General features: G+C 34.5%; 46 protein-coding genes, 16 tRNA genes, 1 rRNA gene and 1 pseudogene (1 of these 64 running past the window's edge). 8 read left to right on the top strand and 56 right to left on the bottom strand.

The window, feature by feature from the left end; genetic code table 11:
• Window positions 1-7: the final stretch of a GNAT family N-acetyltransferase gene (locus tag DPQ31_RS03155; RefSeq protein WP_087949286.1), read on the top strand. It extends 500 nt beyond the left edge of the window; 7 of the gene's 507 nt are visible here — the last part of the coding sequence; its start codon lies beyond the left edge, outside the window; it ends in the stop codon at window positions 5-7.
• A gap of 457 nt (window positions 8-464) precedes the next feature.
• Here the strand turns inward: DPQ31_RS03155 and DPQ31_RS29215 are convergent, their stop codons facing one another.
• Entirely contained in the window at window positions 465-587 is a 123-nt protein-coding gene (locus DPQ31_RS29215) for a hypothetical protein (RefSeq protein WP_001068395.1), read from the bottom strand.
• A gap of 329 nt (window positions 588-916) precedes the next feature.
• Between DPQ31_RS29215 and DPQ31_RS03150 the strand changes: the two genes are divergently transcribed.
• From DPQ31_RS03150 to DPQ31_RS03140, 3 genes are all read left to right on the top strand, one after another.
• Complete coding sequence (locus tag DPQ31_RS03150; RefSeq protein WP_000238941.1) at window positions 917-1588, top strand: response regulator transcription factor; 672 nt, start codon at window positions 917-919, stop codon at window positions 1586-1588.
• Between the two features lie 64 nt (window positions 1589-1652).
• Window positions 1653-3098: a HAMP domain-containing sensor histidine kinase gene (locus DPQ31_RS03145; RefSeq protein ID WP_208731538.1), complete on the top strand. Its 1446-nt coding sequence runs from the start codon at window positions 1653-1655 to the stop codon at window positions 3096-3098.
• Window positions 3099-3244: 146 nt separating this feature from the next.
• Entirely contained in the window at window positions 3245-3757 is a 513-nt protein-coding gene (locus DPQ31_RS03140; protein ID WP_000351217.1) for a GNAT family N-acetyltransferase, read from the top strand.
• A 34-nt stretch (window positions 3758-3791) separates the two neighbouring features.
• Here DPQ31_RS03140 and DPQ31_RS03135 read toward each other — a convergent pair whose 3' ends face one another.
• Window positions 3792-5192 (bottom strand): MocR-like pyridoxine biosynthesis transcription factor PdxR, encoded by a 1401-nt coding sequence (locus DPQ31_RS03135; protein WP_199632426.1) that lies wholly within the window; start codon window positions 5190-5192, stop codon window positions 3792-3794.
• A 120-nt stretch (window positions 5193-5312) separates the two neighbouring features.
• Between DPQ31_RS03135 and DPQ31_RS03130 the strand changes: the two genes are divergently transcribed.
• Window positions 5313-6239 carry a DMT family transporter gene (locus tag DPQ31_RS03130; protein WP_097957600.1) on the top strand — a complete coding sequence of 309 codons (927 nt, stop codon included), beginning with the start codon at window positions 5313-5315 and terminating at the stop codon, window positions 6237-6239.
• A 116-nt stretch (window positions 6240-6355) separates the two neighbouring features.
• The gene (locus DPQ31_RS03125; RefSeq protein ID WP_000719665.1) at window positions 6356-6880 is read left to right on the top strand and encodes a DUF4871 domain-containing protein; all 525 of its coding nucleotides are present in this window, start codon (window positions 6356-6358) and stop codon (window positions 6878-6880) included.
• A 141-nt stretch (window positions 6881-7021) separates the two neighbouring features.
• Here the strand turns inward: DPQ31_RS03125 and DPQ31_RS03120 are convergent, their stop codons facing one another.
• The 19 genes from DPQ31_RS03120 to DPQ31_RS03030 form a co-directional block, all read right to left on the bottom strand.
• Window positions 7022-8224, bottom strand: a complete 1203-nt coding sequence (locus tag DPQ31_RS03120) for an NAD(P)-dependent malic enzyme (protein WP_098711627.1) — start codon at window positions 8222-8224, stop codon at window positions 7022-7024.
• 59 nt (window positions 8225-8283) lie between these two features.
• Window positions 8284-9630 (bottom strand): 2-hydroxycarboxylate transporter family protein, encoded by a 1347-nt coding sequence (locus DPQ31_RS03115; protein ID WP_000512713.1) that lies wholly within the window; start codon window positions 9628-9630, stop codon window positions 8284-8286.
• Between the two features lie 122 nt (window positions 9631-9752).
• Window positions 9753-10460 carry a response regulator gene (locus tag DPQ31_RS03110; protein ID WP_087969869.1) on the bottom strand — a complete coding sequence of 236 codons (708 nt, stop codon included), beginning with the start codon at window positions 10458-10460 and terminating at the stop codon, window positions 9753-9755.
• Window positions 10457-12061 carry a sensor histidine kinase gene (locus DPQ31_RS03105; RefSeq protein WP_208731537.1) on the bottom strand — a complete coding sequence of 535 codons (1605 nt, stop codon included), beginning with the start codon at window positions 12059-12061 and terminating at the stop codon, window positions 10457-10459. The genes DPQ31_RS03110 and DPQ31_RS03105 overlap by 4 nt, the downstream gene beginning before the upstream one ends.
• 78 nt (window positions 12062-12139) lie before the next feature.
• Window positions 12140-13981, bottom strand: a complete 1842-nt coding sequence (locus DPQ31_RS03100) for a methyl-accepting chemotaxis protein (protein WP_371399761.1) — start codon at window positions 13979-13981, stop codon at window positions 12140-12142.
• 436 nt (window positions 13982-14417) lie between these two features.
• Window positions 14418-15164: a C39 family peptidase gene (locus DPQ31_RS03095; RefSeq protein ID WP_208731536.1), complete on the bottom strand. Its 747-nt coding sequence runs from the start codon at window positions 15162-15164 to the stop codon at window positions 14418-14420.
• A 13-nt stretch (window positions 15165-15177) separates the two neighbouring features.
• Entirely contained in the window at window positions 15178-15999 is an 822-nt protein-coding gene (locus DPQ31_RS03090) for a hypothetical protein (RefSeq protein ID WP_016107496.1), read from the bottom strand.
• 368 nt (window positions 16000-16367) lie between these two features.
• Window positions 16368-17603 carry a sensor histidine kinase gene (locus DPQ31_RS03085; RefSeq protein ID WP_141523607.1) on the bottom strand — a complete coding sequence of 412 codons (1236 nt, stop codon included), beginning with the start codon at window positions 17601-17603 and terminating at the stop codon, window positions 16368-16370.
• Between the two features lie 11 nt (window positions 17604-17614).
• On the bottom strand, window positions 17615-18286 hold the full coding sequence (locus tag DPQ31_RS03080) for a response regulator transcription factor (protein ID WP_001238627.1): 672 nt from the start codon (window positions 18284-18286) through the stop codon (window positions 17615-17617).
• A 212-nt stretch (window positions 18287-18498) separates the two neighbouring features.
• Window positions 18499-19203: a metallophosphoesterase family protein gene (locus tag DPQ31_RS03075; RefSeq protein ID WP_208731535.1), complete on the bottom strand. Its 705-nt coding sequence runs from the start codon at window positions 19201-19203 to the stop codon at window positions 18499-18501.
• A 418-nt stretch (window positions 19204-19621) separates the two neighbouring features.
• Window positions 19622-20998, bottom strand: a complete 1377-nt coding sequence (locus DPQ31_RS03070) for an ABC transporter substrate-binding protein (protein WP_097957575.1) — start codon at window positions 20996-20998, stop codon at window positions 19622-19624.
• A gap of 27 nt (window positions 20999-21025) precedes the next feature.
• The gene (locus DPQ31_RS03065) at window positions 21026-21847 is read right to left on the bottom strand and encodes a carbohydrate ABC transporter permease (protein WP_000635953.1); all 822 of its coding nucleotides are present in this window, start codon (window positions 21845-21847) and stop codon (window positions 21026-21028) included.
• Complete coding sequence (locus DPQ31_RS03060) at window positions 21844-22776, bottom strand: carbohydrate ABC transporter permease (protein ID WP_208731534.1); 933 nt, start codon at window positions 22774-22776, stop codon at window positions 21844-21846. Before DPQ31_RS03060 ends, DPQ31_RS03065 begins: the two co-directional genes overlap by 4 nt.
• Window positions 22776-23873 carry an ABC transporter ATP-binding protein gene (locus DPQ31_RS03055; protein WP_208731533.1) on the bottom strand — a complete coding sequence of 366 codons (1098 nt, stop codon included), beginning with the start codon at window positions 23871-23873 and terminating at the stop codon, window positions 22776-22778. Before DPQ31_RS03055 ends, DPQ31_RS03060 begins: the two co-directional genes overlap by 1 nt.
• Window positions 23870-24436, bottom strand: a complete 567-nt coding sequence (locus DPQ31_RS03050) for a glycerol-3-phosphate responsive antiterminator (RefSeq protein WP_087969879.1) — start codon at window positions 24434-24436, stop codon at window positions 23870-23872. Before DPQ31_RS03050 ends, DPQ31_RS03055 begins: the two co-directional genes overlap by 4 nt.
• Before the next feature lie 307 nt (window positions 24437-24743).
• Window positions 24744-25424 carry a GNAT family N-acetyltransferase gene (locus DPQ31_RS03045; RefSeq protein ID WP_208731532.1) on the bottom strand — a complete coding sequence of 227 codons (681 nt, stop codon included), beginning with the start codon at window positions 25422-25424 and terminating at the stop codon, window positions 24744-24746.
• A 180-nt stretch (window positions 25425-25604) separates the two neighbouring features.
• The gene (locus tag DPQ31_RS03040) at window positions 25605-26477 is read right to left on the bottom strand and encodes an ankyrin repeat domain-containing protein (RefSeq protein ID WP_000287349.1); all 873 of its coding nucleotides are present in this window, start codon (window positions 26475-26477) and stop codon (window positions 25605-25607) included.
• A 440-nt stretch (window positions 26478-26917) separates the two neighbouring features.
• On the bottom strand, window positions 26918-27421 hold the full coding sequence (locus DPQ31_RS03035; protein ID WP_098711625.1) for a nitrous oxide reductase accessory protein NosL: 504 nt from the start codon (window positions 27419-27421) through the stop codon (window positions 26918-26920).
• Between the two features lie 134 nt (window positions 27422-27555).
• Window positions 27556-27810, bottom strand: a complete 255-nt coding sequence (locus tag DPQ31_RS03030; protein WP_000450026.1) for a hypothetical protein — start codon at window positions 27808-27810, stop codon at window positions 27556-27558.
• 255 nt (window positions 27811-28065) lie between these two features.
• Between DPQ31_RS03030 and DPQ31_RS03025 the strand changes: the two genes are divergently transcribed.
• Window positions 28066-29370: a CitMHS family transporter gene (locus tag DPQ31_RS03025; RefSeq protein WP_098911589.1), complete on the top strand. Its 1305-nt coding sequence runs from the start codon at window positions 28066-28068 to the stop codon at window positions 29368-29370.
• Between the two features lie 43 nt (window positions 29371-29413).
• On the opposite strand, the gene DPQ31_RS03020 is transcribed toward DPQ31_RS03025, so the two are convergent.
• The 19 genes and pseudogenes from DPQ31_RS03020 to DPQ31_RS02935 form a co-directional block, all read right to left on the bottom strand.
• Window positions 29414-30106 carry a response regulator gene (locus DPQ31_RS03020; RefSeq protein ID WP_000503458.1) on the bottom strand — a complete coding sequence of 231 codons (693 nt, stop codon included), beginning with the start codon at window positions 30104-30106 and terminating at the stop codon, window positions 29414-29416.
• Window positions 30106-31710 (bottom strand): ATP-binding protein, encoded by a 1605-nt coding sequence (locus DPQ31_RS03015; RefSeq protein ID WP_141556011.1) that lies wholly within the window; start codon window positions 31708-31710, stop codon window positions 30106-30108. Before DPQ31_RS03015 ends, DPQ31_RS03020 begins: the two co-directional genes overlap by 1 nt.
• 160 nt (window positions 31711-31870) lie before the next feature.
• Window positions 31871-32731, bottom strand: coding sequence for a methyl-accepting chemotaxis protein (locus DPQ31_RS29800; RefSeq protein ID WP_370512681.1), 861 nt, complete (start codon window positions 32729-32731; stop codon window positions 31871-31873).
• 129 nt (window positions 32732-32860) lie between these two features.
• Window positions 32861-33847, bottom strand: a pseudogene (locus DPQ31_RS29795) (cache domain-containing protein); the annotation flags it as partial.
• Window positions 33848-34102: 255 nt separating this feature from the next.
• Window positions 34103-35677, bottom strand: a complete 1575-nt coding sequence (locus tag DPQ31_RS03005) for a flotillin lipid rafts scaffold protein FloT (protein ID WP_000154995.1) — start codon at window positions 35675-35677, stop codon at window positions 34103-34105.
• A 12-nt stretch (window positions 35678-35689) separates the two neighbouring features.
• The gene (locus DPQ31_RS03000; protein WP_000478275.1) at window positions 35690-36238 is read right to left on the bottom strand and encodes an NfeD family protein; all 549 of its coding nucleotides are present in this window, start codon (window positions 36236-36238) and stop codon (window positions 35690-35692) included.
• Between the two features lie 246 nt (window positions 36239-36484).
• Window positions 36485-39382 (bottom strand): collagenase ColA, encoded by a 2898-nt coding sequence (colA, locus tag DPQ31_RS02995; protein WP_097957563.1) that lies wholly within the window; start codon window positions 39380-39382, stop codon window positions 36485-36487.
• A 298-nt stretch (window positions 39383-39680) separates the two neighbouring features.
• A complete protein-coding gene (locus DPQ31_RS02990; protein WP_208731531.1) occupies window positions 39681-42428 on the bottom strand; it encodes a leucine-rich repeat domain-containing protein in 2748 nt (915 codons plus the stop codon).
• A gap of 129 nt (window positions 42429-42557) precedes the next feature.
• Window positions 42558-43733, bottom strand: coding sequence for a sporulation protein YhbH (yhbH, locus tag DPQ31_RS02985; RefSeq protein WP_001288242.1), 1176 nt, complete (start codon window positions 43731-43733; stop codon window positions 42558-42560).
• A 450-nt stretch (window positions 43734-44183) separates the two neighbouring features.
• Window positions 44184-46079, bottom strand: a complete 1896-nt coding sequence (locus DPQ31_RS02980; RefSeq protein WP_000353271.1) for a PrkA family serine protein kinase — start codon at window positions 46077-46079, stop codon at window positions 44184-44186.
• Window positions 46080-46474: 395 nt separating this feature from the next.
• Complete coding sequence (locus DPQ31_RS02975) at window positions 46475-48544, bottom strand: sensor domain-containing protein (protein WP_097957560.1); 2070 nt, start codon at window positions 48542-48544, stop codon at window positions 46475-46477.
• 125 nt (window positions 48545-48669) lie between these two features.
• Window positions 48670-49158 (bottom strand): tRNA (uridine(34)/cytosine(34)/5-carboxymethylaminomethyluridine(34)-2'-O)-methyltransferase TrmL, encoded by a 489-nt coding sequence (gene trmL, locus DPQ31_RS02970; protein WP_000538149.1) that lies wholly within the window; start codon window positions 49156-49158, stop codon window positions 48670-48672.
• 58 nt (window positions 49159-49216) lie between these two features.
• The gene (locus DPQ31_RS02965) at window positions 49217-50104 is read right to left on the bottom strand and encodes an amidase domain-containing protein (RefSeq protein WP_000260519.1); all 888 of its coding nucleotides are present in this window, start codon (window positions 50102-50104) and stop codon (window positions 49217-49219) included.
• A gap of 44 nt (window positions 50105-50148) precedes the next feature.
• Entirely contained in the window at window positions 50149-51291 is a 1143-nt protein-coding gene (gene queG / locus DPQ31_RS02960) for a tRNA epoxyqueuosine(34) reductase QueG (protein WP_000345226.1), read from the bottom strand.
• Between the two features lie 200 nt (window positions 51292-51491).
• A tRNA-Gly gene (locus tag DPQ31_RS02955) sits at window positions 51492-51565 on the bottom strand.
• Between the two features lie 115 nt (window positions 51566-51680).
• Entirely contained in the window at window positions 51681-52331 is a 651-nt protein-coding gene (locus DPQ31_RS02950; protein WP_000841321.1) for a DsbA family protein, read from the bottom strand.
• A 187-nt stretch (window positions 52332-52518) separates the two neighbouring features.
• Entirely contained in the window at window positions 52519-53295 is a 777-nt protein-coding gene (locus tag DPQ31_RS02945) for a transglycosylase domain-containing protein (RefSeq protein WP_000664700.1), read from the bottom strand.
• A gap of 440 nt (window positions 53296-53735) precedes the next feature.
• Complete coding sequence (locus DPQ31_RS02940; protein WP_000400461.1) at window positions 53736-54197, bottom strand: NUDIX hydrolase; 462 nt, start codon at window positions 54195-54197, stop codon at window positions 53736-53738.
• 144 nt (window positions 54198-54341) lie between these two features.
• Window positions 54342-55061 carry a YebC/PmpR family DNA-binding transcriptional regulator gene (locus tag DPQ31_RS02935; protein ID WP_000532958.1) on the bottom strand — a complete coding sequence of 240 codons (720 nt, stop codon included), beginning with the start codon at window positions 55059-55061 and terminating at the stop codon, window positions 54342-54344.
• A gap of 654 nt (window positions 55062-55715) precedes the next feature.
• Here DPQ31_RS02935 and DPQ31_RS02930 point away from each other — a divergent pair.
• Window positions 55716-56021, top strand: a complete 306-nt coding sequence (locus DPQ31_RS02930) for a DUF3884 family protein (RefSeq protein WP_208731530.1) — start codon at window positions 55716-55718, stop codon at window positions 56019-56021.
• Between the two features lie 176 nt (window positions 56022-56197).
• Here DPQ31_RS02930 and DPQ31_RS02925 read toward each other — a convergent pair.
• The 16 genes from DPQ31_RS02925 to rrf form a co-directional block, all read right to left on the bottom strand.
• Window positions 56198-56279, bottom strand: a tRNA-Leu gene (locus tag DPQ31_RS02925).
• Between the two features lie 10 nt (window positions 56280-56289).
• Window positions 56290-56360, bottom strand: a tRNA-Cys gene (locus DPQ31_RS02920).
• Window positions 56361-56374: 14 nt separating this feature from the next.
• Window positions 56375-56449: transfer RNA gene (locus DPQ31_RS02915), tRNA-Gly, on the bottom strand.
• A gap of 5 nt (window positions 56450-56454) precedes the next feature.
• Window positions 56455-56529, bottom strand: a tRNA-Gln gene (locus DPQ31_RS02910).
• Window positions 56530-56592: 63 nt separating this feature from the next.
• Window positions 56593-56668, bottom strand: a tRNA-His gene (locus DPQ31_RS02905).
• Window positions 56669-56687: 19 nt separating this feature from the next.
• Window positions 56688-56761: transfer RNA gene (locus DPQ31_RS02900), tRNA-Trp, on the bottom strand.
• A 7-nt stretch (window positions 56762-56768) separates the two neighbouring features.
• Window positions 56769-56852 (bottom strand) — tRNA-Tyr (locus DPQ31_RS02895).
• A gap of 10 nt (window positions 56853-56862) precedes the next feature.
• Window positions 56863-56938: transfer RNA gene (locus tag DPQ31_RS02890), tRNA-Thr, on the bottom strand.
• Between the two features lie 18 nt (window positions 56939-56956).
• Window positions 56957-57032: transfer RNA gene (locus tag DPQ31_RS02885), tRNA-Phe, on the bottom strand.
• 11 nt (window positions 57033-57043) lie between these two features.
• Window positions 57044-57119: transfer RNA gene (locus DPQ31_RS02880), tRNA-Asp, on the bottom strand.
• A gap of 3 nt (window positions 57120-57122) precedes the next feature.
• Window positions 57123-57199 (bottom strand) — tRNA-Met (locus DPQ31_RS02875).
• A 26-nt stretch (window positions 57200-57225) separates the two neighbouring features.
• Window positions 57226-57301: transfer RNA gene (locus DPQ31_RS02870), tRNA-Val, on the bottom strand.
• Between the two features lie 4 nt (window positions 57302-57305).
• Window positions 57306-57380, bottom strand: a tRNA-Glu gene (locus tag DPQ31_RS02865).
• 22 nt (window positions 57381-57402) lie between these two features.
• A tRNA-Thr gene (locus tag DPQ31_RS02860) sits at window positions 57403-57475 on the bottom strand.
• A gap of 4 nt (window positions 57476-57479) precedes the next feature.
• Window positions 57480-57554 (bottom strand) — tRNA-Asn (locus DPQ31_RS02855).
• 8 nt (window positions 57555-57562) lie between these two features.
• Window positions 57563-57671, bottom strand: a 5S ribosomal RNA gene (rrf, locus tag DPQ31_RS02850).

Below are 57671 nucleotides of genomic sequence, written 5' to 3'. Positions count from 1 at the left end.
TGATTAATACTTCAATATAAAATGAAACTTTAATTGGTGTGGGGGGGTCTATCCCCACTGATTATTAATCCACAAATAGCGGGATAGTTTTCTAAAAGCATCTTCTTATTAAGAAAGATGCTTTTTTCATTACAACAATGTAATCTTCATGTCACCTTTATCGATCGTACCAATCCTTTCCATTCACTATACTAAAAATATAAAATGAACGAACAGCATTCAATTGATATGTAGAGGAGAATGTGACATGAAACAAAAAAAACGAGCTATCTTTTTAATATGTGCTACAGCAATGATAACTTCTGGATTAGCAATTTTACCTTGGTTTATTATATAAAAATATGCCTCTTGATAAAGTAGAACTTTAATCCAGAAGGTCATTCCCCCACTAGTTATTACTCCACACCAATCGGATAAAATAAAAAAAGCTGATTGCTTGTTAACAAGTAATCAGCTTTTATATATTATAAAATTCCCAAAATTTTATTTACGCAACTTATAATAATAATCATAGATACGGCAACACACATTACAACCGTATTACGATCTTGCTTTTCTTTTTTTGAAACTTCTTCTTTTGGATTCATGTGTATTATCTCCTTTTAAAAAAAGTGTGAGATAGGAAATTTTTCTTATCCGATGCGAGGTGAATACGAAAACCCTCTCTATCTCACATACACAATAGAATGGAATTGTCATTTTATAAATAAAATGACATGACGTTATGTCGCAACATAGGGTATTTGTGTCGCTACGTTTTCTATTATAAATAATAGTTGTGCAAAACTAGTGCATTTTTTATGTCAATTGCCCTGAGCGAAAAAATCAGCCATCCATTCAATCACATAAAAAGAGTTTTTTATTATTTTCATGTAAACTATACAAGTAGAATGAATAGTTTGGGGTGCACAAGATTATGGTAAAAATTTTATTAGTAGACGATGAAGAACGTATGTTACGATTGCTAGATCTTTTCTTAAGCCCTCGCGGCTATTTTTGTATGAAAGCTAAATCTGGCCTTGAAGCGCTGGAATTAATCGAGCAAAAAAAATTCGATATTATTTTATTAGATGTTATGATGCCAAATATGGACGGATGGGATACTTGCTATCAAATCCGTCAAATTTCCAACGTTCCAATCATTATGCTAACAGCTCGTAATCAAAATTACGATATGGTTAAAGGCCTTACTATGGGAGCAGACGACTATATCACAAAACCATTTGATGAGCATGTATTAGTCGCACGAATTGAAGCTATATTACGCCGGACAAAGAAAGATGGCTTTGTTAGCTTCAATGGTATTGAGTGGGATAAAACGAAACATACTGTCACAGTGTATGACGAAAAAATCTCACTAACTCCTATCGAATTTTCATTACTTGGACTGTTTTTACAAAATACAAACCGTGCTTACAGCCGAGATGATTTAATCGAAAAAATTTGGGGCTATGAAACAGACATCGAATATAGAACGATTGATTCGCATATTCGCAATATCCGTGATAAATTACGTAAAAAAGGATTTCCAGTCGAGGATTATTTAGAAACCGTTTATAAAGTCGGATATAAATGGAAAAGTGAATAATTACTTAGGTCAGTGGAAATATCATACCACTGACCCTTTATTATGAATAAGGTATGGTGGGAAAATGAGTAAACTTTCACTTAAAATTGGGACATACTTTTTAATATTAGCTTTATGTATTGAAACAATTGCTTTCGTATCCTTTTACAAAAGTATTTCAAAAATGCGGATTACAGAAGAAACAGGTGCTCTATTAGAAAAAGGCAATCGGTATCGTGACAAAATTGTAAACCGCGCAAAATGGAATGAATATTCTAAACAAAAACCAAACACCGAACGACCTAAACGCCCTTGGTATCAAGAGTTCACTATCGAGCATGCAGCTGAAGAATTAATTGGCTCAGAATTAATTGCTAACACCGATACCACTATCATTATAACTGACAAGAACGGCAAAATCATTTCCACCTCAGAACCCGTAACAAAGGAAATGCAAAAACAACTTATTTGCAAAACGAAAAATATCCCCCAAAACGGGGTGATCGTAGAAAAAAATTGGAAAAAATCGAAATTCATCTCAACAGTAAGCCCACTTGAAATAACTGGATTTCAAGGTAACTTACATATGTTATTAAAGACATCTTTTTTAGAAAATATGTTAATTAAACTCATGGACCAATTTCTTATCATCAGTATTTTAACAATTATTTTAACAACGATTTCTGTCTTTGTTTTTTCTCGAGTTATTACAGAGCCGCTTATAAAAATGAAAAGAGCGACCGAAAAAATTTCAAAATTAAATAAGCCAATTCAATTAGGAATTAAACGAAATGATGAACTTGGAAGTTTAGCAAAAACGATTGAAGATTTATCGAGTGAACTTACGTATATGAAAAAAGAACGAAATGAATTTCTCGCTAGTGTTGCTCACGAATTATTAACTCCATTAACCTATATGAAAGGTTATGCAAAGGTAGCAAAGAGAGACTCTTTAACGAAAGAAGAACGCGAAGAATATTTACAAATCATTGAGGACGAAACGGATAGTGTAACCGATCTCGTACAAGATTTATTTATGCTTGTACAATTAGAACAACACCAATTTGTTATTAAAAAACAAACGATGCTTCTTCAACCATTTTTAGAAAGAATGGTTGAAAAAACAAAAACAACATTAACGAACAAACAAATGCAACTTCATGTATATTGTAAAAACGATTTAGAAGTTTGCATAGACGAAAGACGCATGGAACAAGTTATGTTAAATTTATTGCATAATGCTTATCAGCATTCACCAGAAAACACTACTATAACAATACGTGTACTAACGGAAGCAGATTATTTTACAATAAGTGTACAAGATGAAGGTGAAGGTATTCCAAAAGAAGATATCCCGCATATTTTCGATCGCTTTTACCGTGTTGATAAATCCAGAACGAGGGCTACTGGAGGAAAAGGTATCGGACTGGCTGTTGCAAAGGAAATTGTAGAATTGCATAAAGGTTCCATTCTAGTAACAAGCCAATTAGGAGTGGGAACAAACTTTATAATCGAGATTCCTTTTGAATAAGATGCGTGTGAAAACACCAGTAGTAGTAAACACTACTGGTGTTATTTTGTTCATAAAATCTGCCCTTATAAGCTAAGCTTTTGAAATTATTCTTATTTCAATATAAAATAAAGGTACATTTGTCAAAGATCTGGAGGGTGATATAATTGGATATCCATGTATTAACAAAAGACGAAGCAGAAATTTACTTAGAACTTCGCGTAGAAGGATTAAAGCAAAACCCTGAGGCTTTCAGCTCTTCTTATGAAGATATTATTAATAAAGAGTGTGCTATTGAATATAAAGCACAAAAATTAGCACAAGACGAAAACTATACACTAGGTGCATTTAAAAACGGCAAATTAATCGGAGTTGCTACACTGGAAACGAAACCATATGTAAAACAAGAACATAAAGCAAAAATTGGTTCCGTATATGTGTCTCCAAAAGCACGCGGACTTGGAGCAGGAAAAGCACTTATTAAAGAATGTCTTGAGCTTGCTAAATCTTTAGACGTAGAACAAGTTATGCTTGATGTTGTTGTCGGAAACGATGGTGCGAAGAAACTTTATGAGTCATTAGGCTTTAAAACGTTTGGTGTACAAGAACGTTCACTGAAATATAACGGACAATATTGGGATGAAGAGCATATGGTCTTATTCCTAGATGAAAATAAATAATAAAAAACATCCTCTCATATATGAGGATGTTTTTTTACTTTTTTATAAACCATGCCTTATTTAATAATTGAATCGCTTTCGCAATTTCTTCTTCTGATAAAATCGCAAATCCAAGTAGTACTATATTTTCAGGTGCAGTACCGTCTTTATAGTACGTAGACACAGGGTATATTTTGATACTATGTTTCGCAGCTTCTTTAATTAATTCTTCTTCCCGCATTCCATTATGCACCTTTAATAAAATGTGCAATCCTGAATCTTCTCCTATCACTTCAACACGATTTGAGAAGTACTTTTCTAGTTCAAAAACAAGTCGATCTCTCTTCTTTCGATAGACGACACGCATTTTATGAATATGTTTTTCCCAATATCCTTCATTTAAAAACCTTCTAATCACTTCTTGATCCATTCTTGAAACACTTTGTGTATAAAATAAATATTGTTGCTGATACTTTTTAATCAATTTCTTTGGTAACACCATATAGCTCATCCGTAATGATGGCAACAATGCTTTCGATAGCGTCCCCATATAAATAACTTTCCCGTCTGTATCTAACCCTTGCAGTGCCGGTATAGGTTTTCCCGAATAGCGAAATTCACTATCGTAATCATCTTCAATAATATACCTACCTTCTTCTTTCTTCGCCCATTGTAAAAGCTGCATCCTTCTCGTGATAGGCATAATCATTCCGCATGGAAACTGATGAGAAGGAGTAACAAATACAACGTTCGCATCGCTATTCTCTAAATCTACAATACAAATTCCCTCTCTATCCAAAGATAACATTTGAACTCTTTTTTCTCCCTGTTCAAAAACAACCATTTTTCTATGATATCCTGGGTTTTCAACTGCATAATTACTTCCCTTTAATAATTGAAACAGTAATTTCACTAATATTTGTGTTCCCGCTCCTAATACGATTTGACTAGCTGCACAACGCACACCTCTAGATTCATACAAATAGTTCGCAATTTCTTCTCTTAAGCTCCATTCTCCTTGTGGGTGACCAAGAAAGAGCAACTCATTATTATGAGGCTGCCATACGTCATTTATAATTTTCCGATACATATTGAACGGAAAAGCATTTGTATCGACTCCTGTTTGTGTGAAATCAAATTTATAATCCCTCTCCTGAAAGGGTACTTCTTCTATTCTCTCTTCGTTTTCTTCTACATGAACCATTTGCTCAATCTTACATACAAAATAACCTTTTCTCGAAATTGATTCAATATAACCTTCTGCAAGTAATTGCTCGTAAGCTGCCTCTACTGTATTTTTACTTACTTGTAAATGTGTTGCTAACTTTCGCTTAGCCGGTAACTTCGTAAAAGATAGAATCGTTCCATTTTTAATTTCTTTTTTTATATACTCGTACAACTGCACATACAATGCCTTCTTACCATTCATATTTAAATTAGGCGTTAATTCTAACATAATATCTGACCCCTTAATAAAACTAAAACCTGATACTTCTTACAGTACCAGATTTTATATATAATTCCTTTTATCATGTCACACATAAAAAATCAAATACTAAAGAGGAGATGCATGATCATGAACAAAAGTAGACGTATTGGACTCATTATGATTATTACAGGAGCCACATTATGGGGATTATCTGGACCGATGATTCAATGGCTATTTCAACATACGAACGTATCATCAATTGATTTTTTAACAATTCGCTTGTTGCTTGCAGGAGTATTTATTTTGTCTATCCTACTAATAAAGAAACAAAACATATTTCAAATTTGGAAACATCCTAGACATTCTATACAGCTTATTATTTTCTCTATTCTTGGCATGCTCGGTGCGCAATATGCCTTTATCGAAACAGTTCATATTAGTAATGCTGTCACAGCAACACTCTTTCAATTTCTAGGCCCTGTTCTTATTACAATGTATGTTGCATTTCAGCAAAGAAAATTCCCTACTTCTATGCAACTACTTGCAATTATAACTGCGCTAACAGGAACATACTTTATTATTACAAATGGCTCAATCGAAAATATTGTTTTATCCAAAGCAGCCATTATTTTCGGACTATTAACGGCAATTGGATTTGCATTTTATACCCTTCATCCAGCTTCTCTCATTAAAGAATGCGGAACAACTGTAGTAATTGGGTGGGGGATGTTAATCGGAGGAATTGCACTGCTTATTTATAATCGTTCATTTGGGTGGAATCAATTTTCACAAACTCTTACACTAAAAACTTTTTCTATGCTTATTCTTATCATTATTAGTGGGACCCTTTCTTTCCTTCTTTATATTGGTAGTCTTAAATATTTAGCAGCAACAGAAACAAGTATTTTATCTAGTATTGAACCACTTGTAGCAGCCATCGTTTCAATCACTTGGCTAAATGAATCGTTTGGATCATATCAATTATTAGGCGGCGTATGTATCGTTCTGTCTGTTATTTTTTTGACGATGCCTCAAAAAGAGACCGAGCCAACCTACACAACTGAACAAATATAAAAAAATGTCAAAAGAGGTCGTACAAAACTTACGACCTCTTTTTATACTTTAAAGGAATTGTCCCGCTATCTAGCAAATACAATTACACTAACAATAATAATTAGGAGCGTGGCACCATGAAAAAAATCGGAACTATGCTACTTTTCTCCTTTCTCATCACTGGATGCACACAGGCCCAACCTGATTCAAAAGCACTAAAAAAAGAAGCCATAGTAATATCATCATCTCAGGTTAACGCCCCTTCCTTTTTTCATCTTAGTGTTTTAAAAGATGTAAATTGGGAAGAAGCGCCCTCCTTCGTAGACGGAAAGATACCTTTAAAGGGGATTGAAAGAAGAATTGCAATTGCTGATACACCTATTGTCGCAAATGAACAAAATGAAATTATGTGGTACTTTCTAGACCCTGAAATACCAACTGGAAATTTATCTATTATCGCGCTAAAACAAGGATCTGTAACTCCAACACCAATACTCTATCAACAAGAAACTTCCAAACAAACTTGGACTACTTCAAATACAATCGATTCTACTACAAACGAACTCCCTCTCACTATATCGCTACCTTCATCCGGATTATGGGTATTAAATATATATGTGAATGAAAAATATTATGATCAATTTGTAATCACTGTTGAGTAAGTTGTCAAAACTAATCTACTTCCTTGCATCCACTGAATTTTGGGCGGGATAAATAATGCGGGAGCACGAATAACTCTACACTTCTTCATTATTTTGATTTCTTACCTCAAAAAAGCAGTGCCTCGAAGGCACTGCTTTTTACTATTTATAACTTGGCATTTTCGTAATTTGTGCCACACCTGAATCTATGGCTGCTTTCGCTACTGCTTCTGCAACATTCGGAACAACTCTTTTATCTAATGGATTTGGAATTACATAGTTTGCACTACGCTCTTCGTCCGTAATTATGTTAGCGATCCCATATGCTGCCGCTAATTTCATCTCTTCTGTAATATCAGTCGCGCGTACATCTAAAGCACCACGGAATATACCAGGGAACGCTAATACATTATTTACTTGATTTGAATAATCAGAACGACCAGTTCCAACTACAGCAGCTCCAGCTTCTAATGCATCTTCTGGGAATATTTCTGGAATTGGATTTGCCATTGCAAACACAATCGCTTTCTCATTCATCGTCTTTACAAGTTCTTTCGTTAATACGTTAGGCGCAGATACGCCAATAAAGATATCAGCCTGATGAATCGCTTCTTTTAATGTTCCACGCACATATTCTCGATTTGTCTTCTTTGAAACTTCAATTTGCGCTTCGTTCATCCATGTTTCACCTTCACAAACAATACCTTCTAAGCTAACTAACGTAATGTGTTTTGCACCAGCTTTTAATAATAATTTTCCAATTGCAATTCCTGCCGAACCCGCACCGTTAATAACAATTTTCACATCATCCATTTGTTTACTTACAACTTTTAATGCATTAATAACAGCTGCTAAGACGACAATAGCTGTTCCATGTTGATCATCATGGAATACAGGGATATTCGTTTCTTCTTTTAATCGTTTTTCAATTTCAAAGCAACGTGGTGCTGCAATATCTTCTAAATTAATACCTGCAAATGTAGGTTCTAAATTTTTCACAAGGGTAACGATTTCATCCACATTCGTCGTCCCTAAACATAACGGGAAAGCATCTACATTCGCAAACTTTTTAAATAAAATACTTTTCCCTTCCATAACAGGCATAGCCGCTTTCGGTCCAATATTCCCTAAACCAAGTACTGCTGTTCCATCTGAAACAACTGCAACCATATTCCCTCTTGCTGTATAGTCATACGCTGTTTCTTCATCTGCTGCAATTGCTTTACAAGACTCCGCTACACCTGGTGTATAAGTCAGGCTTAAATCATCTGCTGTATTAACTTCTACCTTACTTGTAATCTCAATTTTCCCTACCAACTCTTTATGCAATAACAATGATCTTTCATTAATTTGATTTTCTAACATACTTATAATCTCCCCTTAATTTGACAAGCTAGCTATATGAATATAGCTAGCTTGTTTGATCATGAAAACATTGTTAATAAGATTGTCGCTGTTACAACCATTGCTGCCCCGCCTAAACGCGTCGAAATTTGTGCGAAAGGCATTAATTCCATACGATTTGAAGCTGATAAAATAGCAACATCTCCAGTTCCGCCTAAACCGCTATGACATCCAGTTACAATTGCTGATTCAACTGGATACATTTTCATCACTTTTCCTATAAGAAAACCTGATGCTACCATTGTAAGAACAACCGATGCACAAACAACAACATATCCCACTGAAAGAACTGCCGCTACGTCTTTTAACGGAATATATAGCAATCCTAATCCGACCATTAACGGCCAAGTTAAATTCTTTGAAATAAATTTATATAAATGGAATGCTCCTTGCTCCATTTTTGCTGGCATTAGTTTAAAGTATTTCACAAGTGCTGCTGAGAAAATCATAATGATTGCCCCAGGAATACCGATGAACTTAGAAGCAAACCCTCCGAAGATGAAGAACGTACATGCAATTAATAAACCTGCTCCCATTAATGAGAAATCAATTGGCTTCTCTGTATTTTGTTCTTTTAATAATTCTGCTTGATTGTCTGTTTTCACTAATACACCATTACCACTAAGCTCAGGTCTCTTCTCACCTAAACGCTTCATATACCCTGCACTCACGATTGCAAACATATTCCCAATAATAGCTGCCGGAATAAGCTGTGATACGAATGTTGCTGATGATTCATTTAAAATGTCACTGTATGCTAATGACAATGGTAAAATCCCTTCTCCAATACCACCGCTCACAATTGGTACGATAATAAAGAAGAATGTATGCTTCATTTCAAACCCGAATAGTGAACCGACCAATAATCCTACTGCTACAGAAGCTAACGTTCCTACTACTAAAGGAATAAACATACGAACGAAACCTTGCACTAACACTTTACGATTCATTCCTAAAATACTTCCGACTACTAAACAAGAAATATATAAATATAAAAAGTTCGATTTTTTCATTAACATAGTCGCAGCTTCCATTGAAGCTGGATTCATCCAGTTAAAAAATACAAGTAATGATGGAATAAATAATGAGAGAATTGCTGGACCACCGATATTTTTTAAAATTGGAATTCTCATCCCAATGTCACCTAAGAAAATACCCATGATCATAATAACTGCAAAACCACCAATCATGTCTGCTGGCAATTTATTATATACAGATGCCCCATAAATAATAGCAGCCAATACTACATATAACGGTAAAGGTATAACACCGATTTTAACGTTCATAATTTTAGAAGCGAAAGATTCATTTTTCAATTCATTTCCTTCAGCAAATGATACCGCTTCCACATTCTTTTGAATTCCCATATGGCACCCCCTTGTTTTCTTAATAACAATATTAAAACGCTTTCAATAGTAAAAATAGTTTTTGTAAGTTTTGTAATTGGTTTTGTAATTAAAAAAAGTATAAGCGACTTATAATAAGTCGCTTATACGTAAAAACCTATTTTATTTTGATCAACACATCTTAATTTACTTACAGGTCTTCCCACATGCTGATACACCATTTCGTTTTCTAACACTCCAATTTCAGTCAAAAACATTACATACTTTCGAATAGAAACTCTTGAAATTCCTACTAATTGTGCCATTTCATCTGTTGTAAACGCTCGTCCATTCAGTGACTCGATCTTCTGCCAAATTAATTGCAACGTTTGCTTCGTTAATCCTTTCGGGAGCTCTTTATTGACAGTAGGCTCTCTTTTTTCTTTTTGTAAAATTAACGAATCTAATTCCGATTGACTAATTTTTTGTTGTTCTTTCATGAAAGTAAGTTTTTCTCGATATATAGTCAATGCATCTTTAAATCGTTCAAATGTAAATGGTTTAATTAAATAATCTACTACGCCATATTGTAATGCTTTTTTAATACTCCCCATATCATGTACAGCTGAAATCATCATAATATCGATTTCTTTTTCTTGATTCCGAATATACATTAAAAGCTCAAACCCAGTCTCTTCAGGCATAAAAATATCAAGTAAGACTAAATCTATTTGTGATTTCTCTAATACTTCTATCGCCGATTTTACTGAGTTAACTGCTTGAACAAGTTCGAATCCTCCTACTTGCTCTAAATAATGTGTATTTAACATTGCTACCATCGGGTCATCTTCTACAATTAAAACTTTAATCATATTTGCTTCTCATCCCTACCTTTAGGTATTTCAATTGTTATCGTTGTTCCCTCTCCTAATAAGGAGAAAATGTGAATCTCCCCATTTATTCGCTGTATACTTTCTTTTACAAGATACAAACCATAACCGCGATTATCCCCTTTTGTGGAATAACCTTTTGTAAATAATGCATCCACTTCGTCTTCTTCTATACCTTTCCCCGTATCTTGCACTGTAATAGTTAATGTATTCTGATATTGCACCCCAATTTCAACTTGTTTCTTTTTGCAATGTATCACTGCCTCTAATGCATTATCTATTAAGTTCCCTACAATCGTAATAAGTTCATGAGTAATACTTTCATCATATATTTCCGGCAAGTAAGAATCTTCACTTATAATTAACTTAATATTTTTCTCCCTAGCATAGCTAAGTTTACCTAGTAAAAAACCAGCAAATACTGGACTTTTTATTCTTTTCATAACTCCACCAATTTCATATTGATGCTCTGATACCATGCCACTTATATACTTTTGTAATTCTTCATATTGTTTCATATGTGTAAGCCCTAATACGACATGCATTTTATTCATAAACTCATGAGATTGTGCCCGTAATGCTTCCGCATATAGCCTAATACCAGTTAGTTCCTCTGCTAGTTTTCTAATCTCTGTTTTATCACGAAATGTTGCAATCGCGCCAACTATTTCTCCTTTTACATATAAAGGAACACGATTCGTCACAATCGTAATTCCGTAAATATTTTGTTCTTCGTTTAATTGTACCTCTCCCGTTTGCAATACTTCTTTTATACGCGAATTCGGCATATATAGCTCAACGTCTTTACCTATAAAATCTTCTTCAAGTCCACTTTTTTTAAATAGACGTTTCGCTTCATTATTAATTAACGTTACTCTCGCCTCTTTATCTACAGCAATAATGCCTTCCTTTACAGATTGTAACATCGTATTTCTTTCTTCAAGAATTTTCGCTATCCTGTGCGGCTCAAGACCGAATAAACTTTTCTTTATATGTCTAGCTAGCAATATTGCTCCTATAATTCCGACTAGTACTCCAACTCCGACACCGATATAAATAATATGTCTACTTTCCTTAACTCTCTCTTTTACATTATCTGCCGAGATACCAACGGCTACCGCTCCAAGTTGTTCACCTGTTTCAGAAAATATAGGTACAAACACTCGCATTGAAATACCTAACGTTCCTTCTGCTAGCGATACATGTTCCTTTCCTTTCAATGCAGGCCCTTCATCTCCTCCAATAAAATGATGACCTATTTTTTGAGGGTTTGGATGTGATTTTCTTATTCCATTCATGTCCATAACTACAATAAATTGAACGCCTGTGTTTTTTAATATTCTATTTGTATACGTTTGAATTGCAGAAGTATCTGCTTTTCCAATCAAACCATCAATTACAATCGAATCATTCGCCACAATATGGGCAATCGTTTTTGCTTTCTCTGCCTGGCTATCCTCCGTTGTCCGCTCTACATTATGACTAATTAATATATCTGTAACAAGTAAAGAAAAAATTACAACTGTACAAACTAACAATGTAATCGTTTTCCATAAATTCCATAGTTTTTTTCTTTTTTTCATCCCACTAATGACTCCCCTAATTGCTGAATAGAAAAATAAGTAAGGTGATATTATTTTCACCTTACTTATTTGCTGTTATTATACTTTAAATTTACTAGTCATTGCTTGTAGTTCTTCGGCCATCTCAGCTAAGTTTTGCGAAGCCGAACTAATTTCTTCCATCGAATTTACTTGTTCTTCTGTTGAAGCTGCAACACTTTGCATACTAGCTGTATTTTCTTCTGCAGCCGCTGCAATTTCATCAATAGCATTTGTCACTTCATTTGCATCTCCAGCGATTCTCCTCGTTGTTTCTACCATTTGATTAACTTGAGAAACAATATGAGTAGTAGAACTTAAAATTTCTGTAAAACTTACTTTCGTTTTTGTTACAACATCTAAGCCTTGTTGAACTTCCCCACTCACATTATCCATTGCCTTAACAGTATGTTCAATATCAGCCTTAATTTCTGCAATTAAATTTGCAATCTCTCCAGATGATTCTCCTGATTGCTCTGCTAATTTTCTAACTTCATCGGCTACAATAGCAAATCCTCGTCCCTGTTCACCTGCTCTTGCTGCTTCAATAGCCGCATTTAAAGCTAATAAGTTTGTTTGAGTTGCAATGTTTTGAATTGCTTCAGAAATAGCTCCTACTTGCTTTGACTTCTCATCAAGAAGTTTAATAATAGCATCTGACTCGGATACCGATCTAGAAATAGACTGCATTTGTTTTGCGGTTTGTTCAACTAAATCTTCTCCCTCTTCAGCTCTTTCTCGCGCATGTAATGAGGAAATAGAAATTGACTCTGCGCTTCCAGTTACATCTTGAATTGCTGTATTTACTTGTTGTAATGTAGCCGCGCCTTCTTCAACACCTTGGCTTTGTGATTCAGCCCCACCTGATACTTGTTCCATTGCAATTGTAATTTGATCTGTCGCATCATTCGCTTGCTGTACGCTCGCTGTTAACTCTTCTGCTGATGCTGCAACATGCTCTGCTGAAAAGCTAATTTGGGTAATCACATCTTGTAAAGACGTAGACATTTCATTAAATGAATTCCCTAGTTTCCCTATATCATCCTTGGAGTGGATTGTAATTTTCTCGGTTAAATCTCCCTTACTAATTTTATGTGCCGATTCAGCTATTTTTCGTAATGGCCTTGTAATAGAATTTGTAATGAAATAAATTAATACACTACCAAATGCAATAGCGATAGCTATGACAATCAAAGTCTTATAAAACACTGGACTGGCAGCTTGCATAATTTCTTCGTCAAACATAACTCCAACTATTTTCCATCCTGTTTTCTCATTTGTTGCAAAGATTAAATTCTTTTTATCATCTTGTTCTGTATAAGATACATTTCCTTGTTTATCTTCATAAATTGGTTTAATCCAAGGATCAGTAACCTTTGAACCAGGCTTTCTAGACGGATGACTAACAATTTGCTTATTTTGATCTAAAATAACTGCATAGCCTTTTTCACCAATATTAATCATTTTTGAAACCTTTAGGATGTTATTCAAATTCAAGTTAATACCTATAACACCTTTACCATCTTTTACTTCTTTAGCAACTGTCACTACCATATTTTTTGTAGATGCTGATTGATACGGTGCAGTAACAATTACCTTTCCTTTATTTTCATGCGCTTCTTTATACCATGATCTATCTGTTGGATTATAGCCATCAGACATTTGAATAAATGGTTCTCTTATAAACTTCCCCGTCTGCGCTCCAATATAAATACCTTCTACTTCTGGATGAAGCTTTATATATTGTGCTAACTTCGTTCTTACTATTTCTTCTTGTCCATTTAGATATGTATCCTCTGTTAAGATGTCTGCAAAGTACGTCGCATCAACAAATTTCTCTTCTATATTTTGAGAAATAACAGTATTTAAAACTGAAATATTCTCCTTTGCTTTATCTGTCATTTGATGTTCAAAATTTGTTTTGGCAGTTTGATATGAAACACCACCGATAATAAGTCCTGGTATAGTTAAAATAATAAAAAATGAAATGATTAATTTTTTCTTGATACTCATACATTTAACCCAGTTAAATATATTTTGCATAATAAGCCTCCTTTATGTAATGTGAATACTTGTGTAATTTTATACAATTAACATATATAAAACAATATATAATGATAACATGTAATTTTTTCGTCAATTATGCATTTTTACATATTCACTACTTCTAAGCATTTTAATCATAAAAATAAGAGAACTTTAGCATTATATATGCTAAAGTTCTCTTATTTCTTAACAGCTTCTATTCCAAACAAAACACCCTACAAAACTTTTCTTATAATCCTTAAATCTCTATCCTTCACCTTATAGCTATATTGTTAAAACTCTCCGTCCTAATTTATTTAGAGCTCTTTACATAACTAATTGCCTGACTCCCCATTTGCACCCATGCCTGTTCAAAGTTTTCTCTTGGTACTTTCACATCTAAGCTATCATCAAGCGGGTCTCGAATATATACAGATTCCTTATCGTACCCAATAAGTACAACACAATGTTCATTATATGTAATAGAAACATCCCCACTATTTGTTTTCCATGTAGTAAATTCATCTTCATCTAAAGGGGCATATGTTGCATTTGTAATCATGACTACCGGTTGCCCTGCTTTTACACTCTTATACATTTCCTCTATACTCTTTCCTGTTAAATCCACAGCTTTATTAGATAAATATTTTTTCGCTAACTGAAAAAGTGGCCCATGATATACACCATAACCGGATTCAGAAAAGGTATAAATATTTCCTACAAACCCTTCATTCGGATTTCCGCGTACACCATCAACCATAAAATCAACTTCTTTTATTTCATTTGCTAATTTCATCTTATCTACTGAAACGCCTGCGTATTGTAACATCATTGCTAAACTTGTCACTTCACACCCTCTATCCAGCTCTGGTAACTGCTGAATTAAAGGCACATTTGATAAGAGGATCTTTTCATCATTATTACTAAACTCCGTTCTTTTTCCGCTTTGTATGAAGGATGTTAATTTCTCCATATACTTTGTGATTCCATTTGTATATACACTCCATACTGCTACGCCAAGTAAAGCTATGCATATATACCACTTCAATTTTCGTATCACTCTCACGCCCTTTTTAATTCGTTAAATAAGAATAAAACGCGTCAGCATCCGTTCGAACCATCGGTACAAAATTTAGTTCTTTTCCTTTTTCAGGCTGATCTCTTTTTATTTTTTCTGCTAATTCTTGAATGTTCATATTCATTTTGTCCATATTAAGCTCATCTGCCATTTGTAGCACTTTTTGCTCATTAATTTCTCTTAATACTTGATATATATCTTTACCATACAAATCAATATGATATTTTTTTGCTTCTGCCTGTACTTTTTGTTCGTACACTTCTTGCGCTAACTCTTCTATCTCTTTTCCTTTTTGAGAAATATCTAACTTTCCTGCTTCTTCTCTTACTTTCGTTCCATAAATCTCTTCCGCAACCTCTTCTATTTCTTTTCCTTCAGTCGAAACGCCTAATTTCTCTGCTTCGTTATTAATTTTGATTGCATTGATTTGGCTTATTAAATCCACAATCGATTTGTTCTCTACAGATATCCCTAAGTTTAACGCTTCTTGCTTCACTTTTGTTTCATAGATTTCTTCTGAAAGAATTCCAACATCTTTTCCTTCAATCGAAATCCCTAACTGTTCGGCTTCTCTGCCTACTTCTGTTTCATGAATTTCTTTTTCTAGCGTAATTTGTTCTTTTCCTTCCGTTTCAATACCTAATTTCTCTGCTTTTTCTTCTGTATTTATTGCATGTATCTTTCCATTGTTTAATTGCTCTTTACTGCGCTGCGCATAGTCTGTCTTTCCTTTCGATGTTTCAGAAGGAGAGGCACCGCCTAATATACTTAAACTCATTACTCCAATAGTGAATACCGTCATCATTTTCTTCTTCAAAACTAATTCCTCCCTCTTATACTTTCTTTCCCATCATTCCCATAAAGTGAAACTATACTCAGTGGGAAGCTTCATCTTCCACTGAATATTAGCCTTCACCAATCGGGCATTTACGAACAACCCGACTCCAGCCGAGGTTTAAGGTGGGAGTTTTACTGCCCGGAAAATAGCGGGATCATTTTTTTAATACTATACATACATCTCATCACTGCCTGAGATAACATTATGATTTAAAAAATTTACTCACATACACCTCTCTAATCTCTTCTTCATGTAACGATCTTTCTTTATGCAATACATAATATAAATAGTTTCTTAACTTTTCCTTAAAAAAAGACGAACTTGTAAAAACAAGATCGTCTTCTTACTTATATTTTTTGATTTTTAGGGAGCACTACTTCAAAACAAGTACCCTCTCCCCATTTGCTCTCTACTAATATTTTTCCGTAATGCTTTTCTACAATCCACTTGGCGATTGAAAGACCTAATCCAGCTCCCTCTGATGTACTCCTTGCTTTATCCCCTTGATAAAAACGATCAAATAATTTGGGGATATCCTCTACTTTCACGCCTATCCCATCATCTTTCACCTGTATACAAATCAAGCTGCTCGTTTGTGTGCAATCAATTCGAATATGACCGCCTTCATTCGTATATTTCATCGCATTATCTAACAATATGACCATCATTTGATGAATCCGTTCTCTATCACCCATAAAAGACATGTTACGTTCTACTTTTAATATCATCTCTTTTTCTTGATAAGAAGCAATTTCTTTATATGGATCTACTATTTCTTCTAACAATTTACCCATTTCAAATGTTTTTTTATCCATCTCAATTTGATTAGAATCCGAACGTGCTAACAACAATAAGTTGCTAACTAGTTTCGATAACCGCCTGCATTCCTTAGATATTGTAGAAATGTCCATCGCTTTTTCCTCTATCGTAGCGGATGGTGACTGAAATAACACATCCGTTTTTGATTGAATAACTGCAAGTGGCGTTCTTAATTCATGCGATGCATCGGAAACGAACTGCTGCTGCTTCTCCCATGAATTTTGAATCGGTATGAGTGCTCTGCCAGCTAGGAAAAAGCCGATACCTATTGCACAGAGACTTCCTATACCACAACCTATAACGAGAATTAAAAATAAAGTATTTAACATTCCTTCTTCCGCTGTTATATCTCGCACGATTTGAACTATTTCTCCATCTTTTTGAAGCGCAAATGCTCTAAAATATCGTCCTTGCACTTCAATATCTTGCAAATCCTCTAACTTTTTTGGAGAAAACTTTTCCAAATTCTCTTCAAAAATAGAACGAAATTTACGATTATCGCCCTCTATTTTCACTATTTTCCCATTCCAAGTTATTCTAGTTACCCGCGGATCTCCAATTTGGATATTCTCCATGCGTTTTCTTGGTGGTATTTTAACATCTAGTTTTTCTCCATACTGAGCCATCATTTTTATAGATTGATCCACTTCATTATAAATACGCTTATATGTGTACGAATAAACAATACTACCTAATACTCCTATTAATAGGATAAATACTAATGAGTTCACTATAGTCAGACGAATGCGTGTTTTTTGAAACATACTTCCTTTTTTCATTTCTCTTTTAATATATATCCAATACCACGAACAGTTTGAATATCTTTCTGATAACCGAATGGCTCTAATTTTTTACGTAAATGATGCACATACACTTCTACAATTGCTACTGTCGTATCTGAATCAAATCCCCAAACACGATCGAAAATTTGTTCACGCATTAAAATCTTTCCGCTATTTTGAATGAGATACTCTAAAAGCTCATATTGTTTTAATGTCAACTTAATATCTTGTCCCTCTACTTGAACATCTTTATCTTTTCCAAACAATTCAATTCCTTTATATCGAATTGTCTGCTTTGTTGTTAAACTACCACTTCTGCGTAATAAAGCACGAATTCTCGCCTTTAGTTCTGGTGCTTGAAACGGCTTTACGATATAGTCGTCTCCGCCAAAATCCAATCCTTTCACTCGATCTTCTAAAGAATCTCTTGCTGTTAAAAACAGGACTGGCGTTTCAATTCTTTCATCACGTATTTTTTGAATTACTTCAAACCCGTCCATTCCTGGCATCATCACATCAAGTAAAATTGCATCATAAATGTTTTGCATTGCCAAAAACAATCCATCTTCTCCATTTAACGCTGTATCTACTTCAAATTCATCACGCAAAATTTGTACGATAGACTCTAATAACGAAGCATTATCTTCTACTACAAGTAAGCGCATATTCTCACCTTCCATACTATAGTTCAATTCTATTTATTATTACATTTCTGCTCTTCATAACGAAAGAATGTAATCCTATTATGTAATTTCATTTTCAACTATTTCCTTCTAAGTTTTTGCTAGATATAAAATTTTGAGCCTTTATTATAAAAACTCTTTCTTAAATTTTGCTTAATAAAAAATTGAAAGAAATAAGATTCCCCTTATCTCTTTCAATTTTTTACTACGTACACCTTTTTACTCGGCAACTCCAAACAATTTAATTGACCGCCATACACAGCCCCGCCATCAACTCCAATAATACGATTACTACCAAAATATACTCCGCAATTCTCACTACCATGAAGCGTTTTTGTTTCCGTATGGCCAAATACAACAACCTTTTCGCCACTATACCCACTATGAAATTCATTACGGATCCACATTAACGTATATGGTTCAGATTCAGAAACTCGTTTCATTGGCTCAACACCAGCATGTACAAATATATACTCTTCTGTTTCAATGTAATGATCTAATTCTTGAATAAATTTTACATGTTCCTCTAATACGTGAGATTGTAAAATTGGCTTTTGGAAGTCCCCTTCATTAACTGCAATATCTTCTTCTACAAATCCATAGCTATATAACGTTTTATCTCCACCATTTCTTTTTACCCAATGGTTCCATGAACGTTCCTCATCTGTCGTTAGCGCTTTAATCATCATATCTTCATGATTTCCCTTTAAAACGAATGCTCCTTCTTCTTTTAGCTCTTTCACCTTTTCAAGTACAGCACGTGCATTCGGACCACGATCCACATAATCCCCTAATAGAATTAATTGATCTTGTTTTGCGTTGTATTGTATTTCCTCAAGTAACTTTTTAAATTTATCAATCCCTCCATGAATATCACTAATGACAAGTATCCTATTCATTTTTCTCCTTCTTTCTAAATAAAGTTATTTCTAATTATAACTTTATTTAAAGGAATTTTCTGAACTCAATTACTAGAAAGTATTATTATTACAAATGCAGCTAATTTCCTTACAACACTGTAAGTCTCTTGTCATTCAATTCGATAGTTGTAATTACTATATTTCCTTATACTAAAAGTAAGAAATGAAACAAAAAACAAGGAGAGATGAGATATGAAAAAAGTGATGGAAGTTGTAGTAGCGGTGGTAGAGGTTTTCGTAAATGGTAAACAAGTTGCAATGGAGTTAAATAAATAATGAAAAGGACAATATTCATTCTAGACCCTTTACTCATATAAAAGAGATAAGAGTTCATCATTTCTTTGATCCCTTATCTCCCTATAAAGAAAGCCGTATCCCTTTAGGATACGGCTTTCTTTTATTTTTGGCTCGTACGAGCTGAAATGCTAATCGCTCTATCTGTTGCTTTTGCAGCTTCATCCAACGCTTCTTTACTATTCTTTCCGTCATACATTGCTTCTAATGCTTTTACAACTGCATCTCGTGATTCTGGGAATACATTAATTAATGCACCTTGAGTTGCTGGAGATTGCTTCGTCGCTTGTAATTGTTCTACTGTTACTTTTAGCTGTGGATATTTTTCATATTGCTCTTTTACTAACGATTCATTATATGCATCTGGATTAATTGAGAAATATCCTGTTGCAGTATGCCATTTTGCTTGTACGTCTGGCTTCGTTAAATATTTCATAAAGTCCCATGCACCTTGCTGCGTTTCTTCTGAAACCATATTCGTCATCCATAATGATGCACCGCCAATTACAACACCATTTCGCTTTGAATCTTCTGGATACGGAATATACGAAACACCTACATTAAACTTAGATGCATCGATTAAATCACGAACACCTGCTGAAGAATCTAAATACATAGCAACTTGTCCAGATTGGAACGCGGCACGAATATCATCCCAACTTGCTCCATACTTTCCTAGTGCACCAGCTTTATTCAATTCATCTAACATTCCAAATACTTTCTGTCCTTCTTTACCGTTAAATACCGCTTTCTTTGCAGCATCTTTACGGCCATTTTCATTATCTACATATAAAGCCCCTTGTGTCGCTAACAATTCTTCAAAGAACCAACCATAATTGAGCATAGAGAATCCATATTGTTTTACATTTCCGCCTTCTTTAATCGTTAACTTTTTCGCGGCTTCTTTTAATTCAGCATATGTTTGTGGAGCTTTCTCTGGATCTAACCCAGCCTTTGCAAAAGCATCTTTATTATAAATTAATACTGGCGTAGATGAATTAAATGGCATAGAATACATTTTTCCATCAACTGAATAATAATTTGTAATTGCTTTTTCTAATTTTGATGTATCGTACTTATCTTTTTTAATCCAACTATCGATAGGCGTAATCTTTTTGCTATCAATCATATATTTCGTTGTAATTTCACTCGATTGAACAAGAGCTGGAGCTTCTTTCGTAGCAGACATCGTTTTAAACTTCGTTAAAGACTCTTCGTATGTTCCTTGAAACTCTGCCTTTATCTCGTACTTATTCTGCGATTTATTATAGTCTGCAACAAGCCCATCTAGTACACCTTGTGTTTTTCCACCCATCGCATGCCAAAAACGAATTACAGTTTTATCACCATTTTTTTCAACTGGTGCTACTTTTGCCTGCGCTTCAGGTTTCCCCTCTGTTTTACTATTTGAACAAGCAGCCCCAGTTAATGCCATTGTGGCTGCCATTAAAAGAGCAGCACTTTTTTTCAATAAACTCATCTCAATCCCACCTTTTCCTATGTATGCTTATTTAATTGCACCTTTTGTTAATCCTTGTTGTAATTGCTTTTGCCCTAAAAATAGTAAAATCAACGTTGGAATGACGATAACCGTAACACCGGCCATTACGCTTCCCCAATCAGTTGCAACTTCTTGAGATTGAAGTTGCTTCACACCAATTTGAACTGTTCTGACTTTTTCATCAGTGGTCACTAAGAGGGGCCACAAGTACATATTCCATGTTGTTAAAAAGCTATATACTCCAAGCGTAATAAAACTCGTTTTACAATACGGAATTACAACGCTGAATAAAAACCTTACATTTCCAATCCCTTCAATAAAAGCAGCTTCTTTCAATTCATTCGGAAGCGTCATAAAATGTTGGCGTAATAAGAAAATACCGAAAGCTGTTGCAAAAAATGGCACTGTCATCCCAGCAAAGCTATTGATCCAACCAAAGTTTTGAATCGTTAAAAAGTTCGGTACCATCGTTGCTTCCCACGGAATAAGCATCGTTGAAATAAACAAGAAGAAAATTACGTTTCTCCCTTTAAACTGAAGAAAAACAAAAGCATAAGCTGCTAAACTGGATACGATAAGTTGTCCAATCATAACAATCGTCGATACAATTAAACTGTTGTACAAGTATGTAAAAAGCGGTACTTTTCGAAAGATATTCATAAAATTATCGAAAGTAAATTGGGTCGGAAATAACCTTCTCATTTGAATATCATCTGGTGTCATAAAGCTTATTAAAAACGCATAGAGTACAGGAAAAAACACCATTACTGCACTAATAATGAGCAGCATGTATAATAGGAAATTTTGTTTCCACTGTTTAACGATCATTTATAATGCACCTTTCTCTCAGCAAACTTAAATTGAAGTAATGTAGCAATAAAAATGAAAACAAATAATACCATCGTTTGTGCACTTGCTGTTCCAAATTGATGATTCACAAATGCCTCTTTATAAATCGAATACACAATTAAATTCGTTGCATCATTCGGTCCACCGTGCGTTAAAATATCAATTTGTCCAAAGCTTTGGAATGCACTAATTAACGTTACTGTCACGATAAAGAATAAAGTTGGTGATAGCATCGGTAATGTAACGCGGCGAAGCTTATATAAATAACTAGCACCATCTATAGATGCACTCTCATATAAAGACGTATCAATATTTTGCAAACCACCTAATATAACTAAAAATGCAAATCCTGTATTCACCCAAACCGTTGTAACCGATACAGAAAACAGTGCCCAGTCCGGACTCGTTAACCATGCGATTGCCGGAAGATTCATAGCGGCTAATATATTATTAAATAACCCTACACTTGGATGAAATAAAAATAGCCAAATCACTGCGCTAGCAGCTACTGATATTCCCATCGTTGAAGAAAAGAGAACACGGAACAATCCAATACCTCTTACTTTTTCATTTGCAATTAATGCAAGAAATAAGGCGAATACAATACTAGTAGGCACTGTATATAAAACAAATAATAAAGTTGACTTTATACTTTTGTAGAAAGCAGGATCAGAAAATAAATATTGATAATTTTCTAAGCCAACGAAAAGATTGGCTTCTCCGTGTATATCTGTTAAATAAAAGCTATAGTAAATCGTCCTAAACAATGGATAGAAAAGAAAAATTGAAAATAACAAAATAGATGGAGCCAAAAACAATAATCCTATTCTTAAATCTTTCGTTCTGCCCCATAAACTCTTCTTTTTTGACACTGCTGTTTGAACTGGTAACTTCCCTACTTCAATCATTATTTCGCCACCACTTTCAACTCTTCGTCAGCCAACACTTTTAATCGTTCATTCTTATTTTGGTGAAAGAAACATAGTTTTTCTTGCGAGAATAATAATTTTACTTTGTCACCTTTGTTCAGGAGTAACTGTCCGATGACTTTCGCACTCCAAGTTGTTCCATTTACCGCAAAGTTTAATATAGACTCATTCCCTAATACTTCTACAGATTGCAGCGTAACTTCTTGTCCTGCCTCAGACAATGCAATATGCTCAGGACGCATACCTATTCGAATTGTCCCTGCTGGTAATTGCTTTAACTGTCCAATAGATAATGGAATTTGCAATTGCCCTATATGTAATACGCCTTTTTCTTTATCCACTTCTCCATCATTTATATTCATAGAAGGAGAACCTATAAAACTTGCAACAAATTCGTTTGCTGGTTCGTTGTATATATCAAGAGGTGTTCCAACTTGTTGTATACTTCCTTTATTCAAGACCATGATACGATCTCCCATAGTCATCGCTTCTATTTGATCGTGAGTAACGTAAATCATCGTAATTCCGAGTCGTTGCTGAATTTCTCTAATTTCAATTCTCATTTGCGCACGTAATTTCGCATCTAAATTCGAAAGTGGTTCATCCATTAAACAAATCGGTGCTTGACTCACGATCGCCCTGGCAAGCGCAACACGCTGTCTTTGTCCGCCTGATAATTGGCCCGGTTTCATTTTCACATACTCTTTCAGCCCTACCATTTCAATAGCTTCTATTAATCGCTTTTGTCGCTCTTCTTTTTGTACCTTCCTTACCTTAAGTCCAAATAAAATATTTTCTTCTACAGTTAGGTGTGGATATAGTGCATAATTTTGAAATACCATTGATAGATTACGGTCTTTCGGCTCTAAATCATTTGCAACACGTTCATTAATCATTAAATCTCCCGAAGAGATTTCTTCTAAGCCAGCGATCATTCGTAGTAATGTACTTTTTCCACATCCCGAAGGTCCAACTAAAACGAAAAATTCTCCCTTCTTAATATGAACCGATACGTCTTTAACCGCTGTCTCTTCCGCATTTTTATATACCTTTGAAACATCTTTCAATTCGATCACAAGGTTGCACTCCTTTTTTCTTCTTGTATCCATACTTCATAATGACTCGTTGAAATCGCACTTGCTCCTGCACGAATGGCAGTTTCCGCATCTTCCCGCGTTTGAATCAATCCACCTGCAATAATAGGAAACTCTATTTTCTCTGCTAGCTGTTTTATAATAGAAGGCATAATTCCAGGCATAATCTCTACCGCATTTGGTTTAGTCGTTTTACAATTTTCAATTGATTTTGTAAGAGATAAAGTATCGACAATAAAAATTCGTTGAATCGTTTTTAATCCAATTTTATTGGCATTTCGAATTGTCGAACCTTTTGTTGAAATAATACCTTGTGCTCCGATAACATCTTGAATATACAAAAGGGCTTCCTCTGTGTTCGTATTTAAGCCTTGTATAAAATCACAATGAAGAAATACATCATGTCCATGTTTCTGTAATTCGTATACACGCTCTGGTAACTCCAGCATTGAACCAGTCATAAGAAAAACTGTTTTCGGTAATTTTTTGTATGCTTTATACCCTTTCCAATCCTTTATCATCGCGATATGAGGTTCTTTAAACATTTATTCCACCTAGCTTTTCTATTTTTATCCAAACTAAAAACACCTACTTACATAGAACACCTTTCTCCTTATTTGAACTCTAGGGAATAGAGCACACCTAAGAAAGTGGTACGTTATATGTAAGCGGGTGTTCTCAAATGTTCTCTACCCTAGTTATTTTGTTACCTTTACTATATTACGCATTTATTAAGTCAGTTTTGATAAATTGTTAATTAGGTGTTAATCGAATGTTAATATTCACCATATTATTTTTACAATAATCTAGATATACGAATAAACTCTAACAGAACACAACAATATTTACATTTCAATCAATATGTAAATTCATTCCATAGTTAATGAGTTTTAGTTTTCTCGCCACTGCTTGTGAAGCACAATTATCCCAAGAGGTACTATAAAGCGGAATACGTTTTTCTTCTTTTATTGACATTGCCCAAGCTTTAACGACATCAGCACCATATCCCTTTCCCTGGAAGCCCTCTACAGTTTCCACACTTGCCTCAGCAGCTATAGGCGTACTTCTTGCACTGCAGCATATAGAAACGACTTGTTCATTTTCAGCAATTGCAAAATAAGGTTGCCTCCATTTCATCTTTTCTATTAGATTAGGAAAATTTTCTCGCATGAGCTCTTTATTCTTCTCTGTTATTCGTATCACCCTAGTCGGCTCATTTGAATTATTTGGAAACATGTAAGCAGGACCCATCCAAATATTCTCTACCGTTCTCTCTTCATTTAATACTTTCATGATCTTTGCTATCTCTATGTGATTTGAATGTTCTCGAATTAATTTCTCAATCTTACTTATTATTTCACCATTCAGATTACAATGATATCTCGTTATATTCCCTTCACGAGTTTTGCTAAGAAAAAAACGTGGTGCTTTCGGATTTCCCTGTTCATTTACACTCTTTATTCTTCCCACTTGATTATGAACAAATAAAACCTCTGCCTGAATTACTATTAACTCAAGTTCTGAAAATCGCATTTATGCCCTCCTTCATTACCCTGTGTAGCCTCCATATACCATCCATTCATACTCTATTTTCTGATGTTCAAAACAAAAATCCCATTTAAATACACATTACTGAATCAATCATACTAAAATGACTTCTTCATTCTGTCTATCTAAATGGGATTATTTCGTACTCTTTATGTCTTTTTCTTATTATTCCACCGGTTGTGGTTGCGGCTGCACTACTTCATTCGCACCAGCTATTCTCAACACATTCGCAATATCTTTAAAACCTCTTTTTTCAGCATATTGCAGCGGCGTAATATTTTCCTTATTGGCCATATTTACATCTGCCCCGTGGTCAATAAGCATTTGAATTACTTTCTTATGGCTTTCACTACCATTTCCCAATACAATTGCTTCTATTAAAGCTGTACCACCACGTTCATTTTTATAATTCACATCAATATCTGTATGCTCTAATAATTCTTTAACAACCTCTACATGACCACGCTCAGATGCAGAAATGAGTGCTGTGCCACCTGACTTAGTCGTTTCTTTCGTATTAACTCCTGCATTAATTAATACTTTTACAATATCCGTATACCCTTCTCTACTTGCATAAAGGAATGGATTGCTTTGTTTCTCATCTTTGACTTCAATATTTGCACCTGCACCAATTAATGCTTTAACTGTCTCTACATGATTTTGGTACGTTGCTGCAAGGATAGGCGTTTCTCGGTTGTCACCTTCTACGTTTATATTCGCTCCATCCTGAATCAACTTCATAGCTGTCTCTGTGTCTCCAAGAGTCGCTGAAAGTAACAACTGTTTGTCCAGTAAATTTATACTTTTTTCTTCTTTAACTTCTTCTTGTTCTTTATGCTTTTCTTTTTTCTTTTCGTTTTTCACATGAACCGGTTTCGATTCTGGTTCCTCTTGCTTATCGCAAGCCACTACCGTCATTAAAAGTCCTAATAACATACATAATAAAATTTTTTGTTTTCTCACAACTACAGCTCCTATGAAAGATAATGTTTTCTTAACCATTCCTCCATCACATACAATAACTCTTCTTGAGTACATTTATCCATAAGCCCTTTATATTCCTTCTTTAATCGGATTATCTTAAGCTTATCCTATGTTTCTCAACCTATTGGAATGATACGCCTGATGGCCTCATCATTAACATTATGAAGCAATTAGTTTAGCACGTTTTAACCGCATTTGTATACATTTCTAAAAAGTACATAAAGTGAAACTTTAATTAGTGGGGGTTTTGTTCATCTACCACTAATTATTAGTTGAACCAATCGGGCTTTTACGGGCAGTTGATCTCCACCTAACTTCTTTGCTTTCACTAAATTTTGAGGTGGGGATCTTACTGCCCGTTAATGCGGGATAAATGATTGCTTTAGGTCACTATATTCCATTGTAACCGTTCTTCTAAAAATTTTACACCTTTTCTATATTTGCACCTGAGTAATGCTAGAAAAAGACAACTATATAGTTGTCTTTTTCTAGTATTAATGATGCCCACCGTGATTCCCTGTTTTCGGTTTCCCCATCATTTCTTTATTCATTTCCCATTTATGCTCTGCTAGCTCTTTATACGAAAGAACCTTACCCTTATAGTTAGATACAAAGCTCTCTGCATCTTTTTTATTTTTAAATGAAATGACATTATAAGCCATTGGTGTCGTTATTGTTTTATCATATACGTAAGTAGCGTCTTCTAACGAAACCCAATCTTTCGAATCATAATCTCGAACAAATTTTTCTTTCGTCTTTTCGCCTGGATTAATCTCCATCCATTTATACATACAACCAATATCATCAAACTTTAACGCTTTTCCATTTTCTAAAATGATTTCTGTTGCAAATTGATTATTCGTTACCCCAATTTGGCAAATATCACACTTATCATGTTTCTCATCAATTGCCACAGCTGTTGTTTCCTTTTTCCCACATCCCACTATCGTAAATAAGAAACATAAACATATAGCAAGCACAACATACTTTATTCTCATCACTATTCCTCCCTAAAAACCGTATACTCCACAAGGAGAATATCAAAAACTTGTGTGGGATTTGTGAAAAAACAATGTGCTTTTTGTAATATAGAAAACAAAAAAGATGTGTAGCTATTTCTACACATCTTTCATCATTCACAGCCTGTAATTAATAAATCATCTTCTAACTTAACTAATAATGTATCTGTATTAATTTTCTGCCCAACTTCTACATTTACTAATCTTATATTTCCACTGATACCGACCGCGACTTTTTCAAGCTCACCATTATTTTTTCGGACCATCATTAATTTTTCCCACTCATATACATAAGAAGATTCATTAACAAAAATCTCTTCTATCTTCCCCTCATAAGAACTATAAACTTCTTCTATTCTCGTTTCCATTCAAAATCTACTCCCTACTTCGCACTTCACTATTTTCACCTTATTCTATCACTCTTGTTAGAAGTAAATTATATTTTTAAAAATTCAAAATTACCTTCGTGAACAATATGACCAAAATAAAAATTATGCTTCTAATGGTGTTATTTTTCAAATTATTTACCATTTGGATAGATGCTTTTATGATAAACAAAAAACATTGTTCTGAATTTTTACTTTATTTTGAAAGCGCAATCATTTTTTTAAGGGGGAGATCGGATGTTAGCTCTACTTGGATTTACAATGGTATTTGTCTTTATGTTTTTAATCATGACGAAACGTATGTCAGCATTAGTAGCATTAATATTAATTCCAATTACTTTCGCATTAATTGGCGGATTTTATGCAGACATGGGTACTATGATGTTAGAGGGCATTCAAAAATTAGCACCTACCGGTATTATGCTTATGTTTGCCATTTTATATTTTGGAATTATGATCGATAGCGGTTTATTCGATCCTGTCATTAGTAAAATATTAAAATTTGTAAAAGGGGATCCTTTAAAAATTGTTGTTGGTACAGCCATTCTTACTATTATTGTTTCATTAGATGGGGACGGAACAACAACGTATATGATTACTGTTTCCGCAATGTACCCATTATATAAACGTCTCGGAATGAATCCACTTATATTAGCTGGGGTTGTTATGTTAGGGGCAGGTGTGACAAATCTTACACCTTGGGGTGGACCAACTGCTCGAGTTATGAGTGCACTTGGACTAGATGCATCAGAGCTCTTTACACCACTTATACCAGGAATGATTGCCGGTGCAATTTGGGTAGTTTTCGTTGCCTACTATCTTGGAAAAAAAGAAAGAAAACGTTTAGGCATTATGGATGTGCAATATTTAAAACAAATGCAAACAATGGATGAGCAAGCTGCCACAGTAGAAGCTGCCGTGCATAAACGCCCTAAACTTCTATGGATTAACTTTTTATTGACCGCTACATTACTTGTCTGTCTCATACTAGAAGTTATGCCGTTACCTGTTCTCTTTACAGTTGCTTTCGCTATTGCTGTTATGATTAACTATCCAAACTTAGAACAACAAAAAGAACGTATTGCCTCTCATGCAGGAAACGTATTAGCTGTTGTTTCACTCGTATTTGCTGCTGGAATTTTCACTGGTATTTTATCTGGAACAAAAATGGTAGATGCAATGGCTCAAAGTGTAGTAACTCTTATACCAGATGCACTTGGACCACAGTTGCCAATTATTACAGCTCTTCTTAGTATGCCGTTCACATTTTTCATGTCCAATGATGCATTTTACTTCGGGGTATTACCTATTTTAACGAAGGCTGCTGCTACTTATGGAATTAGTGCAGCTGAAATGGGACGCGCTTCCTTACTCGGTCAACCCGTTCACTTATTAAGTCCTCTTGTCGCTTCCACTTATTTATTGGTCGGAATGGCTAAAGTTGATTTTGGTGAACATCAACGCTTCACTTTATTGTGGGCCGTTGGAACGACAATGGTGATGTTGATTACTGGAATTGTAATTGGGATTATTCCAATATAAGACGCAAAAAACAGTAGAAGAAATAAATCCTCTACTGTTTTTGTTATGAAGAAACGAGAAAATACCTTCTCTCTGGTCTCCCTACACTTCCATATATAAGCTCTGCATGTACTTTCTTCCCAGATATTAAATACTCTAAATAGCGTCTCGCTGTTGATCGACTTACTCCAACCATCGAGCTTAACACTTCTGCGGTAATTCCTTCTTCATTAACTGTTAACATATGCTTTTTTATTTTCGCTAAAGTTAAAGGATCTATTCCTTTTGGAGCATATTCAACTGTATTTCCCTTCACACCTCTTTGAGACCATAAGTGTTCAATTTGTTCTGTAGATAATTGATTGCTTTTCTTTAACTGCCTAATCTTTTTTTGATAACTTTCTAAACTCGCTTTAAAACGGTCAAACATAAGTGGTTTTACGATATAATCAGTTACTCCACCACGTAAAGCATGCCTTACTACATCTGTTTCCGATGCAGCTGTAATCATAATAATATCTGTATCATGCAAATTATGCCTAATATATGTGACAAGTTCTGTTCCTTGTATATCAGGTAAGTACACGTCTAATAAAACGAGTTGTGGCTTCACAAGCTCTAGCCATTCCTTCGCTTGTTCCCCAGTCGTTGCTGTTCCAATTACTTTAAATCCTTCAATTTTTTCAGTAAAACGCCGATGAATGTCCGCAATCCGAATATCATCTTCTACAATTAATACTTCAATCTCCTCACCCATTACAACTCGCCTCTCTCTTTCGGTAATGCAATAATGAACAACGCACCACCTAAATCCCCTTTTTCAATTGCAATGCTTCCATTTAAATCTTCTACTAACTCTTTCACTTTTGCTAATCCATATCCTCGCTTCTCTCCTTCTTTCGTTGAAAAGCCTTTATAAAATATGCTAGTAATTATTTCATCATGAATCCCTTGCCCCGAATCTTCCACTTCAATTAATATTTCTTCTCCGATATCTGTTACAAACATTCTAACTTTCTTATCATGCTCTTGATTTTTTTCAATTGCTTCAAATGCATTCGTAATTAAATTCCCTAAAATCGAAACGACATAATTACTCTCAATATGCGGACTTAATGTTTCTAAACTACTTTCTCGATCTAGTACAAAATCAATCTTCAACTCTCTTGCCCTATTATAAAATCCAATTAAAATTCCACCTAGCCATGGATTTTGAATTCGCTTCATAATAAATTGAACAAAATCTTGATATACCGCCGTCTCCTTATGAATGAGCTCTAGAGCATCTTCATATGACTCTAATTGGATAAGACCTGAAAGCGTATACAATAAATTGTTGTATTCATGGGTTTGTGCTCGTAACGCCTCTGTATATTGCTTCGTCTGAGATAACTCTGCTGTTAACTGATCCATTTCAGATTTCAAACGTAAGCTCGATACGACGCCGGTTACTTTATTATTTACTTTAATAGGTAGACGATTAGCAATAACAGCCTGCCCTTTTATATTTAATTGACGATCAAACTGTTCTTCACCAGTTTGAAGTACATCTAGTATGGATGAATTAGGAATTATATTTAAAATAAATGATCCAATGATATTTTTTCGGTTGTCTAGTGAAAGAATATCGTAGGCTGCTTGATTGACTAAACTAATCATGCCCTTTTTATCAATTACGATAATCCCTTCTCGTACAGATTGAATCACTGTACTATGCTCTTCATATAAAGATGAAATTTCTTCTGGTTCCATCCCAAACATCATTCTTTTTATACTTGCAGCTAAATATATGGAACCGATTATCCCCATTAACAAACCGATTATTGTAATCCAAAATACACGCTTTCCATACACTTCTACCGCTCCATGAATATCATCCATTGAAAATCCAACAGATACTACACCAATAATTTTATTATCCTGATTACGGATTGGAACTTTTCCGCGTAAGGAAGGTCCTAATGATCCCGTTGCTTTCGAAACGTAAGATTTCCCTTCTAATAGCACTCCTTTATTATCTCCACCAACCATTACTTCTCCTATTTTGTCTTTCTTGGGGTGTGCATAACGAATCCCTTCTTTATTTCCAACCACAATAAAATCAGCATCTGTATCAATTCGAATTTTTTCTGCAATCGGTTGAATAATAGCAGCTGGATTTTCTTTTTGAAAAGCTTCCGCGATTTCCGGTATAGCTGCAACTGTTTTCGCAACATGCAAAGCTCTTTTACCAATTTGCTCTTCTACTGTTTCAGATAATATGTAGTAAAACAAATAACTTGTTAACAAAAGCACAACAAGAATAAGTGTACTAATAGTTAATGTAATTCTCGGTTGTAGTTTTAATTTTTTAAATTTCAAAACCATTCCCCTAACATGGATAAAGATAGAATTTAAAGAAAATACAGTTTTTTAAATTGTTAAACTTAATCATAACACGGTTACTACACATTTCTTTATTTTTATCTCCATAAAAAAAGAAACGAAGTAAAATTACTACCTCGTTTCTTAATATTTTTTATTACACTTTAAACTTGCCAATCATCTCTTGCAATTCTTCTGCCATTTGTGATAAGTGAACTGCTGCTCCATTAATTTCATCTACTGAAGCTAATTGCTCTTCAGAAGAGCCAGCAATATTTTGAACACTTGCTGCATTTTCTTCAATCGTAGCTGCAATTTCATTAATAGATGCACTTACTTGTTTGGCATCTACCGTCATTTGTTTCGCTACTTCTACCATACTATCAATTTGTACAACTGTATCATTTGTAGATTTCAATATTTCAGCAAAGCTTTGCTTCGTTTCATTTGCAACTACAAGACCTGATTGTACTTCTGTTCCAACTTGATTCATAGAGCTTACCGTTTCTTTTATATCAAATTGAATCTCTTTCACTAGTTTTCCAATTTCCGTAGAAGACTGTCCTGATTGTTCAGCTAATTTTCGCACTTCATCCGCTACAATTGCAAATCCTCTTCCTTGCTCCCCAGCTCTTGCAGCCTCAATTGCAGCATTTAATGCTAATAAATTTGTCTGCTCTGCAATATGTTGAATCACTTCCAGAATTGCTCCGATTTGTTTCGACTTATCATCTAATAAAGCAATGACTTTATCTGAATTTGAAACTGACTCATGAATTAATTGCATTTGATTCACAGTTTGCTCAACTAACTTCCCACCATCTTCAGCTTTTTTCTTCGTATACATAGAAGCTGTTGATACTAATGAAGAACTATCAGCAACACGCTGAACTCCTTCTGTAACTTCTTCTAATAACGTCGCTCCTTCTTCAACTTCTCTCGTTTGTATTTCAGCCCCACTCGACACTTGCTCTATAGCTTGTGTAATTTGTTCTGTCGCTTCACTTGTCTGCTTCATGCTAGCTGTTAATTCTTCTGAAGATGCTGCTACATGACTTGCTGAAATATTTATATTGGAAATGACATTATGTAATGATGATGCCATCTCATTAAAACTTTCTCCTAACTGCCCGATTTCATCTTTAGAATGAACTGTAATAGATTCTGTTAAATCACCTTCACTAATTTTCCTAGATGATAGAACAAGTTGTTTTAACGGTTTAATAATAGAATCAATTATGAAGTAAATTAAAACCCCACCAATCATTAATGAAATCCCAATAACAGTTATCGTTTTATAGAAAATAGGTTCAGCCGCTTGAATAATTTCTTTTGAAGGCATTATCCCCGCTATTTTCCATCCAGTTTTCTTATTCGTTTTAAAAGTAATGTTACGATCTTCACCATCTAATGAATAATGAAAATCACCAGCTTCCTGTTTATAAAATTCCTTACTAAGTTTCTCTTCTAACTTCTCACCCGGCTTCAGTGTCGGGTGTGCGACTACATTTTTATCTTGATCAAATATCGCTACATAACCTTCCTTACCGATATTAACCATCTTGGAAGTAGTTACAATATTATTGATAATTAAGTCAATCCCAAGAACGCCACTTTTATCCTCATTTTGTTTTGCCAATGTGATAACCGTATTCCCTGTCGTTTTTGACTTATATGGAGCAGTTACAATCACTTCTCCGCTTTTTTTCACTGCCTCTTTATACCAATCTCTTTCTGTAGGATTATATCCTTCCGGCATTTGAATTGCCGGTGATTGAATAAATTGTCCATTGCTAGACCCAGTATAGATAGCTTCCATTTCCGGATGTAACTTATTATATTCTTCTAGTTTATTTTGGATATTTTGTATTTGATCCGCTTGGTAACTTGATTGTGTAAATAATTTCGTAAAATAAGTTGCATCTACTTTTTTACTATCCAATTCCTTATTAATTACATTATCCAAAATTTTTATATTATCTTTCGCCGAGTTTAAAATCGTTTCATTAAAATTTGTTTTCGCCTGCTGATAAGACGTCCAACCAATTACAATACTTGGAAGAATTAAAATGATAATAAATGAAACAAGTAACTTTGTTTTTAAACTACTACTCCTTAACTTCCTTTGAAACATATTTCTACCCCTCCATACCGTTTTACATGCAATAAATTACAATTAATCCATTTATAAAAATTTTAAGATATAAATAGATTGACGAGACTCTCTATTTCTCTTTTACCCATCTTTCTAAATTTAAAGGATTATTGCATACTTACTTCATTCTATAAAAATTAAATAATTAAAACAATGTATAAAAATGTATATTATTCGAAATATTACGATTCACAGAAGAACCTCTAGCACATGCTAGAGGTTCTTCCTACCTTACTATTCTTTATCTTTTTCTACTTCTTTTTTCTTATCTTCTACTACAGATACGACAGGTTTATCATTCGATAACTGCTGTACTGCACCTTTACCTGCAAACCCTTCTAATAACTCTTTTAAATCAATACCAGAGGAAGCTTTTAATGTCTCCTGCATCGTTGCCATTAAATCAGTCGCATACCCTGCTACTTTTCCAGCACCGCTATTCTTACCACCGCCGCCTGTGTCGACAACTGTAATTTTATCAATGTTGCTAAGTGGGCTTGCGACTTCTTTCGCGTAACTTGGAAGCATTTTAAGAACCATATCCATAATTGCCGCTTGACCATATAATTCAAATGCTTCTGCAATTTTTTGTTTGGCTTCAGCTTCAGCCAAACCTTTTAATCTAATAACATCTGCTTCTGCTGTACCTTGTGCTTTTTGTACTTCCGCTTTCGCTTGACCTTGTGCTTTCTCAATCTCTGCTTTCGCTAAACCTTCTACACGAACTTCTTCTGCACGTGCTCTTGCTTCTGCTTCAATCTTATATTGATCCGCATCTGCTTTTTTCATTTGTTTTACTTTTTCCGCTTCTGCTGATTGTTCGACAGCATAGCGATCTGCATCTGCTTTTTTCTTCACTTCTGCATCATATTGCTTCTCACGACGTGCAATCTCTTTTTCTTCTAATTCAATTTGCTTTTCACGCTCAATGATTTTAACGCGCATTTGCTCTTCTGTAACACCTTGTTGCGCTTTCGCTTGTTGTAATTCGTAAGAAAGGTCCGCATCTGCACGAGCTTGTTCTTGATCTCTCTTATAGGACTGCACTTTTAATTCCTTATGTTTTTCAGCTTCAGCGATTTGTGCATCACGTTGATATTCTGCTTCTTTTGCTTCTTTCTCAGCACGAGCTTTTTCAATTCGTGCCTCTTTTTCACGCTCTGCATTTGCAACTGTTGCATCACGCTTAACCATTGCAATTTGCGGCTGTCCAAGCGCATCTAAGTATCCGTTTTTGTCCATTATTTCTTTAATTGTAAAAGAGACGATGCGAAGACCCATCTTCTTTAAATCTGTAGAAGCTACTTCATGCACCTTTTGAGCAAATTGCTCTCTATTACTATACGCATCTTCTACTGTCATAGAAGATAAGATAGCACGGAGATGCCCTTCTAAAACTTCTTTTGCTTCTATTTTTAACTCTTCCGTTTCTTTTCCTAAATATTGTTCAGCTGCTGTAGAAACTTCTTCAATTGTCGATCCTACTTTAATAATAGAAACACCATTTACTGTAATTGGTACACCTTGTTTCGTATACGTATCACGTGTACCAACTTCTAATTTGTAGTTTAATAGGCTTAAAGGCTCTGCTCTTTGCATAATTGGAACTACAAAAGTACCGCCACCGCGAATAATCTTAATCTTCTTTCCATCATCAGTGGTAACAACATTTTTCCCACCACCAAGCCAGTTCCCTGTAACAATTAACGCTTCATCTGGACCAACTGTTCGATACTTCGTAATGAATACTAAAATGAGTAGAATTAAAATTGCGAGTAAAACTCCACCGATAATTAATGGAATCGTCATGTAAATTCCCCCTTATAATTTTGGTTTCTTTAAAGAATAAGCGATGTTCTGTACAAGCAAAACACCATCTTGAACCCCCTCGATAATAACTTCGGTTCCTTGTGAAATGTCTTTCTTTCCAATTGTTTTAGCTGGGATTGCATTACTTCCAAATTGGGAGGAGATTAATACTTCACCAAATCCTTCTGTAGGAATTGTCGTAATGACTTCTCCCTTGCAACCAATGAATTCATCCATACGTTGTACGGTATTTTGTTCTGCTTCTGCAATCGGTTTTAAAATTAATATTTTCATTATGAAAACACCGATAAAAGATATAGCAAATGAACCAGCGAAAATAATAGTACTATTAAAGGAAAATAAATATTCTCCTATATAACTAATTCCACATAACATAGCGAAGAAACTAAGTAATAAGGTAACAACGGATACAGATCCGCCCCCAAAACTAAATATTGATTCAAATATATCTCCAAAGAAAATATAAATAACAGTGAGTATAGTCGCAATAACAAATCCATATAAATAAATTGTTTCAAGTGGATAACCAAACAAAAACATTTCTTATCCCCCTTTCTTAAACAATCCCTTTTTTGTTATGTGTATGCCTCACCTCTTTCAAAGATTATTAATCTCAATTTTCAGTTATTTACCCTTTAAAGAAAAACCTGTAAGACAGGTCTCTAAAAAAGAACAGGAGAAACCTATTGTGACAGGCTCCTCCTAGAAAATAACCGATATATTATATATCTATATAATATACTATTTTCCACAAAAAGTAAAGTTAAACATACATTGGAAAAGCACTTATTTTAGTGATAATGAGTACGTTCCATCGCCATTATCATATTTATATACATACAAGTAATACTTACCTGGTTTTGCATTTAATTTTGCTTCTATATGATTTCCATTAGCTTGACCGTAAGCAGCATAATTTTGCATATCTGATTCATGGTGAAGTACCCACGTCATCCCAATTCCATACTCATTTAAAACAGAAATATCGAGATCTTTCGCTGCTGCTACATTAAATGTATAAACATCGGTGTGATCCCCGCCGATAAGGCTACCTTTTATAGTAGTGTTTAGTCCGATACGATTTGCTTCCTCTTTACGATTATTTGGTTCAGATTCTGTTAAACTTCCATCTTTAATCGTAACAGTTGTTTCACTTCTACTCTCTTTTCCTTTATCATCTTTTACTCTTAACACTACTTTAAAAGTTCCTTCTTTTTCATATGCATGTACTGGATTAACTTCTGTACTTGTTCTTCCGTCTCCAAACTCCCATGAATAAGAAACGATTTTTCCATCTTCGTCGTTTGATCCATCACTTTTGAATTGAATTCCTTCTTTTACAAGCCCATTATAAGGACCGTTTATATGAACTGTCGGAGCTTTATTTTCTCCGTCATCTTTTGCGATACCATGGAAGACTACATCATATTCAAATTCATTGGAACTATTCACACGATAATTGACGAAATATGCTGTAACCGTTTTGTAGCCGCTCCATTCTTTTTGCGCCAATTGTTCTAAAGCTTCATTTACTCTTTTACCCATTGCATTCCAGTCTTCTGATTCACCTTTTGTTACACTACCTGTAAACGTACCTTCTAATGTAAATGTATTAAAGAATTGAGACTCGTGTTTTGTCATTTTTGCATCTTTCATAGACAACGTCTCACTAATTTCTTTCTTCACTTCTGTTAACGACTTTGGTGCATGTTCAGCTAAATAATCATCTGCTACTTCCGGTACAGTGTACTTATCTTGATTATCAATTAACTGCTGCATATACTCTTGATACTCTTTATTTAGCTTAGAATCTTTACTTAGATTTTCACGATATGCATCATAATTTTTCACGTCATTCGCACGAATTAAATCTTGAATTTTATCAAATGTTTCAAACTGATGCGTATATAAGTAAGACTGTAATGCGAACGAGTAGTTATAGAAATCCCAAGAACCATATTTAGCAAATAATGTGCGCTCTGCTGTATAACGGCTTGCAGGATCAGATGATAATCCGCTAATGATGCTCTTTCTCGGTACTACATTATTTGTACGAGTAGATCCTGCGAAAAATTCTGCATTCCCTTCTTGGAACCAAGTTAATCTTTCATTTTGATACATATCTCCTCTTCCAAATAAACCGGGAACTTCATATCTCCCTTGAAGATAGTGAGTAAACTCATGACGGAATAACTCTTCTAAACTATAAATACTTTGCTCTGGCGTACGCTCATATGTAAAGAATGTACCTGTCTCTTCAATATAAATTCCACCGTTGTTTGTTTCATATCCATACAATTGTCTATTTAACTGATATTCATCTGGAGTATTATAGATTACTATCGTTAATACATCATCCGCATTACCTTGTTCTAAAGCTTTGTCATTTCCGATTACGCGGTGATATTGCGCTTTTACTTCCTTCGCAGCCCAATATAATCTCTTAATTTTTTCTTCTGACACTTTATCCCCAGTTTTAAATACAATAGATCCATCGTCGAATGTATAGGTTTTTGGTAAGTATTGCTCTTTTCCTTCTTTACGAATCTTCTCTAAATCTACCGTATTCCCGCTATAATCTTTCCCGTTATAATTTGTTGTAATTTGTTCTACCGCAACAAAGTACGGTTCACTTAAACGTGGATACATATGCATCGCTTGTGTAACAACCTCTAATCCTTTATTTGGATTGCTATGAAACTTCCCTAAACGGCTAGCAAAATAAATTCCATTATTAACGAGCCATTTATTTTCTGACGTTACTTCATTTAGAAGAGCAATACGATTTATTTCATTAATAAACCCATCTACTTTTCCATACCACATCGTTTCATTCGCTTCTTTACGGGCCTCATTTAAGTAAGACTGTATATCATAATCAATGCCTTGCATCATATCGTATACAGCTTGTCCTTTCATACGATCGTCTACATATGCATTAAAATTATCATTATATTGTTTTAAAATATTCGATGCGTATTGCACTGTTTCAACATCACTTGATGCATTACTAATTAATTTACCGTATGCAGATACTACTGTATCTTGCTCATTTGTTCCAAGCTTAAAGTTTGGATTTTTTGCGATTGCTTTTAAAGCCGGTAAACATTTGTCCTGGAAGCTTCTTTCATTTAAAGCGCTTAATTCATTATTATAAAATGCAAGATAAAAAGCTGAACGTAACACTTCAGTAAACGTTTGAATTCCTTTTGAATCATCTTTCGTAAATGTACTACCTCTATGGGCTAATTCGTCTATAATTACTTGCATTTTTCCGTTATCTTTATAAAAGGCTTTTGCATCTTCATTAAACTGGAATAAGTCTGTAATTTGATGCCACTTAATACTGCCTAACGTTTCAACTAACTCTTGATCATTCATTTTGTTTAAATCAGCCATTGAATAGCTTTCTTTAGCTTGCTTTACTGCCGAGTTCTTCGTAATAGATGCTGGTCGCTGTGAAAAATCTCCTACTTTTAAACGTTCTTGAAATGATAATGTTTCTTCGGCTTTAGAAGTGTGTCCAATCTCATCTACTGGTTTTTCAATTCCAACTGGTTTCGAATGCAATACATTATATGGCACCTTTTCTTCTGCTGATACATTCGTTTGAATTGCTCCTAACGATAGCGCCATTGTACTAATACTAAGCATCATTTTATTAATCTTTGATTTCTTGTTCATATCATTGCCCCCTATTTATATATTCCATTCACGAAATTAACATATTATCTGGATAAAAAGATGTAAAATGCAATATTTCATATTATTTCTTCATACAATTTGAACGTATCGTGAACGAAAAGTACTTACAATTTCCGCTACAGTTTCTCCATTATTTTAGTGATTAAAACATCCTCGTATCCATATCCTTCTCCTATTCAAAAAGACCTTATCATAAGCATATTTCAACATGAAATTGCTATGATAAGGTCTTCTCAAATAATTATATATTTTTTGTAATAATAAGATAAAACGTTATTTATTTCTTAAATACTCTCTTTCTAAATACAAACATACTTAATGCTGAAAGAACAAATGCTAATCCAGAAAATAAACTCGATGTGTTAGCTTGACTACCAGTTGCTGCTAAAGACTTCTGATTTTCCTCTTGCTTATTAGCTTGTTGCTTATTTGAAACTTTTTCTTGCGTACTCTCTTGTCCTACCACCTTCACCGGTCCAACTTGATTATCCCCTTTTGGCTCTTGATTCAATCCAGTTGTTGATTCTTTTACCTCTTCTTTTGTACCTTCAACTTCTTTTACTTCTTCTTTCGTTTCTTCAACTTCTTTTATCGGCTCTTTTACTTCTTCTTTCGTTTCTTCAACTTCTTTTACCGGCTCTTTTACTTCTTCTTTCGTTTCTTCAACTTCTTTTACTGGCTCTTTTACTTCTTCTTTCGTTTCTTCAACTTCTTTTACCGGTTCTGTCACTTCTTCTTTTTCAACTATATTTTGGATTACCGTTCCGTTAAAACTTATACTAATTTCATCAGGATCTAAATCAAATTTATATACCTTTTCACCTGGGGTACTCCATTTTATTACTCCGTTATTAAGCGTTCCGCCCTCACCTGTCATTTTGATATTGTCAATAGCTTCTCCTTCTAAGTCATATACAGGGACTTGAATTTCTTCATTTACTTTTGCTTCATCTAAAATGATTGTTTGTCTCCCGACATCAATTGAAAACCACTGCCCTAATTGTATTAGCGGTCTTACATCACAAATCTCATTCCCTGCTAAATTCAAGCTAAGTAAGTCCAGCATTGAACCAATAACCGTTACATCTTTAATATGATTGTCTGCAAGATTTAACCACTGTAAGTTTTTTAATGAAGATAACGGTGTTATATCTTCAATTTGATTATGAGATACATTCACAATATTTAATTGTTTCAAATTTGAGATGAACTCAATATTTTTCAAGCCTACTCCTTCTAAAGTGAGGTTTTCTAAGTTCGTCATGTACTCTAAACCTGTTACATCTTTTATCTCTTTTCCTTTTTCTTTAAGTATCTCTAATGTTTTAATCTGTAATAAATCTTCTTTTGTTATAGGAGCGTTTAAATTCTCTCTACCTAAATTCTCTTTATTAATATGTTGTTGTAAATGTTTATCCAGGATTACATTTTGACTTTCTTTTTGTTTTTCAACTATTTTCTGGACAACCATCCCATTAAATCTTATTTTACTTTCACCAGAGCTTGTATCTAATCTAAATTCATATGTTTTTTCTCCAGGACTATTCCATTTTATAAATCCATTATTCAGAATGGCCCCCTCACTTTTTAAATTGATATTTTGAAGTGGCTCCCCTTTAAGATTGTATATTGGAATTTGTATTTCTTCATCTACGCTTGCTTCATCTAAAAAGATTTTTTGTCGTTGAATATCAATTGAAATTCGCTTACCCAATTCCTCAACAGGCCTTACGTCAGCAATTTCATTCGCTCCTAGGTTCATCTCATGTAAATCTGTTAAATTACTCAGCGGTGATATATCAGAGATATAATTCTCTTCTAAATTCAGTACTTGTAATTTTCCTAATTTAGATAATGGTGATATATCTTTTATTTCACTATCAGCAATTTCTAGTTCAATAAGATTACTCATTTTACTAATAGATTCAACATTACTAATTTTATTGTTCCCTATCCATAATAGTTCCACATTACTTAATTGGTTAATTCCAGTAAGATCACTGATTTGATTATTGGCTAAGTATAACTGTTTCATAGTTGATAATGTAAATAATGGCTGGATGTCTTCAATGTTATTACCAACTAAATCTAATGTTTTAATTTTTTTCATTTTACTTAATGGTGTAAGATCAGAAATTTTATTATCTCTTAAAAAAAGCATATTAATATTCTCTAACTGCTCAATTGGATGAATATTTTTAATTGGATTAGAAGTTAAATCTACGTACTTCAAATCTCTCAGTTTCGAGATGGCTGATATATCTGTTACATTAGATTCTCTTAACGTCAACTTCTCTAAATTTGTCATATGTTCTAAACCAGCTATTTCATTTATTCCTTCACCTGAATAAATGGATAATGTTTTAATCTTTAATAAATCTTCCTTAGTTATTGGATCATTTATATTTTCTCTATTTAAATTATGTTTATTAATATGCCTTTGTAATTGCTTATCTAATATTACATTTCCGCTTTCATCTTGTTGTTCCACTTTATCCTCTTTATTTTCCTTTTCTGGAACATTGTTTTCTAAATTTAAAGCATTTACTTCAAACTGTACTTGATATTTATTATCATAGGCCATCGTTGGAATATAAATATGCATTTGCATATTATATCTTTTTCCCAATTCCCCAACTTCAAATTGAATAACCTTCGTTCCATTTTTCTTTTTGTCTTCTGATATAACCTTTACATCATGAAACACACCAGGAGTATGAATATCCTCTGTTTTCAAGTATTGGAAGAAATCGCTATCACTTAACGTTGCTGTTACAATTTTCTTTCCATTCTCAATGGTTAATTTCGGATCCTTTATATAAACAGCTGCCATAGACTCTTCATTCGTTTTATCTTTATATGCTTTAATAACAGCGTCATATGTACCATCTTCTAAACCTTGTCCCGTTTTATTCGCCTCAATTGCTACCGCCGCTAAAGCAGGTGTCGAATACACAGCAAATGGAAGTGATAACGCCGCCGCTATAATCATTGCATTTATATGTTTTTTTTTATTTTTTTTCAACTTTACATCTCCTCCAATATATATAATTCAAAATGTAATCATTTCTTGAATAAATGATAATGATTTTCATTATCATTGTCAACTAAAAAAATAAAAAGTTTACAAAAAAATAATCCCTTTTAAAAGGGATTATGCCATTTTCTCTCCTGATTCCTCTTTAAAAAAGCTCTTCATCGCATGGAATACGTCTGCTTTTTGCTTTAAAATATAATATCTAAAGTTCTCATCTTTAATATTTTTATAGGCTGACATAAGCGTACTATGGCGGTTGTACTGATTCACTTCCCCATACCCAAACATATTACATTTCTTCATCAGCTCCTCAACAAGCTTTACACATCTCGCATTATCTGATGTTAAATTATCACCGTCTGAAAAATGGAATGGATAAATATTATAGCGGTCTGGTGAATATTTATTATCGATAAGCTCTAATGCCTTTTTATACACGGAAGAACATATCGTTCCGCCACTTTCTCCTTTTGAGAAAAATTCTTCTTCTGTAACAACTTTCGCTTCTGTATGATGAGCAATAAATTCAATATCAACTGTTTCATACTTTGTACGTAAAAATCTTGTCATCCAGAAAAAGAAGCTACGTGCCATATACTTCTCCCATATTCCCATCGATCCACTCGTATCCATCATCGCTAATACAACAGCTTTTGAATCTGGCTTTAACACTTCATTCCAAGTACGGAACTTTAAATCCTCTTGGTGAATTGGATGGAAAGACGCTTTACCACGCATTGCATTTCGTTTATATGCAGATATCATCGTTCGTTTCTTATCAATATTTCCCCATAGTCCTGTTTTTCTAATGTCATTAAATTCAATATGTTCAATCCGGTTTTCATCCATTTCTTTTCTCTTTAAATTAGGAAGCTCTAGCTCTTTGAAAAACGCTTGCTCTAATTCTAAAATAGAAACTTCAGCTTCATAATAATCTTCTCCAGCTGCATCTCCTGCACCTTGACCTTTTCCTGGGCCTTTTTGCTTTTGACCACCTGATCCATCTCTCGCAACGACATCACCAACTTTGCTATCACCAGTTCCTTGCCCAACGTGTTTGTTTTTATCATAATTGTACCGAATCTTATATTCATCTAAAGAACGAATTGGTATTTTTACAACATCCTTGCCATTAGACATAACAATGCTTTCTTCTGTTACAAGATCGGGTAAATTATTCTTAATTGCCTCTTGTACTTTTTCTTGATGGCGCTGTTGGTCGTCATATCCTTTGCGATGGAGGGACCAGTTTTCCTGTGAAATCGTATAATTTGGTTGATTTTCTTCGCTCATTCCTTTCCCTCCTTACTGTAATTGTCTTTCTCTATGAACAGCAATCTATAAATTTTGTTCTATAATGTTCAAGCTAAAATATTTGAAAGGTAACTGCCCATCGAAAATCACCCCATAAACATATATAACGTTTTACATACAATACTCCGAGCATCCTAAACAAAATTTTGCCACTCACATAATAGAAAGAAATATTCAGCCTCTGATAAGAAAGAAACACAATGCATTGTTGCACACATTTTCACTTTGCAACATATTGTATTGTGTTGGCTTTTTTCGTATGAATGGTTGGTTACTCTATCATATGCATATTGTAAAAATAATTGACAATAAATTCATGAAATTGCATCTTAATTTATTATATTTGGACAAGGTATGACACTTTACACATATGAATGGATAACAAAACGCTGTCCCGCAAAAAACAAGAGACAGCGTTTTGTTATCAAACTATCGATTTAGCAAGCTACCTACATAGCGTAATAATTCATTTGCCGAAGAAGAATTATAGCCATGCTCATCAATTAAACGTGCAACAACATCGTTGATTTTCTTAAGCTGATTTTCATCTGGTGTTTTCGTTGATGTTGTGATTTTCACGACATCTTTTAAATCAGCAAATAGCTTCTTCTGAATCGCTTCGCGAAGACGTTCATGCGAGTTATAATCGAAACGTTTTCCTTTACGCGCATAAGCAGAGATGCGAATTAAAATTTCTTCACGGAATGCTTTCTTCGCGTTTTCTGAAATTCCAATTTGTTCCTCAATTGAGCGCATTAGTTTTTCATCTGGGCTCATTTCTTCACCTGTTAATGGATCACGTAATTTCGATTTATTGCAATATGCTTCAACGTTATCTAAGTAATTATCCATAAGTGTCTTAGCCGATTCTTCGTATGAATATACGAATGCTTTTTGTACTTCTTTCTTAGCAATTTCATCATATTCTTTTCTTGCTAATGAAATGAAGTTCATATAGCGCTCACGATCTTCATTACTAATGGATGGATGCTGGTCTAATCCATCTTTTAAAGAACGAAGTACGTCTAGTGCATTAATAGATGGTACTTCTTTTCTAATAATTGTAGAAGAAATTCGGTTAATAACATAACGTGGGTCAATACCGCTCATACCTTCATCTTGGTATTCCCGTTGCAATTCTTCTACATCAATCGCATTATAACCCTCTACCATTTCACCATCATATAAACGCATCTTTTTGTTTAAATCAATATCTGGACGCTTCGGATCTTTTAAGCGAGTTAAAATTGTAAACATCGCTGCAACACGAAGTGTGTGTGGTGCAATATGCACATTCGATACATCACTTTCATGAATCATCTTCTCATAAATATGTTCCTCTTCACTCACTCGTAAATTGTATGGAACTGGCATTACAATAATTCTTGAATGCAATGCTTCATTTTTCTTATTTGCTATAAATGAGCGATACTCTGTTTCGTTCGTATGCGCTACAATTAATTCATCTGCTGAAATAAGCGCAAACCTTCCCGCTTTGAAATTACCTTCTTGCGTAAGCGATAATAAATGCCATAAAAACTTCTCATCGCATTTTAACATCTCTTGGAATTCCATCATCCCTCGGTTCGCCTTATTTAATTCTCCATCAAATCGATACGCACGAGGATCTGATTCTGAACCATATTCTGCAATTGTTGAAAAGTCTAGACTACCTGTTAAATCGGCAATATCTTGTGATTTTGGATCAGACGGGCTAAATGTACCAATCCCTGTACGACGATCTTCCGAGAAGAAAATACGCTCTACAACTACATCCTCAATTCTTGACCCATATTCTTGCTCTAGACGCATTACATTTAATGGTGATAAATTCCCTTCAATTCTCACTCCATACTCATCAAAGAAATCATCCCGTAAATGATGTGGAATTAAATGCAGTGGATCTTCGTGCATCGGGCAGCCTTTAATTGCAAAAATCGCTCCACGATCTGTACGTGAGTATGTTTCTAATCCTCGTTTCAACATCGTAACTAATGTTGATTTCCCTCCACTAACAGGACCCATTAATAATAAAATACGTTTTCTAACATCTAATCTTTTTGCAGACGGATGAAAATATTCTTCAACAAGACGCTCTAGTGCATCCTCTAGTCCAAACAGCTGATTACTAAAGAAATTATATTTTCTTCTACCATCAACTTCTTCAATTCCGGCATCTTTTATCATATTGTAAATGCGAGAGTGTGCTGTTTGAGCCACCCATGGTCTTTCTTTCACAAGCTCCAAATACTCCGCAAACGTACCTTCCCATTGTAAACGTTCTTCTGCTGCTCGATGCTGTTCAATCTTTTTTAGAATATCCATTATAGCTCCTCCCCCATCTCCTTGTTCAATCGGATTATTATAAAAGGTATGCTAGGATGTCCTTAAACATTCTTTAAATCAAAACGAAATATATAGTAGTGCTATAAAATTCTCTCCAAAATTCAAAGAAAATTCTGTATAATATAGGTATTAAAGTTTTCACACTGCTATTCATTATAAATAAATTCTTTTCTTCTAAGAACCTTACATACATTTCAATTCATAAATAGAATTCGTAAATCGAAAAAGTAGGGGGAATATTAATATGAAATTATTATTAATTTTAGGTGTATCACTCACATTTCTTACAGCTATTTTCACATCTGGTTACAACGATAAACCAGGTACACATAAAAAGTGATGTGCTTTTAGCACATCACTTTTTTCTTTATACATCATGTATAATACATATTTTCCACATCATATTTTGATAAAGGGCGACTATAATAATAACCTTGTACAATTTCTACATTTTTTCCCTTCAAAAACTGTATTTGTTCTGCTTTTTCTACTCCTTCTGCAATTACATTCAATTCTAATGTATGAGCTAAATGAATAATTGCAGCCGTAATATTCGTATCACGTTCATCTACATGTATACCTTCCATAAAAGAGCGATCAATTTTCAAGGTATCAATTGGATATGTTTTCAAATAACTTAAAGACGAATACCCTGTTCCAAAATCATCTAAATGAATCTTTAAATTTTGTTCTTTTAATTGTAGCAACACTCTCTTTGATATGTCTTTATGTATAAGGGCTCCTTCTGTCACCTCTATCGCTAATAGATGAGCTGGTACATTGTACTTATTTAAAGCACGTGTAATCATCTCTATTAATGTAATAGATCGAAAATGTCTAGCTGAAATATTAACTGCAATCGGAACCACTTCATACCCTTTATTTAACCATTCACGTATTTGCTGACACACTTGATTTACTACCCACTCATCAAGCTTAATAATAAATCCTGTTCTTTCTGCCAGTGGAATAAATTGATTGGGAGGGACAAATCCTAATTCTTTATTCTCCCATCTTATTAAAGCTTCCATACTAGCTATTTTTTTCGTTTCAATATTAACCTGCGGCTGGTAATATAAGAAAAATTCATTTTTCTCTATAGCACGATGTAACTGATTTTCCATTACAAACCTTTTCTCACGTTCACAATCTAATCCTTTACAATAAAAATGATAATGCCCTTTTCCTTTTTCCTTTGCTTTTTCCAAAGCAGCATCAACTCTTTGAAAAAGTATTTTTTCATCGGCTCCATCTGTTGGTGCCATTACAATTCCAATTGATGCACTTAAATACACGTCCTCTTCTTCAATTACAAAATGTTCACTAATCTTTTCTAATATGTTTTTTGCAACTTCCTCTACATATTCTTTCGTTATATTTTCTATTAACATAACAAATTGATCATCATGTTCTCTAAATAAATGCATACCTTCTATTTCTAGATTGCTTAAACATTCTGTAACTTTTTGTAATACTTTATCTCCTTCTTTATGACCAAATGTATCATTAATAAGATGAAATTCATCCAAATCCATGAAAACTAGTGCAAGCTCTTTATTTTCATTTAAAAACTCATTTAGCTTGTTTGTGCATGAAATTCTATTCATTAAACCTGTTAATTGGTCATAATAAGCTAAGTATTCCGTCTTCATCTCATTTAATACTTGCCTTGTAACATCCCTCGTAACAATATACACCCCAACAATTTCACCGTTCACAATAATCGGGATCGTTCTCAAAGAAATATATAATTCATATCCTTCTTTATGAACATATTTCTTTGAAACAATTTGTTTTGCTCTCCCCTGTAAAGCTTCCTTAAATATAATTTGAAAGTCTTTTTCATATTCTTTAATAATAAAGTTAAAAATAAAGTTATTATTTAACTCTTCATATCGGTATCCAAATATTTCATACGTTGCCGGATTAGCATATGTAATTCTACCTATAGAATCTATAGATATAATGGAGTCATTATTATATTCTAGTAATGACTTAAATAACATTTGTTTTTCCTCTATCTCTGCTTTCTCCTCAATCTGAGCTGTAATATCCCTTGTAATACAAATAATAAATTGACATACCCCTTCTTCGTCGTATACAGGATTAACTGAAGACTCATAATGTAAATTACCAGTTGGGAAACTGATTACATCACAAAATGTGTGTGCTCTCGCCTCTCTCACCACTTTTGTATATTGCTCTTGTAATATTTTCACCTTTTCTCCTGATAACACTTCTGCAAATGTTTTTCCGTAACATTCTTCACTTAATCCAGCATAATCCATCCCTATTTTATTTATATAAATATATTTAAAGATCTCATCATCAATAACTTTCACAATAAATACTAAATCTTGAATAGCATGTAATAGTCCTTGTCTTATTAAATCCATATCTATCATACTTAAAAAGGTATTTTGATTGTTATATTGTTCCTTCATATTTATCTCAACCCGTCTTATCTATTTTTAATCATATATCCCATTCTATATGAATATGTACCTTTTTTAAAATGTATGACTACATATTATTTTTATTTATAAAAAAAGCCGCCTAATGGCGACTTTTAATAAACGATTTCTAAATCTAATCCTGGATAATTTTGTTGACGAAACGCTTCATAAATTAAAATTGCTGCTGTATTAGATAAATTTAATGAACGTACTTTATCCGTCATTGGAATACGTAAACAATGATCGAAGTTTTCTTCGATTACATTAGCTGGTAAGCCATTTGTTTCTCTTCCAAACACGAAATAATAATCCTTCTCACGTTTGCTATAATCAAATGCTGTATGAGCTTTCTCACCATACTTTGTTAAATAGAAGAATTCACCGTCTTTATTTTTCTCATAAAACTCTTCAATTGAATCGTAATACGTAACTTTTACGTGCTGCCAATAATCTAATCCTGCACGCTTTAACATTTTGTCATCCGTTGAAAACCCAAGCGGTCTAATCAAATGTAATTCTGTTCCAGTTGCTGCACAAGTACGTGCAATATTTCCTGTATTTGCTGGAATTTCTGGTTGATATAAAACAACATGTACGCCCACGCGATATTCACCTCTGTTTTTTGTCTACTACGTATTATACCACTTGAACGAAAAATCTCTACCCATTAATAATATGAAAGAATTTATATTTCATTTGTGGTGTGTATTTACTAGAGTCCTCATAACTCCAATAACGCCGCCGGCTATTTGCTGAATGTGCATTTACAAGTGGCATACCATCTGCGTCTTTTGCTACTACAATCGTCGTATGATTCCACCTACCGTCATCTTCGAAATCGTAAGCAATGACATCACCAAGAATAAGGTCTTCCGGCTTTTCTACAGTTTCTCCTCGCAGGCCAACTGTAGAACCTGACAAGTACCAGTAAAAAGAGTGTGCGACAGCCCAGCTCCAACTCCACTGGTTCTCCCTTTGCCACCAACCTTTACGAATATTAGGATATCCGTTCATTGGTACTTCTCCAGTATGAAGACATTGAGAAATAAAATTTGTACAATTATCAGGAAAATTGCGATACACTGGGTTTCGATCATCCCACCAACGCTCTGCATATTTTACTGCCTCTAAACGATTATACTGATAAGAACCGTATTTCTCTTTCGTAACTTCTCTTTCTAATGTCTCACCTATTCCAATCTCTTCTGGCACTTCAATAGCATAATCACCTATTATCCGGCTATTATTTAAACAAACTCTTCGTTTTAATTGTTCCTCTTCGATATAAAATAATTCTTTATGCTTAATTAAATATTTAAAATGTACTTGATAATCAATTTCTTGATAATCACTACTATTTAGCTGTCTAATGAAAGAAACATCTGCTGTTGCTTTCACTATATCTGCACTACGTTTTTGAAACAATTGTTTCTTTCTTTGTGCTAGTTGTAATAAATCTTTAGCAATACCATCCACATTTGTTCGTTTCTCTGTTACATATGCTAAAAACTGTTGTACTTGTGTTTCAATATTTTCTTTTACAACCATTTCATCTCCCTCCCATATTACAATATGAAAAAGGGAGATATTATCTACTCTTTTTTCTGCGCTAACAATGCAAGCCCACGATTCATTTCATGAAGAACTTCTTCATCCTTTTCACGTTCCATCGCTTTCTCAATAGCTTCGCCTACTCCATCTCCACCAATTTTCCCAAGTGCCCACGCTGCTGTTCCGCGTAGTACTGGTCTTGGATCATCTTTCATAACACCGATTAAATCAGGAATTGCTGATGCTTCTTTAAAATGCGCCAATGCTAAAATCGCATTTCGTTGCAATGGCTTTTTACCTCTCCATGACCCTGACATAATCCCATATTTCTCTTTAAAATCACGATTACTAATTGTTAAAAGTGGTGTTAAGAGCGGTTTAACTAATTCAGGATCTGGCTCCATCTCAGGATGATTATGAAAATCCATTCCTTTATTTTTTGGACACACAGTCTGACACGTATCACATCCATATATACGATTTCCTATTTTATCGCGATATTCTTCAGGTAGGAACCCTTTCGTCTGTGTTAAAAAAGCAATACATTTCTTCGAATCTAACTGTCCACCCTGTATTAAAGCACCTGTAGGACAAACATCAATACATTTTGTACAGCTTCCACATTGATCTTCTATCGGCTGATCTGGTGGAAATGGAACGTTTGTAATTATTTCTCCCAAGTATACATACGAACCAAATTCAGGTGTAATAATAGCGCAGTTCTTACCACTCCATCCGATACCTGCACGTTCTGATACAGCACGATCGCTTAACTCACCTGTATCAACCATTGACTTCACTTCTATATCTGGAAGCTTTTCAATTAAATATGCCTCTAACTTTTGCAAACGATCTCGTAAAACAAGATGATAATCTTGTCCCCAAGAGGCACGACAAAAAATCCCACGGCGTTCTCCACGTTTACTTAATGGTGCGTTTTTTAATTTTGAAGGATACGCTAAAGCAATCGCAATAATTGATTTTGCACCTGGTAATAAAAGCTGTGGATTCGTTCTTTTTTCTATATCAGACTCTTCAAATCCAGATTGATAATTTAATTGTTGCTGCTGGATTAACCGCTGCTTTAGCTCCTCAAATGGAGAAGCACTCGCAAAGCCTATTTTATCTATACCAATTGTTTTACTATATGCAATTACATCTTGCTTTAATTGTTCAAAATCCATTCTTAATCGCCTCCTCAGATGAACCCATCCCTTATGTAACGACTATATTGGTTAGCAATTCACTTTTGGAATACTATTCTTTACTTCTATTTTCGCATACAATTATGCTTTTCAAACATTAAAAAACGCAATGCCTCGTTTATCTCAGAAACGAAACACTGCGTTGATCACAATTTATTAGAAAAACATTAAATAAAATTTGGAGCGGGTGAAGAGAATCGAACTCTCGACCAGAGCTTGGAAGGCTCTTGTTTTACCACTAAACTACACCCGCAAATATGAAATACATATAAGATATTAGAATAACTTATGTAAAGTAGTATAGCATGTAAAAAAAACGGAAGCAAGAATTTTATCGAAAAAAGTCGAAAAAGTGATGAGAGACCTCATCACTTTTTCAATTCTTTATCAATCGCCTTCTTCATACTATCGAAATCAGGATTTGCAAGATTCCCGTTTATATATACTGAAGGAGCACCTTGAACTTTTAATTTTTGAGCACGATCTGAATCTTTACGTACTTTTTCTTTTATTTCTTTACTGTGTAAATCTTTTTTAAACTGTTCTACATCAACTTTTGGAAGTTTCTCTTTCACAATGCTAAGAAGTAATTCTTCTGTAATCCATTCTTCCGTATCTTTCTTTTGACTTTGATAAATCTCATCATAGAAAGTCCAGAATGAATCTTTATCTTGTTTATAAATTGCTTCACCAGCTGCTGCGCCTAAATCAGAGTCTTTTCCAATAAATGGGAAGTTAATAAAATATAACTGCACTTTACCTTTATCAATATATTCTTCTTTTAATCGTGGTAATACCGTTACATCCCAAGTACGACATGCTGGGCATTTGAAGTCTCCAAATTCAACTACCTTAACCGGAGCATCATCTTTACCTAAAGATTGTTGCGTAGAATAAGCAAACATCTCATTCCCTTTATCTTTTTTGTCATTTATGATGCTATACGCAATTGTTCCGATTACAATCAATACTGCGATAGAAAAAACTACACCAAGAGCCATGAGTTTATTTGATTTCATATACATTCCTCTTTAAATTCATATTCTGTATACAGCATTGTACACAATACACATAATATCAACACTTATATACGTCACGCAATGAACACGCTCACATAAATTACAAAAACACAATAATTGTGACGATATTGTGTCACAATTTGTCACAATTTATTCAAAAAAAGAAGCTCCTATGCAAGAGCTTCTCTTAACTTACTGCTTTTTCACGCGCATTATTTAACATCGACTGCTCTGTTTTTATATCATGGCGAATTACTAATTTCTCACTAACTGCTTGCACATACTCATCATGATTGATATATCCTTCTTTTTCCATTAATCTCAAAACTACATTTCGTCTCTCGACCGCTTTATCATAATTTTGCGCAGGTGAGTAATAAGCAGGTGCTTTCACTACAGCAGCCATCATCGCACTTTCAGCCAACGTTAATTGGTTCACCGTTTTACCGAAGTAAAGGTTGGCTGCTTTTTCAATTCCCCATGCTCCTTCTCCGTAATAAATATTACTTACATACAATTTTAAAATTTCATCCTTCGTAAATGTACGTTCAATTTTTTTTGTATAAAAAATCTCTTTCCACTTACGAGAAAATGTACGTTCATTCGTTAAAAAAGCATTTTTCGATAATTGCTGTGTAATTGTGCTTCCTCCTTGCACAACACCACCAGCTTTTATATTCTCAACAGACGCCCTAATAATTGCTATATAATCTAAACCATTATGATGATAAAACCTTTTATCTTCTGTCGCGATAAATGCATGTGTTAATGATTCTGGCACCTCTAACTTAGGCGGTACATGTAATTTACTAATATCACTTTTCTCGATCATTATATTTCCAACGAATAATAACGTACAACTTAACAATAATAATAAAATAATGGCTTTATAAAAGAATTTAGTCATTGGATTTAATGCAACTTTTTGATGATAGTTCACTCTAGATAATACTCGTTCTTTCATCTTGAACACCTCTTTTCCACACAGCATATATATCTCTTAACTTAAGAATACCTTGTTGTAAAAAAATATCCCATCGATTTCTCTTACACCTACCTTACATCATTGTAAGGTATAAAAATGTATTGTATCACAGTCTTTTTCTATCTACTATTCATCTGAAATATTGAATATACATTATTTTAAAACATTCATAACAAACAGCAGCGTAGAAATTAAGAGCGTTATACTTCCTTGATTCCACTTTATTCTTTTATTATATCATCTATAAATTTCTATTTTTAAACATCTAGTAATCTAATTATATATGATATATCATAATTATACAGAACTAATGTTCTTGAAATCAATACTAGCTTTATTATCATTTTGACCTTTTTCTGAAGTAATATACATAAGAAAAGGGTAGCTATTTGAGATACACTCAAATAGCTACCCTTTTCTTACAACCTGCCTATAAGGTTATATGGCTGTACTTCCCACGTTTCGTATGGGATGAAATGCGTTGCTCTCATCGCATCAACTGTTCTTGATTTCATATGAGGACGCGTTATATACTCATCGATGTTCTCTTCATTTAAAGCAATAAATTTAGCCTCTTGTATTTCTTCAGGTTGAATTTTTATATCACCACTCACATATGCCACTTTAAACACAACAGCTAAAATATGCATAGAAGCATTATAATAGACACCTGTAATTCCGATAGGCTTCACCGATAATCCTGTTTCCTCTTTTATTTCCCTACAAACAGCTTGATCGAGTGCTTCTCCTTCTTCTACTTGTCCCCCAGGCATTTCCCACGTATCCGCTCGCCAATGTACTTTTGTTAAAAGCACCTCATTCTTTTCATTTGTTAAATAGCCTGCTACAGCAACGATATGCTTTGGTGTTTTATGCTCCATAGAAATACCTCCTAGAAATACAATCATTTAAAATACTATCTATAATCCTATTCCATAACTACAACAAAACACCTTTAAAACCTTATCATCTTAATTATTTCAATAAAAAAGACCCAGTTCGTTAAACGAAAGGGTCCTTTTTTATTATTCGCCTAAGTCTACGTTATGGTAAACTTGTTGTACATCTTCTAAATCTTCTAATGCATCAACCATTTTTTCAAATTGTACTTGAGCATCTTCAGGAAGTTCTACATCATTTTGTGCAAGCATTGTTAATTCTGCAACTGTAAATTCTTCAATACCAGCATCTTTAAGTGCAGATTGTACTGAGTGGAATTGATCAGGTTCAGCATAAACGATAACAGAATCTTCTTCTTCTAGAATGTCACGTGCATCTACATCTGCTTCCATTAAAATTTCAAGAACTTCATCTGATGTTTTACCTTCAAGACCGATAACAGCTGTCGCATCGAACATGTAAGCTACAGAACCATTTACGCCCATGTTACCACTGTTTTTGCTAAATGCAGCTCGTACATCTGCTGCGGTACGGTTTACGTTATTTGTAAGTGTATCTACAATTACCATAGATCCATTTGGTCCAAATCCTTCGTAACGAAGCTCATCATAGTTTTCTTCTGAACCGCCTTTTGCTTTTTCAATTGCACGATCAATAATTGTTCTTGGTACATTGTATGTTTTCGCACGCTCTAATACAACTCTTAACGTTTGGTTTGATTCAGGATCTGGCTCGCCTTGTTTTGCTGCCACATAAATTTCACGTCCAAATTTCGCGTATATACGGCTTGTATTTGCATCTTTTGATGCTTTTTTGTCTTTAATGTTGTTCCATTTACGGCCCATACTTTCACTCTCTTTCTCGTTTTAAATCTACATAAAAATATTAATATGAAATATAATGTGTATTCAACACATTTTTAAAAGAAATATAAAAAGTTCACTTTTGATTCATATTACAGACATAATATAAATCATTATCATTTTGTTCTTTCGACAAGTTATATTATACATGAATTTTTACGTTTATTACGAATTTTAGCATCACATAATATAATTTAACAAAAAAGACTCTAACATTTCTGTTAGAGTCTTTTTACATCGTCGATACCGATTGTCCGGGCCGCACCGACACTCCCGAAGGAACACGATTTTGAGTCTTTCTAGGTGACATTTATATAGTTATATAGAGCGTTCCCCCTAAAATCCTTTATTTTAAAGTATTTTAAAAATTTTGATCTTCTTTAAACATGATGAATTAAAATGAAACGAAGCCAAAATGGAATCACAATAAATAACTGATACTTTTTACTTTCATTTCTCTCTTGATTAAAATTATCATATTTCATTTATTACTTTATTTCTCGCTAAACAATAAGAAAAAGGGAAAAATTACCACCACATCCCCCTAATTACTTTTTATTACTGTATAATTAAAACAGGAAAATAATTTTGGAATTCAAAGATTTGAAGGATGGGGGAGAATTATGACACATTTACATGAAAAAAGCACATGGTCTTAAAGGGATAGGAGAAAAGCTAAACCCAACTATCTATCAAGTGAGATTCATGAAATTAGATGAACCAATTCAATTTGAGTCATTCCCTAAATTAAAGGAATTAGGGGAATGGTTGAGTACTTCAACGCAAATGTGGTCGTGCCACTCAACTATGTACAAGTACAACAGAGAAGAGTTTGAAAAGAAGTTTTTAGAAATTACAAAGTTAACAGTTGATAATGTGCTAATATCTACTGGTGGTGTCGGATTTAACTTCATGTCACCAGGGTGGAGAGATTCTCTATAAAATGAAACACTAAAGGGATAAAAATGAATGTTCATTTTTATCCCTTTAGTGTTTCACAGTTTGCTTTAACTGTATAGCATGAGCTTTGATAGTATTAGTCCTTATTTTGTAGTACGATGAAAACACAAAAAAACTCTATACAATTAGTATAGAGCCTGATGTTACGCCGTTCTTGATACCGATGGTCGGGGTCGAACCGACACTCCCGAAGGAACACGATTTTGAGTCGTGCGCGTCTGCCAATTCCGCCACATCGGCACAATAATAAAGGCGGCAACCGGATTTGAACCGGTGATAAAGGTTTTGCAGACCTCTGCCTTACCACTTGGCTATGCCGCCATATTTAATTTAATTGGAGCGGAAGACGGGATTCGAACCCGCGACCCCAACCTTGGCAAGGTTGTATTCTACCACTGAACTACTTCCGCAAAAATGGCTGGGCTAGCTGGATTCGAACCAGCGCATGACGGAGTCAAAGTCCGTTGCCTTACCGCTTGGCTATAGCCCATCGAATTCTTACTTAATTATATGTAAGTATCAATTAGATTATTTGTAATTTTAAAAATAAAAATGGGGCGACTGATGGGAATCGAACCCACGAATGCCGGAGCCACAATCCGGTGCGTTAACCACTTCGCCACAACCGCCATGTTGTGTAAATGTATTTGGCAGGGGCAGTAGGAATCGAACCCACACTGGAGGTTTTGGAGACCTCAGTTCTACCTTTAAACTATGCCCCTATGTAAATGGTGGAGGGGGGCAGATTCGAACTGCCGAACCCGAAGGAGCGGATTTACAGTCCGCCGCGTTTAGCCACTTCGCTACCCCTCCGAAACTTACATGGTGCCGGCTAGAGGACTTGAACCCCCAACCTACTGATTACAAGTCAGTTGCTCTACCAATTGAGCTAAGCCGGCGTATTGTATTAAGATAAATGGTGGCTCGGGACGGAATCGAACCGCCGACACGAGGATTTTCAGTCCTCTGCTCTACCGACTGAGCTACCGAGCCTTATTAAAAAATGGCGGTCCCGACCGGGGTCGAACCGGCGATCTCCTGCGTGACAGGCAGGCATGTTAACCACTACACCACGGGACCATTTGGTTGCGGGGACAGGATTTGAACCTGCGACCTTCGGGTTATGAGCCCGACGAGCTACCGTGCTGCTCCACCCCGCGATAATACTATTCATATAAAATTTATATGGTGGAGGATGACGGGATCGAACCGCCGACCCCCTGCTTGTAAGGCAGGTGCTCTCCCAGCTGAGCTAATCCTCCAAAGTGGTGACCCGTACGGGATTCGAACCCGTGTTACCGCCGTGAAAGGGCGGTGTCTTAACCACTTGACCAACGGGCCAAAAATTTAAAAACTTTTTCCAAGCTTCCAACCGGGGTTGAACCGGTGACCTCTTCCTTACCATGGAAGTACTCTACCAGCTGAGCTATGGAAGCATAATGGCTCCGCAGGTAGGAATCGAACCTACGACCGATCGGTTAACAGCCGATAGCTCTACCGCTGAGCTACTGCGGAATAATAAAGCCTGGCAACGTCCTACTCTCACAGGGACAAGGTCCCAACTACCATCGGCGCTAGAGAGCTTAACTTCCGTGTTCGGTATGGGAACGGGTGTGACCTCTCTGCCATCAT

Source organism: Bacillus sp. COPE52 (genome assembly GCF_003355115.1).
Taxonomy (GTDB): Bacteria; Bacillota; Bacilli; order Bacillales; family Bacillaceae_G; genus Bacillus_A; species Bacillus_A toyonensis.
Note: the sequence above shows the minus strand (reverse complement) of the source record. Positions and strands in the feature narration are given on the sequence as shown.

What these genes read in the sequence shown, in the direction of transcription:
- DPQ31_RS02965 (WP_000260519.1), bottom strand. Translation starts at nt 50,104, where the DNA reads ATGGTTGTAAAAGAAAATATTGAAACACAAGTACAACAGTTTTTAGCA.
- DPQ31_RS03135 (WP_199632426.1), bottom strand. Translation starts at nt 5,192, where the DNA reads ATGTTAGAATTAACGCCTAATTTAAATATGAATGGTAAGAAGGCATTG.
- DPQ31_RS03050 (WP_087969879.1), bottom strand. Translation starts at nt 24,436, where the DNA reads ATGTTTAAAGAACCTCATATCGCGATGATAAAGGATTGGAAAGGGTAT.
- yhbH (WP_001288242.1), bottom strand. Translation starts at nt 43,733, where the DNA reads ATGAGCGAAGAAAATCAACCAAATTATACGATTTCACAGGAAAACTGG.
- DPQ31_RS03115 (WP_000512713.1), bottom strand. Translation starts at nt 9,630, where the DNA reads ATGGGAATTCAAAAGAATGTGGAAGCGGTATCATTTGCTGAAGGAAAT.
- DPQ31_RS03100 (WP_371399761.1), bottom strand. Translation starts at nt 13,981, where the DNA reads ATGACAGATAAAGCAAAGGAGAATATTTCAGTTTTAAATACTGTTATT.
- colA (WP_097957563.1), bottom strand. Translation starts at nt 39,382, where the DNA reads ATGAACAAGAAATCAAAGATTAATAAAATGATGCTTAGTATTAGTACA.
- DPQ31_RS03120 (WP_098711627.1), bottom strand. Translation starts at nt 8,224, where the DNA reads ATGTTAGAAAATCAAATTAATGAAAGATCATTGTTATTGCATAAAGAG.
- DPQ31_RS03025 (WP_098911589.1), top strand. Translation starts at nt 28,066, where the DNA reads ATGTTAGCTCTACTTGGATTTACAATGGTATTTGTCTTTATGTTTTTA.
- DPQ31_RS02980 (WP_000353271.1), bottom strand. Translation starts at nt 46,079, where the DNA reads ATGGATATTCTAAAAAAGATTGAACAGCATCGAGCAGCAGAAGAACGT.
- DPQ31_RS03065 (WP_000635953.1), bottom strand. Translation starts at nt 21,847, where the DNA reads ATGATCGTTAAACAGTGGAAACAAAATTTCCTATTATACATGCTGCTC.
- DPQ31_RS03110 (WP_087969869.1), bottom strand. Translation starts at nt 10,460, where the DNA reads ATGATTAAAGTTTTAATTGTAGAAGATGACCCGATGGTAGCAATGTTA.
- DPQ31_RS03070 (WP_097957575.1), bottom strand. Translation starts at nt 20,998, where the DNA reads ATGAGTTTATTGAAAAAAAGTGCTGCTCTTTTAATGGCAGCCACAATG.
- DPQ31_RS03005 (WP_000154995.1), bottom strand. Translation starts at nt 35,677, where the DNA reads ATGACGATTCCATTAATTATCGGTGGAGTTTTACTCGCAATTTTAATT.
- DPQ31_RS03035 (WP_098711625.1), bottom strand. Translation starts at nt 27,421, where the DNA reads ATGAGAATAAAGTATGTTGTGCTTGCTATATGTTTATGTTTCTTATTT.
- DPQ31_RS03075 (WP_208731535.1), bottom strand. Translation starts at nt 19,203, where the DNA reads ATGAATAGGATACTTGTCATTAGTGATATTCATGGAGGGATTGATAAA.
- DPQ31_RS03145 (WP_208731538.1), top strand. Translation starts at nt 1,653, where the DNA reads ATGAGTAAACTTTCACTTAAAATTGGGACATACTTTTTAATATTAGCT.
- queG (WP_000345226.1), bottom strand. Translation starts at nt 51,291, where the DNA reads ATGGATTTTGAACAATTAAAGCAAGATGTAATTGCATATAGTAAAACA.
- DPQ31_RS03045 (WP_208731532.1), bottom strand. Translation starts at nt 25,424, where the DNA reads ATGCGATTTTCAGAACTTGAGTTAATAGTAATTCAGGCAGAGGTTTTA.
- DPQ31_RS03125 (WP_000719665.1), top strand. Translation starts at nt 6,356, where the DNA reads ATGAAAAAAATCGGAACTATGCTACTTTTCTCCTTTCTCATCACTGGA.
- DPQ31_RS02940 (WP_000400461.1), bottom strand. Translation starts at nt 54,197, where the DNA reads ATGGAGCATAAAACACCAAAGCATATCGTTGCTGTAGCAGGCTATTTA.
- DPQ31_RS02945 (WP_000664700.1), bottom strand. Translation starts at nt 53,295, where the DNA reads ATGAAAGAACGAGTATTATCTAGAGTGAACTATCATCAAAAAGTTGCA.
- DPQ31_RS03020 (WP_000503458.1), bottom strand. Translation starts at nt 30,106, where the DNA reads ATGGGTGAGGAGATTGAAGTATTAATTGTAGAAGATGATATTCGGATT.
- DPQ31_RS03085 (WP_141523607.1), bottom strand. Translation starts at nt 17,603, where the DNA reads ATGTTTCAAAAAACACGCATTCGTCTGACTATAGTGAACTCATTAGTA.
- DPQ31_RS03060 (WP_208731534.1), bottom strand. Translation starts at nt 22,776, where the DNA reads ATGATTGAAGTAGGGAAGTTACCAGTTCAAACAGCAGTGTCAAAAAAG.
- DPQ31_RS03030 (WP_000450026.1), bottom strand. Translation starts at nt 27,810, where the DNA reads ATGGAAACGAGAATAGAAGAAGTTTATAGTTCTTATGAGGGGAAGATA.
- DPQ31_RS02935 (WP_000532958.1), bottom strand. Translation starts at nt 55,061, where the DNA reads ATGGGCCGTAAATGGAACAACATTAAAGACAAAAAAGCATCAAAAGAT.
- DPQ31_RS29215 (WP_001068395.1), bottom strand. Translation starts at nt 587, where the DNA reads ATGAATCCAAAAGAAGAAGTTTCAAAAAAAGAAAAGCAAGATCGTAAT.
- DPQ31_RS03080 (WP_001238627.1), bottom strand. Translation starts at nt 18,286, where the DNA reads ATGCGCTTACTTGTAGTAGAAGATAATGCTTCGTTATTAGAGTCTATC.
- DPQ31_RS02930 (WP_208731530.1), top strand. Translation starts at nt 55,716, where the DNA reads ATGAAAAAAGCACATGGTCTTAAAGGGATAGGAGAAAAGCTAAACCCA.
- DPQ31_RS03130 (WP_097957600.1), top strand. Translation starts at nt 5,313, where the DNA reads ATGAACAAAAGTAGACGTATTGGACTCATTATGATTATTACAGGAGCC.
- DPQ31_RS03000 (WP_000478275.1), bottom strand. Translation starts at nt 36,238, where the DNA reads ATGTTTTTGTTTGGTTATCCACTTGAAACAATTTATTTATATGGATTT.
- DPQ31_RS29800 (WP_370512681.1), bottom strand. Translation starts at nt 32,731, where the DNA reads ATGAAGCAGACAAGTGAAGCGACAGAACAAATTACACAAGCTATAGAG.
- DPQ31_RS03150 (WP_000238941.1), top strand. Translation starts at nt 917, where the DNA reads ATGGTAAAAATTTTATTAGTAGACGATGAAGAACGTATGTTACGATTG.
- DPQ31_RS02975 (WP_097957560.1), bottom strand. Translation starts at nt 48,544, where the DNA reads ATGAAGGAACAATATAACAATCAAAATACCTTTTTAAGTATGATAGAT.
- DPQ31_RS03105 (WP_208731537.1), bottom strand. Translation starts at nt 12,061, where the DNA reads ATGAAAAAAAGAAAAAAACTATGGAATTTATGGAAAACGATTACATTG.
- DPQ31_RS03040 (WP_000287349.1), bottom strand. Translation starts at nt 26,477, where the DNA reads ATGTACTCAAGAAGAGTTATTGTATGTGATGGAGGAATGGTTAAGAAA.
- DPQ31_RS02950 (WP_000841321.1), bottom strand. Translation starts at nt 52,331, where the DNA reads ATGAAATCAAATAAACTCATGGCTCTTGGTGTAGTTTTTTCTATCGCA.